We start from the raw sequence: 54,259 nt of genomic DNA on the forward strand, positions 1-54,259 counted from the left end.
ACCCGCACCGACATCACCGACCCAGCTGACTAAACTGCCAGCAACCGTTCACAATTCGAACGCCGAAACCGTTCAGTTTTCGAGCGCCGCCGACATCCCGCTCATACTTTGGTCTGGCGAGTCCTTTTCTGTCGTCGTAGGCTAGTGGTCATGATGTGCGGGAAGCCACGCGGCTCACGGATCTTCCGTGTGCGCGAGAAAGTCCGAGCCGAGGGCTCGGTGCGGCTGCCCACGCGCGCCCGTCGAGAACGTTGCGCGCTCCGCAGGAGAGGGGCGTTCGGTGGACCTGCCGGTCAAGCTCGGTGACGCGCAAGAGTTTCTGATGCTCGTTCCCTCGCCTCTTGCGGAGCGGGTGGCTGAGGACGAGCGCCTGGTCGTGGCGGCCTATCGGTTTCGTAGGGGCCTGGGCATCCGGGCTCGACGGGCGTTGGCCTCGCGTATCGAGCATGAGGTGACCGCCGCGCTGCACATCGTTCGGCCCGGAACGGTGGTGGTGGCGTTCGACGGTGCCGGCACGATGTCTCGGGCCCGAGTACACAGGTTGGCGACGGGCGTAGTCGGTGAGGTGAGCAGGAGCGCCACCAATCTCGTCGGCGCGGACACGACCGTGATTGGAGTCGTGGTGATGTCGCCGACCGAGCGAGATCTCGCCGCCGCGTGCGTGCGGCATGTCGCGGAGCAGCCACCGCACCGGGGCGACGGGCTCGTCTTTCACGCCAGCGACCTCCGCCGGGCGAACATCTATGAGCTGATCGAGGAAGCAGTCCTGTGACGACGGTCAGCTCTCCCCGTGGTCGCAGCGAGGACTACCTGTTAGTCATCTACCAGCGTCGGAACGCCTCGGTCCTGTCGCTGCAGGGGCGGGACACCGAGCTGACCCCCGGGAGCATCGTCGTTGTCCCCCGCTCGACGGTGGAGAGCGCGATGCCCACCGAGGATGCCGATCGCATGATTGTCGAGGTGCCGTTGGGTGTGGTGGGGTTGACGGCGGATCAGGTCGCTGAGGTCTCGGGTGTGGACCTGCAGGAGCGGACCTCGCTGGCGGCGCTGCTGCGGTCCGTGCTCGGGGGCGTGATGGACTCCAAACTCAGCCTTCGCGACGAGGTGGACGTGTTCGCGCCCGTCGCCGACCTGCTGAAAGTCACCCTGCTCAGCGCCCTCACTCCCGACCGCGCCACGACCCGGTATCCGCTGGCCGAGCAGATCGTCACCTACGTGCTCGACAACCTCACCGACCCCGGTCTCGGAGCCGCCCGGATCGCGAAGGACCTGCACGTGTCCGAGCGTCTGCTCTACGCAGAGATGTCCCGCGCGGACATCAGGCTCGCGCAGCTGATCCAGTCCCAGCGCCTGCGTCGCGTCCGCGACGCCCTGACCGCACCGGCCACCATCGACGTCCCCATCGGCATCCTCGCCCAACAGCACGGATTCGTCTCCGCCAGCCACTTCAGCCGCATCTTCCGCGAAGAATTCGGCACCACACCCCGCCAATGGCGCAACAACACCACACCACCGGGACCGTGAGGTCACCGCTCGCGCGTCAAGCCTTCGTTGCGACCTTCCCGCGCGATCAGGTCACGGGACGCGCTGTCGTCGGCACGGACCTGATGGGCGGTCTCAAGCACTTCGTCGATGTCGCTGTCGGGGATGACGACGGCTCCCGATGAGTCGCAGAAGATGTACTGGCCCGGATAGATGCCCACTCCTTCGATGACGACGGGAATATTTGCCTGAAACGGCGTGACCACTGCTCCACCCCAGGCGACGGCCTCTCCCGAGCACCATGCGGCGAACGGTTCCGCGGCCAGTTCGTCGAAGTCGCGAAGGCGTCCGTCAGTTAGGACGCCGGCGAGGCCGACGTTGGTCGCACGGGAGAGCTTCGTTCCACCGGCGAGAGACGTCGAGCTGTGGCCGTTGCTGGCCATCACGAGGACCGTGTTGCCGGGATTGGCTGGTGATCCGTCGACGGCCTGGTGGAACAGCCGTCCGAAGGTGTATTCCTCCGGGTCAAGTATGGCGTGGCAGGTCGGGAAGAAGGAGATCGTCGCGACGCGCCCGAACAGGATGCGTTCGGGTGCCGGGCTGACGAGCCCGGTGATATGGGCGCGGTGACGGTGCTTCCGGCCGAGCGCATCGGTCAGGTCTGCGCATGTGAGGACTGCGGCTGACGCTGCGCGACGTCGCTCCACCGCGTTGTCTTCATCTTCGTTCACGGTCGTTCCGCATCATTCCTCCGTCACTGATGACGCGGGGGCGTGCCACCGGCTCAGCGGTGGCACGCCCCCACGTGGACATGGTCAGACGGAAGCCTCGGTCGCCTGGATGCGGCGGGGCAGGACCCAGCCGGCACGAGGGTAGTGGCAGTTGTAGCCGTTCGGATACCGCTGGAGGTAGTCCTGGTGCTCAGGCTCGGCCTCCCAGAACGGGCCGGCGGGCTCGATCGTGGTGACAGCCGATCCTGGCCACAGACCGGAGGCATCGACGTCGGCGATCGTCTCCTTGGCGACCTGCTCCTGCTCGGGGGTGAGCGGGAAGATCGCCGACCGGTAGCTGGTGCCGATGTCGTTGCCCTGACGGTTCAGGGTCGACGGGTCGTGGATCTGGAAGAAGAACGCCAGGATGTCCCGGTACGTCGTCTTCGATGGGTCGAAGACGATCTCCACGGCCTCGGCGTGGCCGGGGTGGTTGCGGTAGGTGGCGTGATCGTTCTGCCCGCCGGTGTATCCGGCGCGGGTGCTGATCACGCCCGGCTGCTTGCGGATGAGCTCGTCCACGCCCCAGAAGCAGCCGCCGGCCAGGACGGCCGTCTCGGTGCCGGGTGTGCGGGTGACCTCTCCGGTGTCGTGAATTCCACTGGTCATGATGCGTGCTCCTTCGTGGTCGTGGTGGTGGTCTCGAACAGTGAGCGGAACTCTCCATACCCCTCGGCCTCCAGGTCGGAGACGGGGATGAACCGCAGCGCGGCGGAGTTCATGCAGTAGCGCAGGCCGCCGGCGTTCGCGGGGCCGTCGTCGAAGACGTGCCCGAGGTGGCTGTCCGCCCCGGTAGAGCGGACCTCGGTGCGGGGCATCCAGAGGGATCGGTCCGTCTTCGTGTGAACGGCGTCAGCGACGACCGGCTTGGTGAAGCTGGGCCATCCGGTTCCGCTGTCGTACTTGTCGGTGGATGAGAACAGCGGCTGTCCGGAGACGACGTCCACGTACAGGCCGTCCTCGTGGTTGTCCCAGTACTCGTTGCGGAAGGCCGGCTCGGTGCCGTCCTTCTGGGTGACGCGGTACTGCTGGTCGTTGAGGCGGCTCAGGGCCTCAGAAGTCTTGCTGTAGTCGTGCGACACGATGTCCTCCTTGTTCGGCGCCGCTGGCTGCGGCGTCACTGTTGATAACGCCGGGGTGACGCGGTTTGGTCCCGTGAGCCTGGGAGTGGGCTGTGACTTCAAGAATCCTCCTGTTGTTGTTCCGGGCTATGAGGTATGGCCTTCGGTGAAGCCCCATGTCGTACCTGACTGGCTGTCGTTGAGCACGATCCCGGCGGCGTCGAGTTCGTCACGGATACGGTCTGCAGTGCGGAAGTCTCCGGCCGCACGTGCCTGGGCTCGCTGGTCGAGCGCCTGTGCGATCAGGGCCTCCAGTGCGCGCTCGGCGCGCGGGGGTGTGGCCGTTGATTCGTCCCACGGGCTGTCGCGCGGGTTGATGCCGAGGACGTCAGTCATGGCGAGCACCGCATCCAGCGTGTCGGCACCGGTCCGCGCGTCGTGCTGGGCGAGGGCGGTGTTGCCCCGCCTGACTTCGTCATGGAGGACCGCGAGTGCCATGGGGATGTTGAGGTCGTCATCCAAGGCGTTTCGGAATGCGACCGGCAGCATGTCCGCGTCCGCCGCGCGCCTCGAGTGGTTGGCGCTCCGGGTGATGAAGTCTTCGATCCTGCGCATCGCCGCCGCGGCGGATCGCAGGGCGGAGTCGGTCAGTTCCAGGTTCGACCGATAGTGGGCCGATCCGAGGTAGTAGCGCAGGTCGAGAGGACGCATGTGCTGCAGTAGCTCGTCGAGGGGTGTCGCGTTGCCGAGGGATTTGCTGATCTTGTCGCCGCCGGACGTGACCCAGCCGTTGTGCATCCAGTAGCGCGCGAATCCGTATCCGGCGGCACGGGACTGCGCCTGTTCGTTCTCATGATGAGGAAAGCGCAGGTCGAGCCCGCCACCGTGGATGTCGAAGCTCTCTCCCAGGTAGCGGAGAATCATTGTCGAACAGCTCAGATGCCATCCGGGGCGTCCCGGCCCGTAAGGCGAAGCCCATGCCGCAGGAGCAACGATCTCCTCGCTGGCCCCCGCGTCCGGGGGAGCCGACTTCCAGAGCGCGAAGTCGCGAGGGTCACGTTTCTCTGTTGCCTGATCGGTATGTTCGTCTCCGCGGAGAGTGCCGTGCTCCTGTGAGGTCAAAGACCCGTAGCCGGGCCATGATGAGACGTCGAAGTAGACGTCCCCCGCTTCCCCTCCCGCTCGGTACGCGTGGCCCCGGGCGATCAGCCGGTCGATGAAGGTAAGCATCTCGGCGGTGTGCCCTGTCGCGCGCGGCTCGATCGTCGGCGGCAAGATACCGATCTTGCGATAAGCGTCGGCGAACGCCCTCTCATGACGAGCCGCCCACGCCCACCATGGAACGCCCGCCGTCTGGCTCGCGGCAAGAATCTTGTCGTCCAGGTCGGTGATGTTTCGCACCAGGGTCACGTCGAGCTCGTGGCCGATCTGGAGCCATCGTCGCAGCTGGTCGAAGACCACTGCGGATCGGAGATGACCGACGTGCGGCGGAGCCTGAACAGTCGGACCGCACAGATAGATGCCGACGTGGCCCGGTCGCAGGGGCGCGAACGTGCGTAGCGATGACGTTCCACTATCGAAGAGCCGTAACGTCATCGATCAGCCCATCTCACGGGTGCGCTGCTCTCGGAGCGCACGGAGGTGGACGGCGGCCCAGGAGCGGAAGGGGCGCCAGCGTTCCGCGACCTCCTCGAGCACCGAGTCGGGCCCGTACTGGTAGGAGATCTCGGCGTAGAGGCGGCGTTCCGCGCGCGGAAGGATGTCCTGGGCGTTGGCGCCGCGGATAAGGATGAGGTCCGTGGCGAACGGGCCGATGCCTGTCACCGTGAGCAGGTCGCGGCGAGCCGATTCTTCGGGCATCGTTCGGAGCCGAGGACCGTTGAGCAGCCCGGTGAGTGCGGCCTCTGCGACAGCTCGGAGATACTCTGGCTTCCGACCGGGTAGGTCTAGTTCTTCGGCGTCGATGGCGCGGATGAGCGCATCGGGCGCGGGAAACACCCCGTCGTTGCCGTGCGCGACGATAAGGTCGCGGCGGAGTCGGGCAGCGACCGGGACGCGGGTGCGCTGCGACAAGACGCACCAGGCTGCGGCTTCGTACGGGGAATGGAAGCCGCACGGGCGATATCCGGGGAGCGCCCTTTGGGCGGTGGCGACGATCGGGTCGCGATCGCCGACGGCCGGCCATTCCCGCGCGTCCACATCGAGAGAGAGGAAGCGCCGCACCTGCTCGGCGGCTGCGGTCAGATCGCCCGGGCCGGACAGACCGATCTGGGCGCTCTCCCCGCTCTGGGTGACGTGGGCGGATACGGACGTCCAGTCGTGCTCGCTCACAAAGCGTGCGGAGAGGACGTCCGGGTCGCCGCCGGACTCGATCGCGGTAGGGGTGAACTCTTCCCAGAACCGCTTGCTGGTGCGCAACGACCACGGCCCGAGCACTGGGACCGAGAGGGTGTGCTGCGCCATGGTGGTGTTAGGCGCGGGCGTGGATGGTGACGACGTAGCCGTCGGGGTCTCGGAACGAGAACTGCAGGCCGAACGGCCCCTCGACCGGTTCCTGCACGATCGCCACTCCCGCGTCGACGAGTCGTGCGTGCACGCGTTCCGCGTCATCGTTGTGGAACCAGACGCCGATGCCGGCGCCGAGCTGAGGGATCGCGTCGAGATCCACGCCCGGGAACGGGTCGCGGACGGCGAACGCGGTTCCTTCTGCGGAGAAGACGGTCGCTGCCGGGTTCGAGTCTGGGAGCCGTGTGAGTCCGACGAGCTTGTCGTAGAACTCCGCGGAGACGGCGCGGTCCCGCACCTGGAAAGAGATGAAGTCCGGGCCGGTGGTTGTTGCTGCCATGAGCAAGCTCCTGTTCTGTTCAATAACGCCAGTGTCAATATCCTGACACTCAGTGGAGTGTGTGTCAAACTATTGACATGGATGCATTGGACCGGAGCCCGGAGTCGTTGGGGGTGTTGATCAAGGAGACGCAGTCGCTCCTGAACCAGCGAATGGACGATCGGCTTCGCCCGCTCGCGCTGAGTGTGCCGCAGTACGCGTGCTTGACCGCCTTGCAGGACACGCCAGGTATCACGAGCTCCGAGCTCGCCCGACGCGCGTTCGTGTCCCGTCAGTCGATGAACGTGCTGCTCCAGGGACTGGAGAAGCGGGGGCTGGTGACCCGCTCGAGTGATCCTGGACCCCGGCGAGAACGGAGCGTGGTGCTGAACGACGCCGCAGAGCTCCTCCTCGAACGCGCGCATGAGGAAGTGTCCTCGGTTGTTCAACGCATGACGATGGAGGTCGAGCTGGTGGAGCGCGCCCGTCTTTACGAGCTTCTGGCCCGTTGCCGAGACGCCCTGCTCATTCCTTGACAGCATTGTCAGGCCCGGGGAGCTGGTACCGGCCGACGGCTGTGTAGGAGCCGCGGCGGAAGCGCAGACCAGTGATCCGCTCATCTTCGACGAGCCAGCGCAGTTCGTAGCACGCTCGGTAGTCCGGCGGCCAGAAGGAGCAGAACTGCCCCTCTGCATCCACGTACCACTCCCCCAACGTGGGTCTTCCGTTCTCGACATACACGGTCTTGCCGTTCTCGGCGAATGCCTGCGTCGCCCCGTCCTCGTACAGGATCGATGCGGCCGTCAGCGCGCGAGGGATATCCGATGCTCGAACTTCCTCCGCGTCAACGACGGCGAGATCAGACAGCGGCTCGTTCATCCGTACGTCTCCTCTGGTCTGATCTGCTGCGGGAGATCCAGTCGACTCTCGTCCTGGATCTCATCGGGGCGAGGTGTGGTGTTGTTGCGCCATTGGCGGGGTGTGGTGCCGAATTCTTCGCGGAAGATGCGGCTGAAGTGGCTGGCGGAGACGAACCCGTGCTGTTGGGCGAGGATGCCGATGGGGACGTCGATGGTGGCCGGTGCGGTCAGGGCGTCGCGGACGCGACGCAGGCGCTGGGACTGGATCAGCTGCGCGAGCCTGATGTCCGCGCGGGACATCTCTGCGTAGAGCAGACGCTCGGACACGTGCAGGTCCTTCGCGATCCGGGCGGCTCCGAGACCGGGGTCGGTGAGGTTGTCGAGCACGTAGGTGACGATCTGCTCGGCCAGCGGATACCGGGTCGTGGCGCGGTCGGGAGTGAGGGCGCTGAGCAGGGTGACTTTCAGCAGGTCGGCGACGGGCGCGAACACGTCCACCTCGTCGCGAAGGCTGAGTTCGGAGTCCATCACGCCCCCGAGCACGGACCGCAGCAGCGCCGCCAGCGAGGTCCGCTCCTGCAGGTCCACACCCGAGACCTCAGCGACCTGATCCGCCGTCAACCCCACCACACCCAACGGCAGTCGGAAGAAGTCCCCGATGACTCCTTCGTCGAAGGCGTGGACGTAGGGGCTCGTGCTCGGGTAAACGACGATGCTGCCCGGGGTCATCACGGTCTGGTCATCGCCACGGCGCAGCATCGACCGGTTGCCGCGCTGGAAGACCACGAACAATGACTCGTCGTCGTCCGACATGATCATCCGCTGGGGACGCATAGCGAGGGCAGCCAGCGAGGGCACCGTCTTGACGGACAACGCTCTCAGCTGCCCGATGTCTTGGTAGGACACGTTCACATGCGCCTCGCGGCCCTGCGGGTCGAGAGTCAGGTCCGTCTGGACGAGGTTCTCGCAGAGCATCGTGCGGATCGTCTCCACGCGGTCACGTGGATCGATGCTGCGCGAGTCCCATGTCTGCTGCATCATTACAGCCTCCGCCGGTCTTCCGGGCTTCCCCGGTCTGATTCCAGACTATTGCCGGTCATAGTCGCCCTCGTCGATGACGACATGGATAGCCGCTTCTTCGGCGGAGGCGGCACCGTTGTCGATGCCGATGTCGGAGGCCCAGAAGTCGGAGGATGGGTCTGGGTTGCCGGGTTCGGTCCAGATCAGCCGTCCAGCGCGTACCGATCCGACCTGGTCGTCAAGGATCTCGCCGTCCGTGCCGATGATGTCGCCGATCCCGTCGCCCATCGGCTCTTCGGGTTCGTACTCCGGCACCTCACGCGCCAAGCGAGCCGCCAGCGGCTCCCGGGCACGTGCTTCGCGTGCAGTGAATCCCCACGACAGTTCGGATGACCGCCGCTCCGGTGGAGAGTATCCCGGGCCGTCGTCATCGGAGTCTTCGCCGAGAAGATCCGAGTCCAGGCTCTCATCCGGCGGAAGCAGATCGAACTCGATGTCCTGCCCACTGAACGATCCGTCAGTCATGATGGGTTCCCTTTCTTTCCCCTGACGCCTGGTCTCTCGGCGTCGCGAGCAGACTCTTCACCACCGGGCGATACCACCGGCACGGAGCCTTGTGCGAGCTTCAGCCTCGTCCACACGTTCATGTTGATGACGACGGCTGCGATCTCCGCGATCTCACGCTCATCGAAGAACACCGTCAGCCCTTGATGCATCTCATCGAAGTGCTCGTGCTCGTAACGTGTCAGCGCTTCGCAGTACGCCAGTGCGAGTGCTTCGGAACCGGAGAACATCGTGCTCTGCCGCCAACTCGCCAGGTGCGCCACCATCGCCGCGCCGATTCCTACTTCCACGGCGATACGCGTGTGCAGGATCAGGCAGTACGAGCACGGATTGATCTGAGCAACCCGCAATCGGAGAAGGGCAGCGAGGCGATCACCGATCGACAACTTCGCCGTGTACCCGAACCCCGCAGCCATCTGCTTCGCAAGTTCGTGGAAGTCAGAGAGATCCGGGTCAAAGCGCACATTCTCGAAATCGATCTGCTCTGATATCACGATCTCTCCTCACCGTAGGGCACGGTTCGCTGGCTTGCCGGAGTTCCGACGCCTCCTCCGACGGTAGATCCGCTTCTCTGCCCTGTGTGGCCTGCCCCTGCAGAGAGCTGTCTTCTCCCTGCAACCGCCCGCTCCGCTTCCGAACGCCGCAGGTCGCGGACATTACGCTGCACAGCCAGGCCACCTGGACAGCACCCGGCTCCGTATCGTGACCCGAAGGGGCGTGCTGCCCGCCGTGAAGAGAGAGAAGACGATGCCGACCTCGAGAGTGATCCTCGCCAGCGGCTGCTTCTGGGGAGCCCAGGAGCTCTTCCGCTCACTCCCGGGCGTCGTGAGCACCCGCGTCGGATACTCCGGCGACGACGACACCCCCAACGCAACCTACCGGGATCACGGGGATCACGCAGAAGCCCTCGAAGTGATCTATGACCCCTCGATCATCCGATTCCAGATACTGCTGGAGTTCTTCTTTCAGATTCACGATCCCACCACTCGGAACCGTCAGGGAAACGACATCGGGCGCAGTTACCGATCAGCGATCTTCACGACGACCGAGGGACAGAGGAAGGTCGCCTTCCACGTGATCGAAGCGATCAACGCTTCCGGCCGCTGGCCAGGAAAAGTCGTGACAGAGGTGGGCGAAGCCGGCCCGTTCTGGGAGGCCGAACCCGAACACCAGGACTACCTGCAGAAGCACCCCAATGGATACTCGTGCCATTTCATCCGACCCGACTGGGTACTACCGGGCCGCTGACCGAGATCTCGCGATAGGAGACACATGAAACATCCCGACGGAATGATCGGCTTGACCGCGACCGACGCCGACACTGACCTCCCGGCTGCATCCTCGGACGCAGTCGAAGACTTCGTCATCACTGAGAACGTCGAGTCCGAGCTGTACGAAGCGACCGTGAACGGCAAGCTCGCCGCCGGCCTGCTCTACAGCAGAACCGGCGACCGGGTGCTTCTGCTCGCGACGCCCGTGTTCCCCGAGTTCCGCGGAAAGGGAGTCGCGGCGCGACTCCTTGGAGGCGTCCTCAACAGTCTCCGCGAGGACAAGAAGACCGCGACGGTCTCGTGCCCCTTCGCCGCCGCGTACATCCGCGCTCATCCGGAGTATGCGGATGTCGTCGACACGCGGTTCCCTGGCAACCCCCACGGACACCACCACTGATCGTCATACGCACAAGAGGAGAACCCACATGGCAACCGTCGAACTGACCGAGGACAACTTCGAGGTCACGATCAATCAGAACGACATCGTTCTCGTCGACTTCTGGGCGGACTGGTGCGCACCATGCCATCAGTTTGCGCCGGTCTTCGAGAAGTCGTCGCAAGACAATCCCGACATCGTCCACGCGAAGCTCGACACGGAGTCGGAGCAGCGCATCACTGCGGCGGCCCAAATCACCGCGATTCCCACTCTGCTCGCCTTCCGCCAGGGGTTGCTCGTCTTCAGCCAGGCCGGCGCCCTACCGCCCACTGCCCTAGCCGAAGTGGTAGAGAACGTCAGAGGACTCGACATGGACGAGGTCAGGAAGGACCTCGACTCCGATGGCGGCTCGGCCAAGGATGATCGCTGATGTCCACCTTGCATGGAGCACGCCCCTACATGGACAAGGCCGTCCCAGAAGCATGGGAAGCCGCGTCTGCGTTCGCGACCGCTGTGTCTGAAGCCGCATCGCAACGCGGACTCACTCCCGCCGAGAGCGAGTTGATCAAGGTTCGGGCGTCGCAGTTGAACGGATGCGTCTTCTGCCTCGATCTGCATTCGCGGCAGGCAAGGCGCGCAGGCGTCAATCAGCAACTACTCGACATCTTGGCCGCCTGGCGCGAGTCGCCACTGTTCAGCGATCGAGAGCGCGCCTTGCTCGCGATCGCTGAAGCAGCCACCCGGCTCCCCCTCGACGCCGCCGTGAATGTCGAGCTCGCGCAGGCCCGAAGCACCCTCTCCGAGGCGGAGTTCGCGGCCGCGGAGTGGGTCGCCGCGGCCATCAACATGTTCAATCGGATCTCGATCCTCAGCGAACATCGCGTGCGACCACGCGACTCGGAAGGCAAGCTGAGCTGACGGTGTGCCGTGCGCAGCGTGGCCGCTACGCCAGAGGACGCGTTCGAGGCCGCGCACGACTTGCCGGCCACTCAACCGATCAGGTTCACGCCCCCCTACGCAGCGGTTCAAGCGCCAGGAGATATCGCGGCCATAGAGATGGTGCGTACGGTCCCGTCAAGCCGTACCGTGTTCCGGCACGCGAAGATACTCAACGTCGTTGAGGGCTCCTGCGCCCTAGAGACTGCTGAGAGCATGCACGTCCTGCGTCCTGGCATGTCTCTTGCCCTCGGCACCGGCAAATGGTGCCGCGTGCGCCCATCCCCGTCCGTACGCATCTGGGCCATCTACGCCGACGAGCAGTTCTGGCGCACCCAGATGGCATGGTTCCTCCCTGACGCAGAACGAGTGATCGCAGGAGTACACCCCCTCGAGTGGGACGGCCGCGCAATCGTCCTTGCGCCAGGTATCGCTGTGCTGCGGCATGTCGAGCCGATATGGCGACAGATGAGCGTACTGCGCAGCGGGACCCACTCGCCCGAAGTCGTCGCGACTCACACTCTCGAGCTTCTCGCACGATGGATGAGGCTGATACTGCCGACTTTTCTGGACGAAGCGCCGGACACCCTCACGACACCGTGGACACCCATCAATGGACGACTGACCGACACCGGATCTATTGGCTACGTCGGTCAGGCAATCCGGTTGCTTCGCGGGCGCATCGCAGAGCCGTGGACCGTTGGAGCGCTCTCACGCGAACTCTCCCTCTCACGGACCCACCTCACCCGCATGTTCGTACAGTACGCCGGCGCCGCACCAATGCGTCTACTCACTGAACTCCGGCTCACCGAATTCGCGCGGCTCATCGAAGAAACCGACATTTCCGTAATGCGTGCCGCAAGCGAAGTCGGGTGGAGCGATCCGCGCGTAGCATCCCACTGGTTTCTCCGTCGCTACGGCATCACGCCGACACAGTACCGGCGCACACCACATACGGTTCCTGAGGATCGACAAAGCCACGCTATCGCTGTCAACGACACCAGCCGGTAACCTCTGCGGACTCGTCGTATGAACCGCTCCACTCGACGCGTGTCCCACGTTTCGCCGGCGACGTCGACAGGTCTTGGACTGCCGTGTAGAACACGTCAAATACGTCGGGTTCATCGCGGAGCCTGACGGCCACAGGCCCAGTCCGTTGTCCGTCTCTCTTCTTCCTGATCCGCCCGGCGCACCTCATGGTCGCAAGGGTCAACGGCTTGTGCCGTTGGCCTCGCCGGGAGGAGGTCATTGATGGCGACGGACGAGGAGGCGCGAGCAGCGCGGGATGCGCGGCTCCAACAGCTCCATGAGCGGCTAACGGCTGCAGTCGATCAGCTCGTCTCGGGTGAGGACTGGAAGCGTGCGCTGGAGTTCGCGGCCCGGTTCCGGGCGAAGTCGTTCAACAACACGCTGCTGATCTGGGCTCAACATCTCGATCTCTACGAGGCAGGTCGCACAAGCGCGCCAGAGCCGACCTTCGTGGCCGGTTACAAGCAATGGAAGGCGCTGGGTCGCTCTCCGCTGGCAGGCGGGTCGATGCAGATCTTCGCCCCGCTGATGGCGCGGTTCGCGTCCTCGACACCGCAGAACCCCGGATCATGGCGCCGCCTGGACAGGTACGAGAAGCCGAAGCCCGGAGAAACGGTCCGGTCGAAGATGGTCCGCGCGATTCCGGTGCGTGTCTGGGATGTCTCGATGACCGACGGCCCGCCGATCCCTGAACGCCCGGCGCCGACGCTGATGGAAGGCCAGGCACCGGACGGCTTATGGGAAGGGCTATCGGCACTGGTGGCGGCCGAGGGCTTCGCGGTGCTGCGGGTCGAGCACGAGGGGATGATCCACGGCGCGAACGGCCTGACCGACTTCCAGGCGCGCACGGTCGCGGTGCGGACGAACATGGACGACGCCGCGCAGGTGAAGACCCTCGCGCACGAGCTCGCGCATGTGATGCTGCACGGCCCCGACAGCCCGGATGCGACCGGGCATCGAGGCGTCGGCGAGGTCGAGGCCGAGTCCGTGGCGCTGATGATCGGCGCCGCGCATGGCATGGACACCACCGCCTACACGATCCCGTATGTTTCGGGCTGGGCGGGCACGGTCAAGGACAAGGACCCGGCCGAGGTTGTGCAGGCCACCGGCGAGCGTGTCCGCAAGGTCGCCGTGACGATTCTCGACGCGCTACCCACCGTTCAGGTCGGCACGGGCGACCCGCCCGGCCTGTCCCGTGAGTCGACTGGGACTTCGCGTGTGGCTGGCTCTAAGCGGATCGCACCCCAGTCGGTGCCGGGCGAGTCGGCGCGTTCGTCGCGTCCTGCGGACGTCGCGGTGAGGAGCCTGTGATGAGCGTCGCCAGCGTCCTCTCCTCGGTGTCGACCCTTCCATTGCCACAGGCCGCCGCGCTGCTCGCGGCTGCTGGGGTGCCTGTGTTGCCGTGCGTGCCGGGCGCGAAGAACCCGCTGTTGAAGCCCGATGAGGAGAACCCGGAAGCGCAGCCCGGCGGGTTCCACGCGGCAACCATCGATGCCCGTCAGGTGGCGGCGTGGTGGCGGCGGTGGCCGTCCGCGAACATTGGCATCCCGACCGGCGCTGTCTCCGGGGTCGTGGTCGTCGATGTGGATCGCAAGCCCGGCGGTGACGGGTTCGCGGCGTTCGAGCGCTCCCGCCGTGCCGGCCTGGTGCCGGGATGGCTGGCCGCGGTCAGGTCGGCGTCGGGCGGGGCGCACTTCTACTTCCCATCCGACCCGGACCGGCCGCAGCGGTCGTGGCAGGCGGCGAAGGCGCATGTGGACTTCCGCGGCGACGGCGGCTACATCATCGTCCCGCCCTCGGCCGTGACAGGCGCCGGCTCCTACGAGTTCGTCGCCGGTGCCGACCGTGCGCCCGCACCGGTCGATGCGGCTCGGCTGCGGGACTTCCTCGACCCGCGCCCGGAGCCTGCCCCGCACCAGGTACGCGGCCCGATCCGGTCGGAAGATGCCACACGGCTGGCCGCGTGGGTCGGGATGCGCGCCGAGGGCGAGCGCAACCGCGGCCTGTTCTGGGCATCGTGCCGTCTCGCGGAGGCAGGCATGTCGCTGCCGGAGATGGTCGACGCGCTTGCCCCGGCCGGCGAACGAGTCGGCCTTGCGCCGCGAGAGGTCGAGACCACGATCCGTTCTGCGTACCGCGTCGCGCACGCCCGGCCCGCATCCGTCGTCGGGCAGGGCGATGCGCCGCAACGGCCGGTGCGGCTCACGGGGCAGGTGCTCTTATGAGTACCGCGGTACGGACGCGGGGCGGCGGGGTCGCGGTCGTGACGGCCTTGGCCGGGACGGTGTTCATCGCGGCCGGCGCGTTCTGGCTCTCGTTCACCGCCCTCGCGGACCTCGCTCGCCGCTCGGGCGTGGATGCCGGGCAGGCCTGGGCGTGGCCGCTCATCGTCGACGGGATCATCGTCGTCGCGACGGTCGCTGTCGTCGCCCTCGCGAGCCAGCGGTCGGCTTGGTACCCGTGGCTGCTGCTCGCGGCCGGTGCGCTGGTGTCGGTGACGGCGAACGCGATCCACGCCGTCGTCGCGGCCGACGCCGACGTGCCCAGCGTGCTCGCCGCGTGTGTGGCGGCGGTACCGCCGATGGTGCTGCTGGCGATCACGCACCTCACCGTGATCCTCACCCGCCCCCTTCCCGCGAGCATCGAGCCCGCCGAGGAGCCTGCGCCTGATGAGCGCGTGCCTGATGCTGCGCCAGCGCCGCTGGCGGTCGGACCGGTGCGCCAGGCGAGCCGGGAGCTCGCAGCGCGCCTGCGCGAGGAGGAGGGCTGGTCGAACAAGGCCATCGCCCGGCGCCTGGGCGTGCACCCCTCCACCGTGGGTCGCTGGTTCACGGCCCCGCCCGCACTGACGAGGCCTGAGGAGAAGGAGACGCCATGAACGACGACCAGCACACGACCGCCCTGCACGAGCGCGTCGAACGCGCCCCGGACTGGCCGGAGCGCGACGAGACGCCGCGGGAGGGCGAGACCTCGGCGCTCGCCCGGCACCGCGACCCGTCGCTGACCAAAGACACCACGGAGGCGGCGAAGAAGCAACGGCCGGGCGTGGAGTGGGTGCGCCCGACCGACCTGATGGTCTCCCGCTCGGCCAGGGTTGCGGGACGGGGTATCGACTTCCAGGCTGAGCTCGCCCGCCGCTCCCGCCGGGTTCCCGGCCAGGCGTACCGGGCAGCGCGCACCGGGGCGCGCACTGGTGTCCGGTTCGTGAGCGAGCGTGCCCGGAAGCTGCCGCCCGTGACGGCGTTCGGCCGCGGGTCCGGGGAGCACTACTCCTGGGTGTCTCGCTCCGGGATCGGGCTCGGGTAACCATGTTCGCCCCCGGCGCGACGGCGCGAAACCAAGCCGCTGGGGGCCGTGTGCGCACCTGCCTGTCAGGAGGTGCCGTCATGGAGACTGCCACGGCCCGCAAACGGCGGGAACGATTCGACGATTCGGAAGCGCTGCGCGCCCTGCTCACCCGCCTCCACGAGGCGGGGCGCGGAGCGTGGCGCCATGACCCCGAGGCCGCTGCGCTCATGGAGCACGCGGCGAGCAAGTACGCGGCGCTGGCCCGCAAACACGGACTGGACCCGTGGGAGGCGGCGTCCGCGGCATTCGAGGCGATGCGCGGTGCCGCGACCCGCCGGGCGGAGGACCCGTGGGCGGTGATCACGCGGGCGGTGCAGGTGACGTGCACCGCGGAGGAGCGCGGCAACGGGCTGCTGTGCTCCGTTCACCAGGCCCGCCGTCCCCGCTACTCGGTGTTCCACGATGCGGAGCGGTTCAGCGATCGGGAGAACCCGCTGCCCGACTACCACCCCGCGTTCCGGTTCGACCCATTCACCGACGACGAGCCCGACGACGAGGACCCGGCGCCCGAGCGAGCGGTGAACGTGACCGCCGCCATCGAGGACACCATCGCGTTCCTCACCCGGGTCGGGTGGGAGCCAGAGACCGCGCGGGCCGCGGTCGAGTACGTCACTGCCCGGCTCACGGAGGCGTCCTCGCGGGCGTCGGCGTTCGAGGTGCTGCGCCGAGACCGGCAAGCCCGCGCCCTCCTCGACCTCCCCGGCGCATCCTGGACGGCGCTGCTGCGGGCCGTGCTCGGCGTTCCCGACCCGGCACTCGCGCACACGAACGCCGGCCGCGGAATGCTCCGCCGCCTGCTGATCGGCCAGCCGCTGCGCGCACTCCTCACAGACGACGATCTCGTGATCACCGCCGGGCTCGCCGCACCCAGATTCGATGCCGGGAGCGGCGGGCGATGAGCACGCCGCTGGAAGGCCGAATCGAGCTGGAGCGCGCCGTCGATTCGATCGTCGTCGGCGCGCGGCACAGGCACGACCACGGCGACCTGATCCCGCTGGTCGAGTCGATACGCCGCCACGGGCTGCTGCAGCCGATCACGGTCACCCTCGACGGGCACCTGATCTGCGGAGCCCGACGGCTCGCGGCGATCAAGCTGCTCGGCATCAAAACCGTCAACGTGTGGGTACGCTCCGGCGTCTCCGACCGGCTCGGGCAGCTCCTCGCGGAGCAGGACGACAACCAGCTCCACAAGCCCCTCACCCAGCTCGAAGCCGCCGCCCTCTACCGCGAGCTGAAGGCCCTGCTGGCCGAGGACGCCGCGCGCCGACAGGAGGCCACCCGGTTCCAGGCGTCCGCCGACGACGCAGAAGACGGTGGTGCCAATTTGGCACCACCGCAGATCGAGCAGGGCAAGACCCGTGCGCAGGCTGCTCGGATGGTCACTGGCCGCGCCTCCTACACGACGTTGGAGCGCATCGGCCGGCTGGAAGACCTCGCCGCGGACGAGTCCCAGCCCGAGGCGGTGCGGGCGCGCGCCGCGCAGGAGGTCGAGCAGATCAAGACCGGCGGCAGCGTCTATCCCTCGCATCTGCGCGTGAACGCGGAGCTGTCGCTGGCGGAGCTCGACCAGCTCGCCGCCGACCCTGCCCAGCCCGCCGAGCTGCGCGAGCAGGCCCGCACCGAAGCGGATGCGGTGCGGGCGGCGGAGCGGGAGGCGAAGGCTGCGGAGCTGGAGCAGTTGGCGCAGGCCGCGCTCGCCCGCGTCAAGGCCGCCAAGACCGGCAGGAAGGCGAAGCGGCCCGCGCTGACGGCGGTGGAGCCGGGTGTCCCGGTGCCGTTCCCGCTGAGCGTGTTCACCGCGACGTGGGACGACATGGCCTCGTGGTGGGAGCACTACGACCCCGCCGATGTCGGCCCGGCACTCACCACCGAGCAATGGGCCCGGTTCGAGGAGACGATCGCCGGCACCGTCACGTTCGCCGATGCCGCCCGTGCCGCCCGGGAGGACCGGGCCGAGCAGACCGCCTGAACAGGGCGGGGGGCGGTGGTGCGCACCTTCCTGGCAACCACGCATCCCTGTTGCCGTCCGGGAAGGACCCCTGTTCATGGACCCCGCCGCCCCCGATGACCGTCGCCGTCGTCGCCTGCTGATCGCCGCCACCGCCGCAGGCCTCGCCCTGCTGATCCTCGTCGGCGTCGGCATCTACGGACTCGTCCACGGCCCCGCCGCGGCCGACCCGGCGTCGAGCGAACGCCCGTCTACCACGGCTGCGCCTGTGACGCCCGGCCCGATGCCGGGCGGTGAGCTGGAGTCGCTCCGGCAGAACCTCGGCCCGGAAGCGTTCGCCCGCGCGGTCGCGACCGCCCTGTTCACCTGGGACACCACGACCGGGCACACGCCCTCGGACTATGCGCAGGTGCTCGCGGATGCCGCCCACGGTTCCGAGGCGGATGCGTTCGTGGGCGACGTGCGCGCCTACCTGCCTTCTGTGGAGGCGTGGGCGCAGCTGCGACAGTATGCGACGCGCCAGTGGCTCACCATCGACGAGGTGTTCATCCCGGAGGCGTGGGAGACCGCCGTCGACCAGGCCGCGCCCGGCCAGATCCCGGCCGGGGCGATCGCCTACACCTTCGAGGGCACGAGGCACCGCGACGGCACCTGGGGCACGACGCCGGTGGAGGCGTCCCGCCCGGTCGCGTTCACCGTGTTCCTCGTCTGCAACCCGCCCACGCCCGGCCACGGCGCGGCATCAGGTTCGTGCGAGGTGCTGCGGCTGTCCGAGCTCGACAACCCGCTGCACTAGCCGGGAGCGTCGTGATGAAGAAGCTCGCCGTCCTCGCCCTCACCCTGCTGCTCATCGGGCCCTCCACGGCCCTGCTGGGCGTCGCCGCGCTCGGCGGCACCTCCGCGACCGCCGCCGTCTGCACGCCCGGCTCACTCGCGGTCGGCCCGATCCCGGACTCGCTGACCACGACGACCCGAAACGGGGAGACGGTCACGCTGAACCGGCAACAGCTCACGCACGCGGCGACGATCATCACGGTCGGCGGGCAGACCGCCGGCGTCGGCCGCGACGGTGTGCTCATCGCGCTCATGGCCGCCCTCACCGAATCCACCCTGCGGATGCTCGCCAACACCAGCGCCTACCCCGAGTCGGCGAACTATCCGAACGACGGCAACGGTTCTGATCATGACTCGCTCGGCCTGTTCCAGATGCGCCCCGCCAGCGGCTGGGGCACGGTCGCCGAGCTCATGGACTCGGCTTACCAGGCCAGGGCGTTCTACGGCGGCGAGTCCGGCCCGAACTACCCGTCCCCGCGGGGGCTGCTCGACATCCCCGGCTGGCAGCAGCTCGACCCCGGCGAGGCCGCCCAGGCCGTCCAGGTCAGCGCCTACCCGGACAGGTATCAGAACTACCAGCCAGTCGCGCAGGCGATCCTCGACGCCCTCACCCGCCCCGCGCCCTCCGGCAACGGCGGCGGGGATGAGACACCGGTCGTGCCCGAGACGACCAGGATCGTGTTCCCGCTTCCCGAGGGAACCTGGGTGCGGACGAGCCCGTTCGGGTGGCGCAACGACCCGATCACCGGGGAACGACGCTTCCACGCAGGCTCGGACTTCGCCGCCCCCGACGGCACCCCGATCTACGCCGTCGCCGATGGCGTCGTGGTGCGCGCGAACTACACCGACGCAGGCGGCGGGATCATCGTCATCGAGCACACCGTCGGCGGGCAGCGGGTCGCGTCGATGTATGTGCACATGTGGCAGCACGGCATCCACGTCGCCGACGGCGACACCGTGACCGCGGGCCAGCACATCGGAGACGTCGGCTCCTCCGGCCACTCGACCGGCCCGCACCTCCACCTGCAGATCCACCCCGGCGGCGCCGGAGCGGACCCGGTGGACTCCGACGCCTGGCTCACCGAACACGGTGCCGGAGGGATTGCGGGCGGCGATGCCGCCCCCGCCCTGTGCACTGCCGGGGGCGCGTGATGGACGTGTTCCCCGACTTCGGCGGCGTGGGCGGCGCCGCAGACCTGCGCTCCATCGTCGGCGCGCTGCTGATGTTCGTGCTCGTCACCGCGGTGCTCATGCTCATCGTCTGCGCCATCATCTGGGCGATCAGCGGAGCCTCCGGCAACTACCAGGCAGCGACCAAGGCCCGCACCGGCCTGCTTGTCGCGGTCGGCGCCGCCGCGCTATCCGGTGCCGGCGTTGCCTGGCTCAACTTCCTGCTGGACGTCGGCACCCGGCTCTGACCGTCCTTGCCTGTGCGGCTGGGAGCGAGTGCGCACCTGACCGTCGAGAACCCCGTCTCGACCAGTCAAGGGAGCACAACCGTGATCGACATCGACCCCAACAGCTCGGGCCTTCCGGGCATCGAGCAGCTGCGCATCATCGTCGGCGCCGTCATGACGGTGGGCCTGATCCTCTCCGTCCTCGCCCTGATCGTCTCCGCGATCGTCTGGGGTCTCGGATCGAACAGCAGCAACCCCCACCTCGCCAGCCGCGGCAAGGTCGGCGTCCTCGTGAGCTGCGGGGCGGCGATCATCTGCGGCGCGGCGGTGACGCTGGTGAACTTCTTCTGGGGCGTCGGGCAGGCCGTCTAATGACGACCCGACATGACTTCCGACGGCGGGGGTGGGCGCGGTGAGCGTCTGCGACGTCCCGGTCATCTCCTCCGTCTGTGACGCCGTGGGCGAGGGCACCGCCTCCCTGATCGCGGCCCCGTTCGACTGGCTGGCTCAGGCGATGGCGGGGGCGGCGGCGTGGCTGTTCGAGGCCGTGTGGTGGGTGTTCGACACCACGACCCTCGTCGACGTCACGAGCGCCGAGTACGTCGGCGTCTACAACGTCCTCTTCGGCGTCGCCGTGTTCGTGATGCTGATCTTCTTCTGCCTCCAGCTCATCACCGGCCTGGTCCACCGCGACCCGACCGCCTTGTCCCGTGCCGCGCTCGGCCTCGCCAAGTCCGTCCTCGGCTCGTTTCTCGTCATCACGCTGACGGCGCTGCTGTTGGAGGTGACCGATCAGCTCGCGGTCGGGATCGTGCAGGCCACCGGGAACACGATGGAAGGGATGGGGACCCAGATCGGGCTCCTCGCCGTCGCCCTCGGCGCCATCAACATCGGCGGCCCTGGCGTCGGGGCGATCCTCACGATCTTCTTCGCCGGCCTAGCCATATCGGCGGCGGCGATTGTGTGGTTCTCCCTGCTGATCCGCAAGGCGCTGCTGCTGGTGGCGGTCGTGTTCGGCCCGGTCGCCCTGGCCGGGGCGACGTGGGATGCGACGAAGGGCTGGTTCGCCAAGTGGGCGGCGTTCGTGATCGCCCTGATCTTCTCCAAGCTCGTCCTCGTCGTGATCTTCCTCGTCGCGATCGGGCAGGTCTCGGCCCCGATCGAGGCCGACCTGGCCTCCATCTCCGACCCGATCGCGGGCGTCGTGCTGATGTTCATCGCCGCGTTCGCCCCGTACATCACCTACAAGTTCCTGTCGTTCGTGGGCTTCGACATGTACCACGCGATGTCGTCCGAGCAGGAGGCGAAGTCCGCGCTGAACCGGCCCGTGCCGGTGCCGTCCGCCCCGCAGGCCGACACGGCCAAGAAGGTCCTCGACGGCGGCACCGACCCGGGCAGCAAGCCGCCGAGTGGTGGAGGCGGCGCGGGCGGAGGCTCGACACCGCCCCCACCTCCTCCCGGTGCGTCGGCTGCGGCCCCGGCCAGCGCGGGAGCCGGCACGGCGGGCACCGGCGCCGCCGCATCAGCCGGAGCAGGAGCAGGGGCTGGAGCTGGAGCTGGAGCTGGAGCGGGCGCCGGAGCTGCCGGCGCTGGCGCGGCTGGTGCCGGTGCGGCCGCGGGGCCGGTCGGTGCCGCGGTGGTCGTCGGAGCCGCCGTGGTCAAGGCCGCAGCGACCGCCGGTCCGAAGGCAGGCAGAGCGGCGGGCGGCGCGGCGGACAGTCAGGCCGGCGCGGCGGCCGAGCAGGCATCCCCGCCGCCGTCGCAGGGCGCCCCGCCGCGTCCCGCACCGTCGACACCGCCTCCGGCCACGCCGCCCTCTCCCGGGCCTGGAGAGTCTTCGCCCGCGCGCCAGCGCCGGCAGGACCCGCCGCCTCCGCCGTCGTCCGCACCGGCCGGGAAGGAGTAACCGATGGTCACGAACTCGCCTAGCGACTACCCGCTGGCGCCGGTGCAGTTCTCGCGGCTCGCCAGGCGCGGCATCATGCTCGGTCTGTCCCTGCCGCAGCTCATCGTCCTCGGTATCGCGGTGCTCACGGTCGTCTTCTCCCTCTACACCGCCGACGGGATGGGCTTGGCCTGGACCGCACCCGTCTGGGGGACCTGCGCCCTGCTCGCGGTGATCCCTGCCGGGGGCCGGAAGGTGATCGAGTGGGTGCCGATCCTCGCCCGCTGGGCCGCCCGGACCTATCTCGGGCAGCTCATCTACCGGCGCCGCGTCATCAAGCCCCGCCCCGCCGGGACCCTCGCCCTGCCCGGGGATGCGGCACCGCTGCGGGAGTGGGAAGACCCCGAGACCGGCGCGGCGATGGTCCACGACCCGCACGCGCAGACCCTCACCGCGATCCTCGGCGTCTCCCACCCCGCGTTCGTGCTCCTTGATCCGGGTGAGCAGCAGCGTCGCGTCTCCGGCTGGGGCCGCGTACTGGCCGCCGCCTGCAGGTCCGGGCGGATCGCCCGCATCCAGGTGTCCGAGCGCACTCTGCCGGATTCCGGGACGGGGCTGGCGGAGTGGTGGCGCACGCACGGCACCGACGACGGCTCCTGGGCCGCGACCACGTACGCCGAGCTCATCGAGCGTGCCGGCCCCGCCGGAGAGCGCCACGCGACGACCATCTCGCTCGCGCTCGACATGAAGGCCGCCGCCCGGCAGATCAGAACGAGCGGTGGCGGGATACGCGGCGCGGCTGCGGTGCTGCGGCAGGAGATGAGCACGCTGACGACGGCGTTGCGCGCCGCGGAGCTCAGTAGCACCGGGTGGCTGACGCCGGGCGAGGTCGCCGTCGTCCTGCGCTCGGCTTACGACCCCGCCGCCGCCCCGGCGCTGGAGCGCCACGGGGACCTGGGCCGTGACCTGGCGACCGCAGGTCCGGTCGCGGTTACCGAGACCTGGGACCGGCTGCGGTCGGACTCCGCGCACCATGCGGTGCTGTGGATCACCGAGTGGCCTCGCTCGCAGGTGTATCCCGGCTTCCTCGCGCCGCTCGTGCTGTCCAACGGCATCCTGCGCACCCTCGCCCTGCACTACACCCCGGTGCGCGCCGACCAGGCCGCGCGGGACCTGCGGAAGAAGAAGACCGAGCTCATCTCCGATGCCGCCCAGCGGCGCAAGATCGGGCAGATCGACGACGCGGCCAGCAGCGCCGAGCTGGACGACGTGCTCCAGCAGGAGGCGGACCTGACTGCCGGGCACGGCGTCCTGCGCGTCTCCGGCCTCGTCTCCGTCTCTGCGCCGACCGTGGACGAGCTCGACGCGGCGGTGGCCGCGGTCGAGCAGGCGGCGATCCAAGCGTCCTGCGAGACCAGGCGGCTCGTCGGTCAGCAGGCGCAGGCATTCACCGCTGCCGCGCTGCCGTTGTGCCGGCCGGTCTGACCCGGCGCACCTGCTCACCAACCGTCACGCCTTCCTGTGAGGAGCCCCGATCATGCCGACCTTCGATGACCCGCTCGCGGACGCCGCTGAGGCGTCCGCCGCGCTGCGGGGCCTGGCCCACGCGACCCGCACGTTCGAGAGCCCCGCCGACACCCACCCGGTGATCGGAGATCTGCTCGCCGGCGTCAGGTCGCTGCGGCAAGTGCTCGACCAGCTCGCAGCCGCCCACATCAGCGCCCGCGCCAGGGCGCACGACGACGCCGGGAACCAGGCCGCCGGCGCAACCTCGGCCCTCGCAGCTGCCGATGAGCTGCACCAGGCCGGCACCCTGCTGGACACCGTGGAGTGGCGGCTGGACGCCGCCTCCCAGCACTCCGGTCGCATCGCCTGGCACCCCGCACCTGCCGTCGAGGACGGCCCGGCGAGGCGGTGGGTCAGCGTCGTGTTCCTGGAAGGCGCCGAGGCCGATGAGGTGCTGGAGCTGATCGACCGCGACGGGACGGATGCAGCGATCGAGCACCTGGCCGGGCACGACTACGGAGCGGAGACCACCCAGGCCGCGCTCGAGAACGGATACGTCTACGACGAGCCCCCGGCAGGTGTGCTCGACAAGGTGGCCACCCACGACGTCTACACGCTCACCTACAACCCCTTCCTCGGGCACGTCTCGCTGCTGCGCAAGCACGACACCGTGCCCGACCCGGCGCTCCTCGGCATCGACACCCCGGCCTCCGCACCCGCATCGGAGTCGAGGCGGGAAGCGGAACGCGCCGCGCACAAGTCCACGCGTGCAGTCGGCCCCGCGGTCAGCCGGGGGCGAGACGGGGCCGACTGGTTCACCCGCCGCCCCGGCGCCGCCTCCGCACACGGACGGGGGCTGGCGCTGTGACCGGGCAGGACGACAGCCGCCTGCACACCGCCGTGCTCGTCGGTCCCGAAGGCGAGCGGCGCCGGGCACGCAAGGCCCGCCGGCAGGCGGCGGCGAAGGTCGAGACCGATGCCCGCCAGCATCGCAAGGCACAAGCTCGGGCGAAGTGGGAGGCGGAGCAGGCTGAACGCCGCAACACGAGCTACCTGCCCGCCTCCGGCGAGGCGGGGCCCGCGGCGTTGCGGACGCCGGGCCGGTTCCGGCTCCCCAAGCACCAAGACACCTCCGCGACGCTCGCCGGCCAGTACCCCTTCCTGGCCGAGGTCGGCCTCGGCAGCCAGGGCGTCTTCGTCGGCCAGGACCTCTACAGCGGCGGATCGTTCGTCTACGACCCCTGGGTGCTCTATCAGCGCGGCCTCATCACGGCGCCGAACGTCGTGCTCGCCGGGATCGTCGGCTCCGGCAAGTCTTCCCTGGCGAAGTCGCTGTACACGCGCAGCCTGCCGTTCGGACGCAGGGTCTACGTCCCCGGCGACCCTAAGGGCGAACACACGGCTGTCGCGGAGGCGGTCGGCGGACGGGCGATCATCCTCGGCCACGGCCTTCGCAATCGTCTGAACCCGCTCGATGAGGGCCACCGGCCATCTGCCGTGTCGGATACGGAGTGGGCGATGCAGGTCGCCTCCCGCCGCCGCGACCTCATCGGCGCCCTCGCAGAGACCGTGCTGGACCGGGCGCTGTCGCCGTTGGAGCACACCGCCATCGACCTCGCCCTCCGAGACGCCGTCCGCAGCGCCGAGGTGCCGATCCTGCCGATGGTCGTCGACCGCATCCTCACCCCCAACACGGGGGACGATGAGGACGGTCGGCTCGCGGAAGACGGTCGTCTCGTCGGCCACGCGCTCCGTCGGCTTGTCGCCGGAGACCTCCAAGGCCTGTTCGACGGCCCCTCCACGGTCAGGTTCGACCCGTCGCTGCCGATGGTGTCGCTCGACCTATCGCGGGTCGCGGAGAACAGCACGCTGATCTCGGTGCTGATGACCTGCTCGTCCGCATGGATGGAGTCCGCTCTGTCCGACCCGGCGGGCGGGCAGCGATGGGTGGTCTACGACGAGGCGTGGCGGCTCATGCAGTACCCGGCGCTGCTTCGCCGCATGGACGCCCAGTGGAGGCTGGCGCGGCACTTCGGAATCGCGAACATGCTCATCTTCCACAAGCTCTCCGACCTCGACAACGTCGGCGATGCCGGGACCGCGATGCGCGCCCTCGCCTCGTCGCTGCTGGCGAATGCGGAGACCCGGATCGTGTACCGGCAGGAGCCGGACCAGCTCGGCTCCACCGCCCTCGCGCTCGGGCTCACCGGCACCGAGCAGAAGCTGCTCCCCGGCCTGGGGACCGGTCAGGGGCTCTGGCGGATCAAGGACCGCTCCTTCGTCGTGCAGCATCAGCTCCATCCCGCCGAGCTCGCCGCGTTCGACACCACCGGCCGCATGACCAGCGAACCCACGTAAGATCACGAATCCTGAAGGCAGTTGAGGCGGGAACCCACGGGCCGAGGGGCCATTTCAGAGTATCTGAGGTCGTGAGTTCGCGGTGTCGATGTCGTCGGGGAGCAGTCGCGGGATGAGCCGCACGAACACGACCATGACGATGAGCTCGACGAGGGTCTGTGTGACAACGACGAGCGGAGCAAGGTCGAACGCGGCGGGTAGGGCGAGGACGAGCGGGAGGACGACGAGGGAGTTGCGGGTCGCGCCGCTGAACACGATCGCGCGGCGACCGGGGACGTCGATCCGGGCAACCTTCCCGGCGGCGGCACCGATCGGGACCATGACCGCGGCGAACAGGATGTAGACGGGGATGGCGAGCAGGAGCGCGCCGAGCTGTCGTCCGACGCCGGCGATCTGGGAGGCCACCACGACAGCGAGGCTGAGCATCATGAGCGGCACCATCGCCCCCAGCACGGTGCCCTGGATCGCTACGCCCCAGCGGGTGCCGGCGGCGGCAAGCTGGGTGAACCCCGCGGCAACGAGAGGCAGCGCGATAAGCAGCAGGAACGCCTCGATGAACGGGGCGAAGTCGACCGTGGCGACGAACTCGGCTCCGACGAACAGCCAGAGGTAGAGCGGCAGCAGGAGCATCTGCGCGAGCATCAGCAGTGGTGCGGCCGCGAGCAGCCGATCCTTGGCTCCACCGGCGATGCCGGTGAACACGATGACGTAGTCCACGCATGGCGTGAGGAGGACGAACAACACGCCGATCAGGAGCACCTGATCGTGGGCGACGATCCGCGAAAGGACGTAGACGACGATCGGGACGGCGACGAAGTTCACCGTCAAGACGGTGACGAGGAAGCGCCAGTCGCGGAACGCCTGCCCGATCTTCGCGAACGGCACCCCGAGGAAGGTCGCGTAGAGCAACAGCCCGAGCACGGGGTTGATCGCCAACTCCGCCGGGTGCGCAATCGCCGGGATCAGCAGCCCGATGCCCGCGCCGAGGACGAACGCGGCGAGGTAGAGGGGCACCTGCCACCGCTCCATCCACTCGACCGCCGTCCGCATGAGTCTTATCCTTCCAGCCTTCCAATAGGTCACTGATCGCTGTATAGTCAGTGTGTGCTGACTCTTGCTTCTCGGGTGGACGTGATGAACCGGCTCGGCCGGGCGATGGCCGACCCGACCCGCTCGCGCATCCTGCTGTCGCTGCTGGAGCAGCCGGGGTATCCGGCGAAGCTCGCCCGCGACCTGGACCTGACCCGTACAAACGTGTCGAACCACCTGTCGTGTCTGCGTGGTTGCGGGATCGTGGTTGCCGAGCCCGAGGGTCGGCAGACTCGGTACGAGATCGCCGACCCACACCTGACGGCGGCGCTCGTCGCGCTGGTGGATGTGACGCTCGCCGTCGACGAGAGCGCGCCGTGCCTGGACCCGGCCTGCAGCGTGCCCGGCTGCTGCGACACCGAGGCCACCGCATGATGAGCGCGCCGGCCCTGACCGACGAGCGCCGCGCCCAGCTGCACCGGCGGGTGCGGTTCATCGTCTTCTTCACGATCACCTGGAACGTCATCGAGGCTGTCATTGCGCTCTCGGCCGGCGCGGTTGCGTCGTCTGCGGCGCTGATCGGGTTCGGTCTGGACTCGGTGATCGAGGTCGCCTCTGCCGCCGCGATCGCCTGGCAGTTCACTCGCAGAGACCCCGAACGGTGGGAGAAGGCCACCGTCCGGGTGATCGGGGGCGCGTTCTTCGCCCTGGCCGTGTACGTCGCCGTCGATGCGATCCTCGCCCTCACCGGCGTCCGCGACCCGGATCACAGTCCGGTCGGTATCGGGATCGCGATCGCCAGCCTGATCGTGATGCCCGTCCTGGCCTGGTTCGAGTTTCGCACCGGCCGGGAGCTGCGCTCCAAGAGCGTGCAGGCCGATGCGAAGCAGCTTCTGCTGTGCATCTACCTCTCCGGCACCGTCCTCATCGGGCTCGTCCTCAACGGCCTGTTCGGGTGGGCGTGGGCCGACTCCATCGCCGCGCTCGTGGTGGCGGGCCTGGCGATCCGTGAGGGTATCGAGGCTTGGCGCGGCGACATCGAATCCCCCTTCGAGGTGCTCGAAGACCTCGACCACGACGACCACGAGGAGGTCACCCCGTGACCCACATCGGCCCGCTCAACGGCCTGCCCATCGCCTGCACGCTGACCCCCACCGCCGGCAAGGCGCAGATCGAGAAGTGGCGAGCATTCGACGAGGACTACGCACTCGAAACGGAACGCACCGACACGCGGCTGACCATCCACTACGCCAAGGTCGAGGACTCCATCGCCCGCCTTCGCGGGCTGGTCGAGGCCGAAAGCTCCTGCTGCTCCTTCGTCGACTGGCGCATCGAGGAGCAGCACTCGGACCTGCGGCTCGTGGTGACCGGCTCCCCGCAGCAACTCGCCGCCCTCAACGTCGGATAGTCCAGCCCGAGCCGAGCGTTCACCATTCCTGCGATTCCTTCACGAATCGTGAACTCCTCGCACTAATCCTGAACGTTCGTCAGCCGCGGAGCACTGGCCGTACTCGCCCGCGTACCTGATGGATATGAGACTGCGACCGACTTACACCGCGAACGAACTCACGGCGGTTGGGACAGATGCGCACGAGTTCGGGAATCTCGACGTGCCTTCAGGAATCCCGAACGATCGGCAGGATTCCTGATGCTCCGGCCCCGCTACAAGCGATCCTGGGGCGAACCCGCATCCCGAAGCGGGAGTGCCGAGCCCGTGCCGGTCGTGCTCCCGCTCGTCGCCATCACCATCGCCGAGGACGGCCGCATGACCGTCACTGTCGACGGGGCGCCGTTCGAGCCGGAGCCGTTCGCGCCGCCGTGGCGGCGGGAGGACTTCGCCCGCGTCCTCGACCAGCTCACCGACCTGCGCCGCTCCCCGGTGCGGGTCGAGGTGCGCGAAGCGGACGGAACCGTGTTCACCGACATCATCACCCCGAGCAGGCGCCGCCGCACCGAACCCGATCCAGAGCCGGCATCGGAAGAACCGGCCCGCCGACCGGCGGCGGAACTCGTCGCGCTGCACGGGGAAGGGTTCGTTCCCGGCGAGGACGTCGCGATCGCCGTCGTCATCGCCCACGGCGATGCCGCCCCGGACGGCACCATGCGCGGCCTCGTCGAAGCCCACCAGCTCGCCGGGACCCCGACCCGCGAGGTCATCCTGCTCGGCCGCGTCTCCGGCACCCTCACGATCGGCCACCCCGAATGAGCACGCCCCGGCCCACGGGAGCGCTCGGGGACGAGCTGAGCAACCTCGGCATCGGCATCCTCATCGGCACGGCGGTCCTCGCCGCCATCCTCCGCGGCGCCGGGTCCGTCGCCGCCTGGATCACCGGCGTCAACCAGCCCACTGGCGGAGTCGAAGCCGGACTGGGCGTGCTGCTGGGCCCCGGTGACCCAGCGACCGCGCTCGGCGCACCGGGCCTGAGCGCCGTGGCGTACTGGATCACCGCCGGTCTGCTGGTCCTCGGCGCCGGAGTGGCCGGCTGGTGGACGTGGCGGTTCTTCCGCGAGCACGGCCGTCAAGTGAATACCGACCCGTACCGCATCGCCGGGATCGCCACCCGCAACGAGGTCGCTAAGGCCGCCTCGGAGGCGGCGCTGCTGCGCCGGGCCGGTCACCTGCGGCCCTCGCTCCACCAGCCGCAGCCGAAGGATGTCGGCTACCGGATCGGCGCCTCACATGGCACGAGCGTCTGGGCGTCCGTCGAAGACAGCATCCTGCTGATCGGCCCGCCCCGCTCCGGGAAGGGCGCCCACATCGTCATCAACGCCATCTTGGACGCCCCTGGCGCGGTCGTCACCACATCGACGCGGCCGGACAACCTGACCGCGACGCTCCGCGCCCGGCAGAAGATCGGCCCTGTCGCGGTGTTCGACCCCCAGCACCTCGCCGAAGGCCTACCCGCCGGGCTCAGGTGGTCACCCATCCGCGGGTGTGAGGACCCCTTTGACGGCGATGATCCGCGCGACCGGCCTTGCCGCCGGCACCGGTCTCTCGGCCGGCGGGGTCGAGGGAGGCGGGTTCTGGGAGGGCAAGACGAGGACCGCGCTCCAGGCGCTCCTCCATGCCGCCGCCCTCGATCACCGGCCGCCCTCGGAGCTGTTCCGTTGGACCCTCGACCCCTCCGCCGCCGCGGACGCAGTGGCGATCCTCACCGCGAACCCGCGAGCGGCGACTGGGTGGGCGGACTCGTTGCAGGCGATGATCGACTCCGACCCCCGCACGCGCGACTCCATCTGGCAAGGCGTCTCCCTCGCCCTCGCCGCGCTGGCAGACCCGCGCGTGCTCGACGCCGTCTCGCCGCGCGAGGACGAGGACTTCGACCCCGAAGCGTTCCTCCGCGACCGAGGAACCCTCTATCTGCTCGCCACCGGAGCCGGCGCCAACAACTCCGCTGCGTTGGTGGCGGCGTTCGTGGAAGACGTCGTGGAAGCCGCCCGCCGCCTCGCCGCCACGAGCCCCGGCGCCCGCCTCGACCCGCCACTGCTGCTCGCACTCGATGAGGTCGGCAACCTCGCACCCTTGCCCTCGCTGCCGACGCTCATGGCAGAGGGCGGCGGAACCGGGATCACGACCATGCCCGTACTCCAAAGCCTCGCGCAGGCGCGGGAGAAGTGGTCGGAGAACGCGGCCGGCGCGATCTGGGACGCCTCTATCGTCAAGATCGTCCTCGGCGGAGCGTCGAACTCCAAGGACCTGCACGACCTGACCACGCTCATCGGCGAGCGCGACGAAGTGACCGACTCCACCACGGTCGGAGACCACGGCTCCCGCTCCGCACAGCGCTCCATCCGCCGCGTGCCGATCATGCCGCCCGACACGATCCGCACCCTCCCGTTCGGGACTGCACTGGTGCTGCTGCGCTCCGCACCACCCATCGTCACCCGATTGCGGACCTGGACCGACCGGCCCGACGCGAAACAGCTGCGCGACGACCGGGCCGACATCGAGGCGACGCTGCAGCACCGCTCGGAGGAGCCGCCGGGCGCACCTGCCTGACAGAGCGGCCCCACCGTGGGGTCGCCGCCGATGTCAGAAAGAGGGGCAGTCCAATGGCTCTCCACACGCAGGAATCCGTCTCGGGGTTCATCGCCTCCGACCCGCAGCTCACCTACACGGAGCGGGGCGATGCCCGGTTCTACGCCAAGATCGGGCAGGAGCACTATCGCAAGGAGCCGGACGGGTCGTTCACGCAGACCGAGACGACCTTCCACGACCTCGTGGCGTTCAAGAAGACCGCCGAGCGCGCCCACGACCGGCTCGCCAAGGGAGACAAGTTCGTCGCCGAGGGCTACACCCGCGAGTACGACCGCGCCACGCCGGAAGGCGAGGTGGTCAAGTCCGAGGAGTTCGTCGCGAAGAAGCTCGGCCACGACCTCGCCCGCACGAGCTACGAGGTCGACCGCACCCGCCGCCAGCCCGCCGTCACGCAGGAGACCGCGGGGCAGACCGTCGATGTCGGCGCCCGCCGCGAATCACGCGGCGCCGCACCGGCGCTCGGGCTCTGAACGGCGGTGACCGTGATGAACCAGAACGACACCGCCCCCGAGACCGACGAACCGGACCTGGACGGGGAGGCCGCGGAGTTCGACGGGCCGCTGATCCCGGAGCCTCCGCACCCGATCAACTGGAACCTCCTGACCAGCGAGGAAGCGGAGGCCGAGTGGCTGGAGCTGAACCGCTGGGTCGACTGGCTCCGCCGCACCTACGGGCTGCCTGCTTCGGTAGTTCCGCCGTTCTGGCACCGCCACCCGGAGCTGTTGTGGGAGCTGAGCGCTCTGCACCTGCATTGGCTGTCCGCCTACGACCCGGAGCAGAACGGCTCCGCGCCGCTGGGCTGGCATCGCGACTTCGCCGACGCCCGCCAGCGGCTCCGCGACTGGGTCGCCGCTTCCGGAACCCGTCTCGACCGAGACCGCCCGACCCGGCAGACCACCTGGCCCGGCGAGGACCCGGCAGGCCCGGTCGAGGACACGATCATCGCTCACCGGGATCAGGACTTCGTGCAGTTCGTCCTCGACGATGTCGCCGCGCGCCGCCAGGCCGAGGACGACTTCTATGCCGGACTCGACCCGAACACCGGAGAAGTCGCATGAGCGATACCGGCGGCACGATCGTGGTCTCGCCTCTAATGGACAGTCGGGAGATCGCCGCCTATCTCAAGGTGTCCGAGTCGACTTTGTCGAGGTGGCGTTCGGCTGGTCAGGGGCCGCCGTTCCTGCGGCTGGGCGGGATCGCCCGGTACCGCATCGACGCGGTCGACGCCTGGCTGGCTGGGCTGGAGGACAGCCATGCCCCGGAAGGGTGAGCCGCTCCCGCACGCGCAGCCAAAGCCGGTGCCTCCGGTCGGCGTGAAGATCTCCACCGACCTGGAACGTCGCTCCTACGGCATCCGCGCCCGTGCCCGCTGGACGGACCCGATCAGCAAACGCCGCATCATCCGCTCCGAGATCGTCGATGACGAGGCTGCGGCGCACGAGTTCTTCGACTCGCTGCGGCAGTCATCGGCCAAGGGCATGGACGTGTCCATGACGCTCACCGAGTTCGTCACCACGATCGGCGACCGATGGGCGCGCGGCCTCGACCCCACCTCCACCGGGGAGACCTACGGGTACGGTCTCAAGCTCCGGGTGCTACCTGCCCTCGGGCACCTGCCGGTCGCGCAGATCACCGCCGGGATCATCGACCGCACCATCGATGCCTGGGAGAAACGGCACGGGGCGTCAACGATCAAGAACTCCATCGCCCCGCTCGTGCGGGTCCTCGATGAAGCGGTGCGCGACGGGCTCATCCCGATCAACCCCGCGAAGAACCGTGCCAAGCGCAGCCTGAACCGCAATGCCTTCCGTCTCCAGCCTGCGGAGGATGCTTCCCCGCGCGCGCATGCGATCCCCGACATGGCAACGCTGACGACGCTCGCTGAAGCCTGCGGGAACATTCACCAGTCCTACTCCGACTTCGTCATGCTCGCCGCCCTCCTCGCAGCGCGCTCATCCGAGGTCTCGGGCCTTCAGGCCGGTGACGTCCGGTTCGACAAGAACATCGTGATGATCGCACGGCAGACCTACCCCGGCAAAGGCGGGCTCATCACGAAACAGACGAAAGGCCGGAGAGAACGCCGCGTCCCGATCCTCGACCCGCTCCGCCCGATCCTCGAGCGGCTCGCGGAAGGCAAGGAGCCCGAGGACCGGCTGCTGATCGGCCCGAAGGGCGGCGCTCTCACGACCGCGACCGTGCGGGACGCCACGAACTGGGACCAGATCGTCAGCGATCTCGGCCTGCCCGACCTCACCCGGCACGGCCTCCGGCACACCGGAGCCACCTGGATGGCAGACGCAGGCATCCCGCTGCACGTCCTCCAGGACATCCTCGGCCACGCCTCCGTCGAGACCACACGCGGATACCTGCACCCCGACGACCGCCACCTCGCATCCGCCGCAGAGCAGGCCAACGCCTTCCTCGCCCGATCCGCCAAGGCCAGCAGACCGAGCCGGCGTGAGGCCTCGAGGCCACTGTGACGGGGAGCCGGAAGCCACGACCGGGGGCTCTGGTCCCCTTTTGGTCCCCTTATCCACAGGCGGCGTTTTCCAGAGAGCCAGATATGCCCTCCGACGTCTGTGATGCGGCATCGATGCCTTGGCGAGGGGACCAGAGGGGGACCAACAAAAACCCGTCGTCAGACATGACGAAGCCCCGATGAAAATGGCTTCTCATCGGGGCTTTTCTGTCGGGATGACAGGATTTGAACCTGCGACCCCCTGACCCCCAGTCAGGTGCGCTACCAAGCTGCGCCACATCCCGTGGCATCGATTTTCAGTTGTTCGGGCCGATCAGAGCGGGGTAAACCCCTTGACCCCCAGTCAAGTGCGCTACCAAGCTGCGCCACAGCCCGTGGCAGTCCGCACCGAAGCGCGGGCAACTCCACTATCGTAGCCGACGGATTCAGCCACCGCGAACCGGCACCGCCGGGCGTGGCGGACCCGGCCCCAGCAAGTATCCGTTGCCGATGTCCGGCCCCCGGCGTAGCGTGCCGCCATGGCGACGATCACCACAGAACCGGCGACGATCACCCGGTGGGACGACGTGCAGCACTCACTCACCGGCGGCGGTGACGGTGCCGGCTGCCAGTGCATCTGGCCCATCGTGCGCGACAAGGTCTGGCAGTCGACGACACTCGAGCAACGACGCGACATGCTGCGCGACGAGATCGCGGCAGGTCCTCCGCCGGGGCTCATCGCGTACATCGACGGCAAGGCCGCGGGATGGATCCGCGTCGGACCGCGCACTGTGCAGCAGCGCATCCTGCACACCCGCGCCATCGCATCCGCGACGACCGAACCGCTCGACGACGAGTCGGTCTGGGCGATCACGTGCTTCGTCGTCCGGCGGGAGCATCGAGGGAAGGGGCTGACCGCTCAACTGCTGGCATCCGCTCTCGACTACGCCCGCGACTCCGGCGCACGCCTGATCGAGGCGTATCCGGTGGACACGTCCACCGGCTCGCGCCGATCGAACGACCTGTACCACGGCACCGTCTCCACCTTCCGCGACGCAGGTTTCGAGCGCGGCCCCGACTTCGCCGCGGGGCGAGTACTGATGACGCGCGGCCTGGCCGCCTGACCGCAGGGCGCTCAGGCGCTACGGTAACCGCATGAGCACCACGCATCCGACCATCGAAGACCCGGAACTCGGCACGCTCTCGCGCGCCGAGACCACGCTCGACGATGGCGACGTCGTCACGCACGACTGGTTCTCGGGCGCGCTCACGATCGACGGCCGCGAGCTCGAGCTGATGATCGACGGCGCCGACGTCGACGCCGTGAGCACGCTCGTCCCCCGCGCACACGCGGTGGTCGAAGACCTCGATGAGATCCGGCGCCGGGCATCCGACGCCGTCGTCACCCACTTCAGCGACCGCGCGCCATCCGCGACCGAGCTCGACGAGGGCGCCGACGACCTCGTGCTCGACACCCTCGAGATCACCGACGACGCGACGGTTCTGCACTTCACCGACTCGTGCGGGCGGCACTTCCCCGAGGGATACTGGCCCGCCGTGCACCTCAACGTCGACGGCAGCATCGGCGAGGTCACCGTCGAGGGCTGACCGCGCGCCACGTTGCGTGGATGCCCCCACCGTCGCCCGTCTTGTTCTGGAGAAGTGAAACAGATGATGGATGCCGTGAAACCTGTGCGCGTCGACAGCTGGCTCTGGGCGATCCGCATCTACAAGACCCGTTCTGCGGCGACAACCGCGTGCCGCGCGGGTCACGTGCGCATCAGCGGCGAGCGCACGAAGGCGGCGCAGACGGTGAAGCCCGGCGACGAGGTGCGGGTGCGCATGTCGGGGTTCGACCGCATCCTCATCGTGAAGCAGACACTGTCGAAGCGCGTCGGCGCCCCCGTCGCGGTGACCGCTTACGAAGACCGCACTCCCCCTCGCGAGCCGTCGGCCATGCTCGCCGTGCGCGACCGCGGCGCTGGACGGCCGACCAAGCGCGAACGGCGCGAGATCGATCGGCTGCGCGGTCGGGACCCGCATGACGAGTGACCCCGACGAGTTATCCACAGACCCGGATCGACCCGACGGAATGTCGTAGGTATGTTCTAATCTGGATGCATGGACGACGAATGGCCCGCACTCATCGAACGGCGCACCACGCTGCTCGATGAATGGGCGGCGAAGCAGCGCGAGATCGCGGTGCTCCAGGCCGAGGCGTCGGCTCTGCTCGCGCGCCGGTGGGAACTCTGGCAGGAAGAGGTCGCGGCCGCGCCGCAGCATCGGGATGCCATCGAGCGGTCGATGCTGGCCGAGTACTCGGCCGCAGGCCACGTGTCGCAGAGCTCGGTCACCTTGTCGTTCGCCGAAGCGCATCTGCTGGCGACCGAGTTCGAGACGGTACGTGAGTCGTTCGCCGCGGGGCTGGTCACCGCGGCTCACATCCGCGAGATCCTGCGCGAGGCGGCGCCGGTGCGCGCAGCGATCGAGGCGGGGGTCGTCGAGGCCTCCACGCTGCTGCTCTACGAGGCTGCGGTCCTCGCGACGGCGGAGAACGATACCGCTGCCCGCACTCGCGCACAGGCTCGCCGCATCGCTGCGGCGCTGGCCGGATCGACGGTCGTCGAGCAGCACGAACGCGCGAGGGCCGAGCGCACGGTCACGATCCGCTCCATCGGCGACGGACTCGTGCTGCTGCAGGCGGTGCTGCCCGAGCATCTCGCCGTCGCCATCCTCGACCGGCTCACCAAGATGGCGCGGCACATGCAGAAGCATCCGGAACAACGCCGCCCCGAGTTCGCTCCGCCCGAGCCGGAGGATGTCGGCCTCGACCCCGAGACCCTGCTGCCTCTGGATGGCGGGGTGCCGGATGCCGAGGGCGATCTGACGGACGGCGCGATCTTCGGATCGCACACCTTCACGGCCGACCCGTTCGAGCTGCTGCTCGATCCGAAGTTCCACGACGACAGCCCGTGCATCATCCACATCCCGGCCGACACTCGCACGATGGACCAGCTGCGTGCCGACCTGTTCACCGATCTGCTGCTCGCGTCGACCCCGACCGAGGCGCACGGAACGGGGCTTGAGAACATCCACGCGACCATCCAGGTGACGGTCGCCGCCGCGACCCTCGCCGGAGCCGACGATCGCCCCGCCGAACTCGACGGCCTGGGCTCGCTGCTTCCCGACGTCGCTCGGTCGCTCGCAGGTGACCGCACCGGCTGGACGCGCCTCTTCCTCGATCGCACCGGAATGGTCGTCGAGACCGACACCTACACACCGACCGAGCAGATGCGGCGATTCCTGCGAGCGAGAGATCAGCACTGCCGTTTCCCCGGATGCCGTGCCCCGATCCACCGGTGCGAAGCCGATCACAACAAGGACTGGGCGCTGGGCGGGAAGACGCACATCGACAACCTCGCGCACTTCTGCGGCAGGCATCATCCGATCAAGCACCCCGACATACCCGACAGTCATCGGTGGTACGCCCGCCAGCTTCCCGACCGCTCGGTCGAATGGATCAGCCCGAACGGGCGGCGCTACCACGATCGGCCGAACCGCCGGGTGATGTTCGTGCCGTCGGTCGATCCGCCCGAGCCACCCGGTTCGACGCCGGATGCCGATCAGGGCCCTCCAGAGCGGCCGCCATTCTGAGCGGGATCAGTGGCCGTTGGCGTGGGCGGCACGACAAGACGGCGGGACTCCACGCGCGGTCAGCCGCGGGCGTCCATCTGCCGCAGCAGCCAGCCCGCCGACTCGACTCGGGCATCGACTTCATCGAGGCGCGCGGCGAGGCCACGGTCGCTGGTCACGGCGATCACCTCAGAACCGTCCGCAGCAAGGCGACGTGCCTCATGGACGATCGCGTCGTCTCCGACTCCGTCGGCGCGCACGATGGCGACGCGGGCGCCGCGGGTCTGGTGTCGGGCATCCGGAATCGCCCGCGCCGCGCCCTCGACGACCATCGACACGGGCGGGAACCAGCGGTCGGCCTCGAGGCCCAGCGACTCGGCGTCGATACCGTCCGCCGCCCACGCCGAGAGCCGATCGTGCAGGCGCGTCGCCGCTCCCGCGCGATCCTTCCACCAGCCGTCGGGCACCGAGCCGACGACATTCGCCGCGTCCACGACGATCGCGGGGTGCACGCTCAGCAGCGAACGCAGCAGTGGCCACGACGCGGCGAAGCCGGGGTGCAGCGGCCGCTGATCGACTTCGTCGACCGGCACCCACTCCAGGGCGAGGCTCTCGGGATCGCTGATCACCGGATCGAACGGGGCGAGCACATCGGCGACGACCGTGGTGTACGACCAGATCTCGAGATCCAGCACGCGAGCGAAACGCGCATGCAGGGCGCCGTCGGGAATGCCCGCCTCCTCCTGCGCTTCGCGCAGGGCGCCGTCGAGAGCGGACTCGCCCTCGTGCAGAGCGCCCCCGGGGATGCCCCACGTGCCGCCGAAATGACTCCACCCGACGCGATGCTGCAGCAGCACACCGCGCTCCGGGTCGACGGCGAGCACGCCAGCTGCTCCGAACCGGCCCCAGTACTTCTCGCCGGTCGGCGCGACGACCCACGCGTCACCCGGGTTCTGCGGCCCGAGCGGGCGTCGCGGCTCATCGGGGGCCGGGGGAACGATCGTCACTCCCCCAGCTTTTCATGCGCGACGCCCCCGGGCACGACCAGCCCGCGATGAGAGTCCAGACGGCGCGGCCGGCGACCCGCAGGCTGACGCCGAGCCCGTGGCCGACCCGGCGGGTACCCCGGAGGGAATCAGCCCGCGGCCGGCCGACACCGAGACACGCGGCGCGCACCGCACGAAGACGCAGAGAGACTCAGCGCGCGCCGACGGCAGCCCCTGCCTGCAGGCGCGCGGCAGCGAGCTCTTCGGCGGCGAGCAGCGGCGTCACGCCGCGCGTCTCAGCGTCGTCGAGGATCCGCCGCACCGTGTCGCCGATGCCGGCCACGCGCTGCATGATCTCGTCGCTCGATCCGATGTGCTTCGCCTCGAGGTCGAGGTAGATCACTCCGCCGGCGTTGACGACGAAGTCCGGCGCGTACAGCACGCCGCGCTGCGCGAGCCGGTCGGCGCCCGACCGGTCGGCGAGCGGGTTGTTCGCGGGGCCGCACACGGCCTTCACGTCGAGTGCGTCGATGACCTCGTCGGTCAGCACTCCGCCGATGCCGGCGGGCACGAACACGTCTCCCGCGACGAGGTGCTCTGTGCCCGGCTCGACCCAGGTCGCGCCGATCTCGTCGGCGAACCGGCGGCGGGCGGGGTTGATGTCGGTGACGGTCAGCTGCGCGCCCTGCTCGGCGAGACGGGATGCCAGACGCCCGCCCACCTGTCCGAGACCGGAGATCGTGATGCGCCTGCCCGCGGCATCCGCCGATCCGGTCACCCGTTCGAGTACCGCCTGCAGCGACGCGTACACTCCGAGGCTCGTGGGACCTGCCGGTTCACCGGAACCGCCCACGGTCGACGGCAGTCCGACGACGTGCTGCGTGCGCTCGCTGACGGTGAGCATGTCGTCGGTGGTCGATCCGACGTCCTCCGCCGTGCGGTACAGGCCGCCCATCAGCTCGACGGCGTCGCCGAGGTCGAGGAACGCGTCGCGCCGCCGGTCGGCGTCGAGGGTCTCGCCGGGCGCCAGCCCGATCACCGACTTGCCGCCACCGGCATCCAGCCCCGCAGCGGCGTTCTTCAGCGTCATCGCCGCGGAGAGGCGCAGCGCGTCGCCGAGGGCGTCGCTCCAGTGCGGGTAGGTCCACAGACGGGCGCCGCCCAGGGCGGAGCCGAGCACCGACGAGTGCAGCGCCACGGCGATGAACAGCCCGCTGCGTCGACCGGTCGTCACCTCCACGCGCTCGTGGGCGAACTCGGGCAGGGGCAGGCTGTGCGACATTGCATCCTCGAATCGTGCGGGCCTCGTGGGCGGTGCGTCGGATGCCGCGGTGTTGCGGCATCCGAGGCCATTATCCCTTCGACCGGCTCAGGGAGCCAACGGGGTGGGGCTCAGGGAGCCAACGACGGCCGAGGGCCCTTCGACAGGCTCAGGGACCCAAAGACGGCTGAGGGACCCAACCGGTCAGCGCTGGCGGCGCTCGCGCACCCGCATGTTGATCACGATCGGCGTGCCCTCGAACGAGTACAGCTCGCGCAGACGCCGCTGCACGAAGCGGCGGTAGCCGGGGTCGAGGAATCCGGTCGTGAAGAGCACGAACGTCGGCGGACGCGTCGACACCTGCGTGCCGAACAGGACGCGCGGCTGCTTGCCGCCGCGCAGCGGGTGCGGGTTGGCGGCGACGAGCTCGGTCATGAACGCGTTGAACTTGCCGGTCGGGATACGACGGTCCCAGTTCTCGAGCGCCTGCTCGAGAGCCGGCACGAGCTTGTCGAAGTGGCGGCCCGTCTTCGCCGAGATGTTCACCCGGGGAGCCCACGCGACGTGCGCGAGATCCTGCTCGATCTCACGCTCCAGATAGCGGCGCCGGTCGGCGTTCTCCATGTCGTCGTCCGACAGGCGGTCCCACTTGTTGAACGCGAGCACGAGCGCACGACCCGACTCCAGCACCATGTCGATGATGTTCAGGTCCTGCACGCTGATCGACTGCGACACGTCGAGTACGACGACGGCGACTTCCGCCTTCTCGAGCGCGGCCGAGGTGCGCAGTGACGCGTAGAAGTCCGCCCCCTGCTGCAGGTGCACGCGGCGGCGGATGCCCGCGGTGTCGACCAGACGCCACATCTTCCCGCCCAGCTCGACGATCTCGTCGACCGGGTCGCGGGTGGTGCCCGCGAGGTCGTTCACGACCACGCGCTCCTCCCCCGCAGCCTTGTTCAGCAGCGACGACTTGCCGACGTTCGGACGGCCGATGATCGCAACGCGGCGCGGGCCGCCGATCTCCGCCTTCGCGACAGCCGACACCTCGGGCAGCTTCGCGATCACGAGGTCGAGCAGGTCGGCCACGCCACGACCGTGGATCGCCGAGACGGGGTGCGGTTCGCCGAGACCGAGGTTCCACAGGGGCGCGGCCTCCGGCTCCTGGCGCGCGTCGTCGATCTTGTTCGCAACGAGGAAGACGGGCTTGCCGCTCTTGCGCAGCAGCTTCACGACGTGCTCGTCGGTGGAGGTGGCGCCGACCTTCGCGTCAACGACGAACAGCACCATGTCGGCGAGGTCGATCGCGACCTCGGCCTGCGCGGCGACCGAGCGGTCGATGCCCTTGGCATCCGGCTCCCACCCGCCGGTGTCGACGAGCGAGAACCGACGGTCGCTCCACTCGGCCTTGTAGGTGACGCGGTCTCGGGTGACGCCGGGGGTGTCTTCCACGACCGCCTCACGGCGTCCGAGGATGCGGTTCACGAGCGCGGACTTGCCCACGTTCGGGCGGCCGACGATCGCCACGACGGGCAGGGCCGGCGAGTACTCGATGCCGTCCTCGCCGAGAGTGATGCCCTCCAACAGCGTGGCATCGTCCTCTTCCAGCTCGTAGTCGCTGAGCGACGCGCGCATCGCTGTCGCGCGCTGTTCGACGAATTCCTCGTCGAGCGAGGCCATCTTCTCGGCGAGATCGTCGGGGGCGCCGGTGTACTCTTCATCGGCCATGTTCAAGCTCCTCTGTCAGCGTCGCGCCGCTGGGCGATCACCGTGAGCACGGCGTCGATGGTCTGCGCGAAATCAAGTTCGGTGGAGTCGACCACGTCAACGCCTTCGGCGGCGTTGAGGAAGTCGACGACGGTGCTGTCGGATGCGTCGCGCTTGTGCAGCGCTTCCGCGACAGCGGCGGCGTTCTCACCCGCGAGTTCGCCGGCGCGCCGGGCGGCGCGCACCTCCGGCGCAGCGGTGAGCAGGATCCGCACAGGCGCATCCGGCGCCACGACGGTGGTGATGTCTCGTCCCTCGACGACCACGGCCGGATAGTCCGACTCGGCGACGATGCGGCGGAACATCTCGTTCACCTGCACGCGGACCTCGGGCACGCGCGCGACCCCGCTGACCGCGCCCGACACCCGCGGCTCGCGGATCGCCGCGGTCACGTCGACGTCGCCCACGCGAACGATCCGGTCGTCGGGGTCGAGTCCCTGCGAGAAGGGGAAGTCGGATGCCGCGGCGCGGACCGCATCGGCATCCGCCGTGTCGTCTCCGCGGTCGAGCACGTGCCAGGCCAGCGCCCGGTACGCCGCTCCCGTGTCGAGATAGCCGTAGCCCTCGCGGCGCGCGATCTCTTTCGAGACGCTGGACTTGCCGGAGCCGGCCGGCCCGTCGATCGCGACAATCTTCGCGGCGCCAGCCGCCTGGGTTCCTGAGCCGGGCCCACGCGCCCCCGAGGCTCCGGGCAGCGCGGAGCGATGCTCGGAGTGGGGCGTGGGGATCGAAGGACTAGTCATTGGTGTTCCCCGCAATCCGCCAGCCGCGCTCTTCCAGTCCCTCGATCGCACCGCGCAGCGCCGCGGGCGCCACGCTGATCTCGGCGAGACCGAACTGGGCGCCGGGAGAGTGCTCCAGACGCAGATCCTCGACGTTCACGCCCAGTTCGCCGAGTTCGCCGAACAGGCGGCCCAGCTGACCGGGCGTGTCGTCGACCATGACGACCATCGTCTCGAACCGGCGGTTCTGGCCGTGCTTGCCCGGCAGGCGCTCGACGCCCTCGTTGCCCTGACGGATGGCATCCGCGACCGCCCGGCGCGCGCCCGGCGCGTCCGGCTCGCGCAGGGCGTCGGCGACGTCTCTGAGGTCGAGCGCCAGGGCGTCGAGCAGCTCGACGACCGGCCCGGCGTTCGCCCCGAGGATCTGCACCCACAGCTCGGGCGCCGACGCGGCGATGCGAGTGGTGTCGCGCACGCCCTGACCGGCGAGGCGCAGCGAGCCCTCCTCGGCCTCGGCCAGACGGCCGGCGAGCAGGCTCGCGACCACCTGCGGCACGTGCGAGGTGAGCGCCACGGCGCGGTCGTGCTCCTGGGGAGTCATCTCCAGCGGCATCGCACCGACCTCGAGCGCGAGCGCCTCGACCAGCGCGAGGTCGGCGGCGCGCGTCTGCTCGTCGCGGCAGACCACCCACGGGCGGCCGATGAACAGGTCGGCGCGCGCCGAGATCGCTCCGCCGCGCTCGCGTCCGGCGAGCGGGTGCGAGCCGATGTAGCGGGTGAGGTCGATGCCGCGGCGGCGCAGCTCGTCGAACGGCTCGAGCTTCACACTCGCGACGTCGGTGACGACGGCATCCGGGTAGGCGGTCAGCTCAGCCTGGATGACGTCGGCGGTGACATCCGGCGGGACGGCGACGACGATCAGCCGCGGTGCGTCGTCGTCACGCGCGGCGCGGCCGGCGCCGTAGTCGATGGCGAGCCGCAGCTGCGACGGCGACGCGTCGGCCAGCACGACATCGACGCCCGTGGCGCGCAGCGCGTGGCCGATGCTCGAGCCGAGAAGCCCCGCTCCGACGACGCGCACCGTCCCCGAGAGCCGTGCGGCGTTCTGCGCCGCGCGCGCACCGTGGGAATCGCTCACTCGTTCTCCTGAGGGCTGTCGTGCGCTCGACGCTGCTCGGAGGCAGCGGGCGCCGGGGAATCCTGGCGCGACAGGGTCAGCAGTGCGCCTCGTTCGATTTTAGTCAGCTCGCGCGCCCGGCCGACCGGGAGAGTTCCCAGGTGCAGCGGCCCGAACTGGCGACGCACCAGCTCGTCGACCGGATGCCCGACGGCGGCCATCATGCGACGGACGATCCGGTTGCGGCCGGAGTGCAGCGTCAGCTCGACGAGGCTGAACCCGCGCGAGGCATCCAGCAGGCGTGCCTTGTCGGCCTTGATCGGACCGTCCTCGAGCTCGATCCCGCGGGTGAGCTGGGCGATCGTCTGAGCGGTGACGGTGCCCGACACCTTGGCGATGTACACCTTCGTCACGCCGAACGACGGGTGGGCCAGCACGTGCGCCAGGTCGCCGTCGTTGGTGAGGATGAGCAGGCCGCTGGTCTCGGCATCCAGCCGCCCGACGTTGTACAGCCGCTCGGGCCAGTCCTTCGTGAAGCGGCGCAGGTCGGGCCGGCCGCTCTCATCCTTCATGGTGCTCACGACGCCGGTCGGCTTGTTCAGCATCACGTAGCGCTTCGAGACGTCGAGCTGCACGGCGGTGCCGTCGACATCGATGAGGTCGGTGTCGGGGTCGATGCGGGTGCCGAGCTCGGTGACCGTTCTGCCGTTGACGCGGATGCGCCCCTCGACGATGTACTGCTCGATGACGCGGCGGGACGCCACGCCGGCATTCGCGAGCGCCTTCTGCAGCCGGATGCCCTCGGGCTGGTCGATGTTCATCTGTCCCCCTGAGTCGTTGCTGCGGCTGGCCGGTGCCTGGATCCCTGAGCCTGCACCCGCCTGGGTCCCTGAGCCTGTCGAAGCCCGGGCCCCTGAGCCTGCCGCCACCTGGGTCCCTGAGCCTGTCGAAGGGTCATCGGATCATTCCCTCGTCGAATCCGTCGGCGCCGTCGTCGAGCAGCGGCGAGATGGGCGGCAGCTCGTCGATGGAGTTGATGCCGAGGTGCTGCAGCAGCTGGTCGGTGGTGCCGTAGTTGATCGCGCCGGTCTCGGAGTCGGCGAACAGCTCGGTGATGAGCCCGCGTGCGAGCAGGGTGCGCACGACCGAGTCGACGTTGACGGCGCGGATGGATGCCACCTGACTGCGCGTCACGGGCTGCTTGTACGCGATGACGGCGAGCGTCTCGAGCGCGGCCTGGGAGAGCCGCGCCGGCGCCTGCCCGCCGATGAAGTCCGCCACCAGGTCGTCGTGCTCCTCGCGGACGTACAGCCGCCAGCCGCCGCCGACCTCGCGCAGCTGGAAGCCGCGGCGGGGCCCGTGCCCGCGACCGTCGTAATCCTCCACGAGCTGCTCGAGCACCTCCCGCACCGCCGGCACGGGCGCGTGCACGGCCGCGGCGAGGGCGACGAGCGCGATCGGCTCATCGATGATCAGCAGGATCGCCTCGACGCGCTCGGCGAGCGGCGCCTCGGTCGTTGTCACGGTGGCGTCATCCGCAGGGATCGCCTCGGGCCGGGCATCCGTCTCATCGGTCATAATCTGCTCCCAGCGTGGCAAGATGCTCGTCCGACCAGCTCTCCGCCGACCACCGCAGGGTCAGCTCACCCAGCGGCTCGAGCTGCTCGAACGACAGCGCGGCGTGCCGATACAGCTCGAGCACCGAGATGAAGCGCGCCACGACGATGCCCGGCTCGCTGATGCCGGCGACGAGCTCCCGGAAGGTCAGCGACTCGGTGCTGCGCAGCAGCGTCACGACGATCGCTGCCTGCTCGCGGATGCTGACCAGCGGCGCGTGCAGGTGGTCGAGCCCGACCGTCGGCAGCTCCTTCGCAGTGAAGGCCATCAGGGCCAGCGCAGCGAAATCGGCGGAGGTGAGCGTCCACACGAGCTCGGGCGTGCGGCTGCGATGCTTCTCGTCGAGCGGCACGGCGCGCACGTGACGGCGCTCCTCCCGCTGCAGGCAGCGGGAGAACCACGTCGAGACCTCTTTGAACGCGCGGTACTGCAGCAGCCGCGCGAACAGCAGGTCACGGGCCTCGAGCAGCGCCACCGATTCCGCATCCACCAGCTCGCCCTGCGGGAGAAGCCCGGCGATCTTCATGTCGAGCAGGGTGGCGGCCACGACGAGGAATTCGGATGCCTGGTCTAGTTCGGCGTCGCCGTCGAGCTCCCTCAGGTACGAGATGAACTCGTCGGTGACGCGGCTCAGCGACACCTCGGTGATGTCGAGCTCGTGCTTCGAGATGAGGGTGAGCAGCAGGTCGAACGGGCCGTCGAAATTCGACAGCGAGACCCGGAACGCTTCGACCGGCTCAGGCGACGGCGCCACGGGCGACCAGCTCCCGCGCCAGTCGCAGGTACGCCTGTGCTGCGGCGTGCTCGGGCGCGAACTCGGTGATGGGAACGCCCGACACCGACGCGTCGGGGAACTTCACGGTGCGACCGATCACGGTCTCGAGCACGTCGTCGCCGAAGGCCTCGACGACGCGCTCCAGCACCTCGCGAGAGTGCAGCGTGCGCGGGTCGTACATGGTGGCGAGCAGACCGTCGAGCTCGATGGCCGGGTTGAGGCGGTCGCGCACCTTGTCGATGGTCTCGATCAGCAGCGCCACCCCGCGCAGGGCGAAGAACTCGCACTCCAGCGGGATGAGCACGCCGTGCGCCGCGGTCAGCGCGTTCACGGTGAGGAGGCCGAGCGACGGCTGGCAGTCGATGAGGATGACGTCGTACTCGCCCGACACGTGGCGCAGCACCCGGGAGAGGATCGTCTCGCGGGCGACCTCGTTCACGAGGTGCACCTCGGCGGCAGACAGGTCGATGTTCGCCGGCAGCACGTCGAGGTTCTCGACCGCGGAGTGCACGATCGCCTCGCGCGGGTCGCGCTTGGTGTCGAGGAGCAGGTCGTAGACGGTGGGCACGTCGTGGGTCTGGATGCCGAGGCCCGCCGACAGCGCGCCCTGCGGGTCGAAGTCCACGGCGAGCACGCGACGGCCGTATTCGGCGAGCGAGGCGGCCAGGTTGATCGAGGTCGTCGTCTTGCCGACGCCGCCCTTCTGGTTGCACAGGGCGACGATGCGCGCAGGTCCGTGCGACGCGAGCGGCGCGGGGGTCGCGAACCCCTGATAGGGACGACCGGTCGGGCCGATGGGGGTGTCGTCACCCTTCGACGCCTTCGACCTGCTCTTCGTCACCTTGTCCGCCATCCTGCTCCTTCGTGCTCGCTCGATTGTATCCGCAGGGCGCCCCCGCGCCGGGGTCGGCACGCGGCAGAGCCTCAGCGCGCCCGCGGGTGCGACGTCGCGTAGACGTCGCGCAGCGCGTCGACCGACACATGCGTGTAGATCTGGGTCGTCGCGACCGAGGCGTGGCCGAGCAGCTCCTGCACCACCCGCACGTCCGCACCGCCCTGCAGCAGGTGCGTCGCGAAGCTGTGCCGCAGGGTGTGCGGCGACACCTCGGCGTCGATCTGGGCCCGCTCGGCGGCGGCCCGGATGACCAGCCACGCGCTCTGCCGTGACAGCGGCGCCCCTCGCGCGCCGAGGAACAGCCGGGCTGTCGCCCGCCCCTTGGCCGCGAGCCCGGGACGCGCCCGCGTGAGGTAGGCGTCGACGGCGGCCCGCGCGTACGACCCCACCGGCACGATGCGCTCCTTGTCTCCCTTGCCGCGCAGCCGGAGCACATCGCCGTACGCCAGGTCGTCGACGTCGAGCGAGACGGCCTCGGAGACCCGTGCCCCCGTCGCGTAGAGCAGCTCGAGCAGCGCCCGATCACGCATCCCGATCGGCTCGTCGGCGGCGGGGGCGGCGAGCAGCCGCTCGACCTGCTCGATGGTGAGCGCTTTGGGCAGGCGCTGCGGCGCCTTCGGCGGTCGCAGGCGTCCGGTCGGATCGGCGCTCTCGATCCCCTCCCTGACGAGAAAGCGGTGCCAGCCGCGCACCGCCGACTGCAGCCGCGCGAGGCTCGTCGCCGCGGGCGGCGGGTCGGCGCTCGCACGATCGGCGATGAACGCCGTCACCGTGCGCGGGTCGATGGCATCCGTGGTCTCGATGGCCCGCTCCCGCAGCCACGCGATGTAGCCGGCCAGGTCGCGCCGGTAGGCGGCGACAGTGTGCTCGGAGAGACCGCGCTCGATCGTGACGTGACGCAGGTACGCGTCGAGCGCCCGGTCGAGCCGCACGTCAGCGCTCGTCGCGAGAGCGCGCGGCGCGCAGGCGGCGCTCGGCGGCGAGGACGCCGATGCTCAGGATGCCGTTGTGCAGCCGGCCGGCCATCACCCCGTCGGCAGCGTCGGACAGCGGCACCCACTCGATGCGGATGTCGGCCTCCTCGTCCAGACGCTCGTGCGGGTCGGCGTCGGAGAGCCCGGTCGCGAGATAGATGTGGATCATCTCGTCGTTGCCGCCGGGGGTCGTCCACGCCGATACGAGGTGCTCCCAGTGCTCGGCGACGATGTCGGCCTCTTCCGCGAGCTCGCGCCGGGCGGCGAGCATCGGCTCCTCGCCGGGCACATCGAGCAGGCCGGCGGGGAGCTCCCAGTCGCGGTGGCGGATCGGATGCCGGTACTGCTGGATCAGCAGCACCCGCTCGTGCTCGTCGAGTGCGACGACGGCGACGGCACCGGTGTGCGCGACGTACTGCCGGCGGATCTCGCCGTCGCCGTAGCGCACCCGGTCGTCGCGGACGTCCCAGACGGCGCCGCGGAACGCGAGGTCGCTGGAGATGACCTCGGGCTCGAACGGCTCGTCTTCCAGGGGCATGGCGATCAGGCGTCTTCGGTGAACAGCTCGCTGGCGCGGTTGCGCTCGATGGCCGCTCCGATCAGACCGCGGAACAGCGGGTGCGGTGCGGTGGGGCGCGAGCTGAGCTCGGGGTGCGCCTGGGTGGCGATGTAGAACGGGTGCACGTCGCGGGGCAGCTCGACGTACTCGACGAGGTCGAGGTCGGGGTTCACGCCCGAGAACACCAGACCGGCGTCGGCGAGACGCGCACGGTACGCGTTGTTGACCTCGTAGCGGTGGCGGTGCCGTTCGGAGGCGGTCGGCGCGTCGTACAGGTCGCGGGCGAGCGACCCCTCGGCGAGGGCCGCCTCGTACAGGCCGAGGCGCATGGTACCGCCCAGGTCGCCGCCGTCGAGGATCTCGATCTGCTCGGCCATGGTCGCGATGACCGGCTCTGCGGTGTCGGGGTCGAACTCGGTCGACGAGGCGCCCGCGATGCCGGCGACGTCGCGGGCGTACTCGATCACCATGCACTGCAGGCCCAGGCACAGGCCGAGGGTCGGGATGCCCTGCTCGCGCGCGAACTTCAGCGCGCCGAGCTTGCCCTCGATGCCGCGGATGCCGAAGCCGCCGGGCACGCAGATGCCGTCGAGGTCGCCGAGGGCTTTCGCTGCTCCGTCCGGCGTCTCGCAGGAGTCCGACGGGATCCAGCGGATGTCGACCTTGGTCTCCTGTGCGAAGCCGCCGGCCTTGAGCGCCTCGGTGACCGAGAGGTACGCGTCGGGAAGGTCGATGTACTTGCCGACCAGACCGATCGTGACCTCGTGCTTCGGGTTGTGCACGGCGTGCAGCACGGTGTTCCAGCGGGTCCAGTCGACCTCGCCCGCGTGATCGAGGCCGAGCCGGCGGATGATGTAGGCGTCGAGGCCCTGGTCGTTGAGGGTCGACGGGATGTCGTAGATGCTCGGCAGGTCGACGGTGTTGATCACGCCTTCGGCGTCGACGTCGCACATCAGGGCGATCTTGTTGCGGTTGCCGGCGCTGACGGGGCGGTCGCTGCGCAGCACGAGGGCGTCGGGCTGGATGCCGACCTGGCGCAGGGCTGCGACGGAGTGCTGGGTGGGCTTGGTCTTCTGCTCGCCGGAGGCGCCCATGAACGGCACGAGCGAGACGTGCACGAAGAAGACCGCGTCGCGTCCGAGCTCATGACGCAGCTGGCGTGCCGACTCGAGGAAGGGCTGCGACTCGATGTCGCCGACCGTGCCGCCGACCTCGGTGATGATGATGTCGGGCTGGGGCTCCTCGGTGGCCTGCAGGCGCATGCGGCGCTTGATCTCGTCTGTGATGTGCGGGATGACCTGCACGGTCGCGCCCAGGTAGTCGCCGCGGCGCTCGCGCGCGATCACCTGCGAGTAGATCTGCCCGGTGGTGACGTTGGCGGACTGCGTCAGGTTGATGTCGAGGAAGCGCTCGTAGTGGCCGATGTCGAGGTCGGTCTCTGCGCCGTCGTCGGTGACGAAGACCTCACCGTGCTCGAACGGGTTCATGGTGCCCGGGTCGACGTTCAGGTACGGGTCGAGCTTCTGCATCACGACGCGCAGGCCGCGCGCGGTGAGCAGGTTGCCCAGGCTGGCTGCGGTGAGTCCCTTGCCCAAAGACGAAACGACACCGCCTGTCACGAAGATGTGCTTCGTGGTGAAGGAGCTGGTGTCGTTGTCTGGCGCCGCAACAGAAGAGTTCATCACGGGCTTTTATCCTATCAGCTGATCGCCGAGCCGAGGCTCAGCAGTTCGCGGGCGTGGGTGAGTGCGGCGTCGGAATCGGTGAGTCCCGAGAGCAGCCGAGCCATCTCGGCTTCGCGTTCGGCGCCCTCCAGCCGGGTGACGCTCGACGCGGTCACCGCGCCGTCGTTCGACTTGACGACCGAGAGGTGGTTGTTGGCGAATGCTGCCACCTGCGCGAGGTGCGTGACGGCGATGACCTGCGAGTTCCGGGCGAGCTGCGCGAGCCTGCGGCCGACCTCGATGGCCGCGGCGCCGCCGATTCCGGCATCCACCTCGTCGAAGACGAAGGTCGGCACCGGGTCGGTGCCGGCGATGACGACTTCGATCGCGAGCATGACCCGTGAGAGCTCGCCGCCCGACGCGCCCTTCGACACCGATCGCGGTTCGGCGCCCGGGTGCGGTGCGAGCAGGATGGCGACGTCGTCGCGCCCGTGGGTGGATTCAGCACCCGGCGAGACGCGCACGTCGAGGGTGGCGTCGGGCATGGCGAGGGCGTGCAGCTCGTCGGTGACGGCCGCAGACAGCCGTCCCGCGGCCGCCGTGCGCACCTCGGTGAGGGCCGCGGCCGCATCGTCGAGGGCGTCGCGGGCGCTGTCGGCCTCGGCGCTCAGCCGCTCGATGCGGTCGCCGTCGTCGTCGAGCTCGGCGAGGCGCAGCGCCCCTGTCTGCCAGATATGAAGGGCGTCGTCGAGCGATCCGTGCTGTCGGATCAGTCCGCCGAGAGCGGCGCGGCGCTCTTCGACCGCGGCGAGCTCGTGCGGACCGGACTCGTCGAGGTCGGCGAGGTATCCGGAGAGCTGCTGAGCGAGGTCGGCGGCGCGATAGCCGAGGTCGGCGAGCGTGTCGGAGATCTCGGTGAGCTTCGGGTCGGCGCTGCGCTCGAGCGAGCGTCGGGCCTCGGCGAGCAGCGCGACGACGTCGGGGTCGCCCTCTTCGCTCGACAGCGCGGAGCGGGCGACGGATGCCGACAGCCGCAGCTCCTCGGAGTTGGCGAGTCGCTCGGCGCGCTCGTTCAGCTCGACGTCCTCCCCCGGCTGCGGGTCGAGCTGCTCGATCTCGGCGAGCTGCTCGCGCAGCAGCGCGGCCTCGGCCGCACGCCGGTCGCGGTTCTCGGTGAGCTCGGCGATCTCGGCATCCAGCTCGCGCCACCGGGTGAAGCACTGCCGGTACGCGGTCAGTGCCGAGGCGATCTGCTCGCCGCCGAAGCGGTCGAGCGCGTCGCGCTGCGCGGCGGCGGAGCGCAGCCGCAGCTGGTCGGACTGCCCGTGCACGACGACGAGCTCCTCGGCGAGCGAGGCGAGCACTCCGGCGGGTGCGGGGCGGCCGCCGACGCTGGCGCGGCTGCGGCCCTCGGCGCTGAGCGTGCGCGACACGTACAGTTCTGCGGCGTCTCCGGCAGGTTCCAGGTCTCCCCCGGCGTCGGTGACGATGTCGGCGACGGCACCCTGCGACGGCACCATCCAGACGCCGGCGACGGATGCCTGAGCCGCACCGGCACGGATGGCCGACGAGTCGGCACGGGCGCCGAGCAGCAGCCCGAGGCCGGTGACGACCATGGTCTTGCCGGCGCCGGTCTCGCCCGTCACGGCGGTGAACCCTGCGCCGAGTGGCAGCACGGCGTCGTCGATCACGCCGAGTCCACGGATGCGCATCTCATCGATCACGAGGCACCTCGCCATCCCTCGACGGGGAGCTGGAACTTGCGCACCAGACGGTTGGTGAACGCGGTCGGGTGCAGTCGCGCGAGGCGCACGGGGCGTGACGAGCGACGCACGACGACGCGCGCGCCGGGCGGCAGGTCGTGCGAGCGGCGACCGTCGCACCAGAGGATGCCGCTGCCGTCGGTGCGCTCGAGCATCTCGATCGCCACGGACGCCTCGGGGCCCACCACCAGCGGCTTGGCGAACAGCGCGTGCGCCGACAGCGGCACGACCGCGATGGCCTCGACCGTCGGCCAGATGACCGGCCCGCCCGCGGAGAAGTTGTACGCGGTGGAGCCGGTGGGTGTCGAGACGACCATGCCGTCGCATCCGAAGCTCGACAGCGGACGCCCGTCGATCTCGATCACGACCTCGATCATGCGCTCGCGACTGGCCTTCTCGACGGTCGCTTCGTTGAGCGCCCACGTCTCGTACACCACGGCGCCGTCGGCATCCTTCACGCGCACGGAGAGGGCGAGGCGCTCCTCGACCTCGTAGTCGCGGTCGATGACGCGGGCGACCGCGGCGTCCATGTCGTCGCGGTCGATCTCGGCGAGGAAGCCGACGTGGCCCATGTTGATGCCCAGCACCGGCGCCCCCGACCCGCGGACGAGCTCGGCGGCGCGCAAGATCGTGCCGTCGCCGCCGAGGACGATGGCGAGCTCGAGGTCGTCGACCGCGACATCCGTTCCCAGCAGGGCCACATCGGCGAAGCGCGCGTGCAGGGCGACGAACTCGTCGTGATCGTCGGCCGGCAGCACGGGGGTCGCGCCGGCGCCTCGCAGCGCATCGACGACGCGCAGTGCCGCGGCGACCGTGTCGTCGCGTTTGGCGTGGGCGACGACCAGGATGGGGCGCGCGTTCATCGTCCTCCTGCCACGTGTGCGATCTGCTCCGACCATTCTGACGGATCCGTCCCCCGCCCGGGCGCGAGGTGCGCGAGGTACTCGGCGTTGCCGTGCGTGCCGAGGATCGGCGAGGGCAGGATGCCGAGCATCCCTAGACCCGCGTCGTGCGCGCTCCACAGGACGCGCTCGACCGCGTCGAGTCTGGCGGCCGTGCTCGTGACGAGTCCGCCCTTCACGGCGGTGCGACCCACCTCGAACTGGGGCTTGATGAGCAGCATGACGTCGGCGTCGGGGGCGATCGTCTCGGCGATGGCCGGCAGCACGAGGTCGAGCGAGATGAACGACAGGTCGCCGACCGCGAGGTCGGGTCGCTGCGTCTCGCCGGTGGCATCTGCGAGCGATCGCGCGGTCATGTGGCGCACGTTGAATCCCTCGACCACCGTGACCGCGGGGTCGGCGGCGATCTGCGGCGCGAGCTGACCATGGCCGACATCGACGGCGAGCACGCGGCGTGCGCCGCGTTCGCGCAGCACCTGCGTGAATCCGCCGGTCGATGCGCCCATGTCGAGCGCGAGACGCCCGTCGACGACGATGTCGAAGCCGTCGAGTGCGGCGAGCAGCTTGTGCGCGCCGCGACTGACGTAGTGGTCTCCGCCGTCGATGCGAATCTCGGCGTCGTCCGAGACGGGGGCGGACGCCTTGATGACCGTGCGTCCGTCGACGCTCACCAGCCCGTCGGCGATGAGGGATGCCGCGTGCGTGCGTGACCGGGCAAGGCCCCGTGCCGCGAGGGCGGCGTCGAGGCGGGTCATCGGGTGCCGTGCGCCGAGTCGCCGGTGCGCGGCGTGCTCTCGAGACGCTTCATCAGCTCGTCATGCATCGCGCCGTAGGCGTCGGCCCGGTCGGCGAGCGGCTGGCTCTCGATCAGGCGCAGTCTGCTCCAGAGCGCATCGGTCGGCTCGTCTCGCGTGTGCTCCATCCGTCAACTGTAGCCCGGGCTGCCGACGCCGCCGCTGCGACTCTCAGGGCCTGTGGAAAGGATCGGCGTAGAGCTTCTCGGGCACACGGAAGGCGTAGATCGCCAGTCCCGTCGCCCAGATGGCGGCGGCGCCCGCGCGCAGCAGATCGATCTGCGACGAACCCTCCGAGAGGATCTGCACGTCGCCGTTCGCGATGCGCACCGACGCGCCGTTCACGGTGAAGACGCCGTCCTTCTCGGTCGTCTGCGGGTACGGCACGTGCAGGTCGCGCAGGTCGGCGAGGATGTAGTCGGGCCGCGACCCCTGCGGGGCTGCGAGCACGTGCTTGGGACGATCGATGCCCGTGAGCACGAGCGCCGAATCGATGCCGGCGCGCACGGCGCCCATGATGTCGGTGTCGAGACGATCGCCGAGGAACAGCGGACGCTGCGTCTCGAAGCGCGCGATGGCCTCTTCGAAGATCGGGGTCTCGGGCTTGCCCGCGACGGTCGACAGTCGACCGATCGCCGTGTGCACCGCCGACACAAGCGTGCCGTTGCCTGGTGCCACGCCCCGCTCGCGCGGGATGGTCCAGTCGATGTTGGTGGAGATCCACGGGATCCCGCCCTCATCCTCAGGAACCTTGAGCGCGAACGCCGCCTCGGCCAGATCGGTCCACGCGACGTCGGGGCTGAAGCCCTGCACGACGGCCGCCGGGGAATCGTCCGCGCTGCGCGTGACCGTGTATCCGGCCTTCTCCGCCTCGACGACGAGCCCCTCTCCCCCGACGATGAGGATGGTCGCTGGCGCAGGCACCATCGTCGCGAGCAGTCGCATCGCCGCCTGCGGGCTGGTGACGACATCGTCAGCCGCGACGGTCAGCCCGAGACTGGTGAGGTGCTCGGCGACCGACGCGTCGGTGCGCGCGGCGTTGTTGGTGATGTAGCCGAGACGCATCGACTGCGCAGCCTGGTTGAGGCTGTCGACCGCGTGCGGCAACGCGAGCGGCCCGGCGTAGACGACCCCGTCGAGATCGGCGAGGATCGCGTCGCGTCCGGTCAGCGGAGTGGCGGCCGGCTTGGCGCGGCGGAACAGAGCCATCAGCGATCGGACTCCGCATCGTCGGATGCCGAGGCCGCCTCGTCGAGTTCCTCGCCATCCGATGCAGCAGCGTCCGGGGCACCTGCATCGGCAGCGTCATCCGAAGCGTCCGCATCCGCAGCCGCATCCGCATCCGCATCCGCATCCGCATCCGCATCCGCAGCGTCCGCGTCAGAAGCGGCGATCGGTGCGGGCTGCGGCTCGGCGGCGCCGGCTTCGTCGACGTCGTCGGCCGCATCCGGGTCGTCGTACTCGTCGAAGTCCTCGACCAGGCCGTCCTCGACGATGATCTCGTCGAACTCGCCATCGTGGCCGAGGGCGGATGCTGCGACCTCGGCGCGCTGCGCCCAGAAGCTCGCTTCGTCGGTGCGACCGAGATCCTCCAGCACGGCCGCGCGGGCAGAGAAGAGAGCGGGGCTCCACTCGAAGGCGCGATCCGGGTCGAGTTCGGGGATCTCGAGCTCGCCGAGCGCGAGTTCGGTCTCGCCTCGATCGAGACGAGCGCCTGACATCGCGATCGCCAGCGCCACGCGCACGGCGGGAACGAGGGATGCACGGTCGACCGAGCGTCCCTCTTCGAGCGCGCGATCGGGCCGGCCGACGCCGCGCTCGCTGTCGACGATGAGGGC

63 protein-coding genes, 1 tRNA gene and 1 pseudogene (1 of these 65 cut by a window edge) are annotated in these 54,259 nt (G+C 69.4%); 35 read left to right on the forward strand and 30 right to left on the reverse strand.

Annotated elements, in window-relative coordinates:
• The first annotated feature begins 280 nt into the window (after nt 1–280).
• Complete coding sequence (locus ACWIDW_RS13785) at nt 281–772, forward strand: hypothetical protein (RefSeq protein ID WP_020625383.1); 492 nt, start codon at nt 281–283, stop codon at nt 770–772.
• Nucleotides 769–1,524, forward strand: coding sequence for a helix-turn-helix domain-containing protein (locus tag ACWIDW_RS13790; protein WP_175987530.1), 756 nt, complete (start codon nt 769–771; stop codon nt 1,522–1,524). Before ACWIDW_RS13785 ends, ACWIDW_RS13790 begins: the two co-directional genes overlap by 4 nt.
• 2 nt (nt 1,525–1,526) lie before the next feature.
• On the opposite strand, the gene ACWIDW_RS13795 is transcribed toward ACWIDW_RS13790, so the two are convergent.
• The 6 genes from ACWIDW_RS13795 to ACWIDW_RS13820 form a co-directional block, all read right to left on the reverse strand.
• Nucleotides 1,527–2,189 (reverse strand): RraA family protein, encoded by a 663-nt coding sequence (locus tag ACWIDW_RS13795; RefSeq protein WP_020625395.1) that lies wholly within the window; start codon nt 2,187–2,189, stop codon nt 1,527–1,529.
• Nucleotides 2,190–2,297: 108 nt separating this feature from the next.
• The gene (gene msrA / locus ACWIDW_RS13800; RefSeq protein WP_020625394.1) at nt 2,298–2,861 is read right to left on the reverse strand and encodes a peptide-methionine (S)-S-oxide reductase MsrA; all 564 of its coding nucleotides are present in this window, start codon (nt 2,859–2,861) and stop codon (nt 2,298–2,300) included.
• Nucleotides 2,858–3,334: a peptide-methionine (R)-S-oxide reductase MsrB gene (gene msrB, locus ACWIDW_RS13805; RefSeq protein WP_020625393.1), complete on the reverse strand. Its 477-nt coding sequence runs from the start codon at nt 3,332–3,334 to the stop codon at nt 2,858–2,860. The genes msrA (ACWIDW_RS13800) and msrB overlap by 4 nt, the downstream gene beginning before the upstream one ends.
• A 126-nt stretch (nt 3,335–3,460) precedes the next feature.
• On the reverse strand, nt 3,461–4,909 hold the full coding sequence (gene cysS / locus ACWIDW_RS13810; RefSeq protein ID WP_070708717.1) for a cysteine--tRNA ligase: 1,449 nt from the start codon (nt 4,907–4,909) through the stop codon (nt 3,461–3,463).
• 3 nt (nt 4,910–4,912) lie between these two features.
• A complete protein-coding gene (locus ACWIDW_RS13815; RefSeq protein WP_070708718.1) occupies nt 4,913–5,776 on the reverse strand; it encodes a DNA-3-methyladenine glycosylase family protein in 864 nt (287 codons plus the stop codon).
• 7 nt (nt 5,777–5,783) lie between these two features.
• Nucleotides 5,784–6,158, reverse strand: a complete 375-nt coding sequence (locus ACWIDW_RS13820; RefSeq protein WP_251204187.1) for a VOC family protein — start codon at nt 6,156–6,158, stop codon at nt 5,784–5,786.
• A gap of 77 nt (nt 6,159–6,235) precedes the next feature.
• Here ACWIDW_RS13820 and ACWIDW_RS13825 point away from each other — a divergent pair, with 77 nt between their 5' ends.
• Nucleotides 6,236–6,673 carry a MarR family winged helix-turn-helix transcriptional regulator gene (locus ACWIDW_RS13825; RefSeq protein ID WP_020621643.1) on the forward strand — a complete coding sequence of 146 codons (438 nt, stop codon included), beginning with the start codon at nt 6,236–6,238 and terminating at the stop codon, nt 6,671–6,673.
• On the opposite strand, the gene ACWIDW_RS13830 is transcribed toward ACWIDW_RS13825, so the two are convergent.
• From ACWIDW_RS13830 to ACWIDW_RS13845, 4 genes are read right to left on the reverse strand one after another with little or no spacing between them, the layout of a single operon-like run.
• Nucleotides 6,663–7,016, reverse strand: coding sequence for a hypothetical protein (locus tag ACWIDW_RS13830; RefSeq protein WP_070708719.1), 354 nt, complete (start codon nt 7,014–7,016; stop codon nt 6,663–6,665). The two genes, ACWIDW_RS13825 and ACWIDW_RS13830, sit on opposite strands and share 11 nt — an antisense overlap.
• Nucleotides 7,013–8,038, reverse strand: coding sequence for a helix-turn-helix domain-containing protein (locus ACWIDW_RS13835; RefSeq protein WP_101966225.1), 1,026 nt, complete (start codon nt 8,036–8,038; stop codon nt 7,013–7,015). The genes ACWIDW_RS13830 and ACWIDW_RS13835 overlap by 4 nt, the downstream gene beginning before the upstream one ends.
• Nucleotides 8,039–8,083: 45 nt before the next feature.
• On the reverse strand, nt 8,084–8,542 hold the full coding sequence (locus ACWIDW_RS13840; RefSeq protein ID WP_020627589.1) for a DUF5709 domain-containing protein: 459 nt from the start codon (nt 8,540–8,542) through the stop codon (nt 8,084–8,086).
• Nucleotides 8,539–9,075, reverse strand: a complete 537-nt coding sequence (locus ACWIDW_RS13845) for a carboxymuconolactone decarboxylase family protein (RefSeq protein ID WP_020627590.1) — start codon at nt 9,073–9,075, stop codon at nt 8,539–8,541. Before ACWIDW_RS13845 ends, ACWIDW_RS13840 begins: the two co-directional genes overlap by 4 nt.
• Before the next feature lie 253 nt (nt 9,076–9,328).
• Here ACWIDW_RS13845 and msrA (ACWIDW_RS13850) point away from each other — a divergent pair, with 253 nt between their 5' ends.
• The 19 genes from msrA (ACWIDW_RS13850) (at nt 9,329) to ACWIDW_RS13940 (ending at nt 25,469) form a co-directional block, all read left to right on the forward strand.
• Nucleotides 9,329–9,829, forward strand: coding sequence for a peptide-methionine (S)-S-oxide reductase MsrA (gene msrA / locus ACWIDW_RS13850; RefSeq protein WP_043281847.1), 501 nt, complete (start codon nt 9,329–9,331; stop codon nt 9,827–9,829).
• A gap of 24 nt (nt 9,830–9,853) precedes the next feature.
• Nucleotides 9,854–10,249, forward strand: a complete 396-nt coding sequence (locus tag ACWIDW_RS13855) for a GNAT family N-acetyltransferase (protein WP_286968202.1) — start codon at nt 9,854–9,856, stop codon at nt 10,247–10,249.
• A 28-nt stretch (nt 10,250–10,277) separates the two neighbouring features.
• Nucleotides 10,278–10,658: a thioredoxin gene (gene trxA / locus ACWIDW_RS13860; RefSeq protein WP_020627593.1), complete on the forward strand. Its 381-nt coding sequence runs from the start codon at nt 10,278–10,280 to the stop codon at nt 10,656–10,658.
• Nucleotides 10,658–11,146: a carboxymuconolactone decarboxylase family protein gene (locus ACWIDW_RS13865; RefSeq protein WP_020627594.1), complete on the forward strand. Its 489-nt coding sequence runs from the start codon at nt 10,658–10,660 to the stop codon at nt 11,144–11,146. Before trxA ends, ACWIDW_RS13865 begins: the two co-directional genes overlap by 1 nt.
• Before the next feature lie 255 nt (nt 11,147–11,401).
• The gene (locus ACWIDW_RS13870; RefSeq protein WP_168167988.1) at nt 11,402–12,175 is read left to right on the forward strand and encodes an AraC family transcriptional regulator; all 774 of its coding nucleotides are present in this window, start codon (nt 11,402–11,404) and stop codon (nt 12,173–12,175) included.
• Between the two features lie 240 nt (nt 12,176–12,415).
• Entirely contained in the window at nt 12,416–13,504 is a 1,089-nt protein-coding gene (locus ACWIDW_RS13875) for an ImmA/IrrE family metallo-endopeptidase (RefSeq protein WP_070708795.1), read from the forward strand.
• Nucleotides 13,504–14,418, forward strand: a complete 915-nt coding sequence (locus ACWIDW_RS13880) for a bifunctional DNA primase/polymerase (protein WP_020627596.1) — start codon at nt 13,504–13,506, stop codon at nt 14,416–14,418. Before ACWIDW_RS13875 ends, ACWIDW_RS13880 begins: the two co-directional genes overlap by 1 nt.
• Nucleotides 14,415–15,071 carry a DUF2637 domain-containing protein gene (locus tag ACWIDW_RS13885; RefSeq protein WP_020627597.1) on the forward strand — a complete coding sequence of 219 codons (657 nt, stop codon included), beginning with the start codon at nt 14,415–14,417 and terminating at the stop codon, nt 15,069–15,071. The genes ACWIDW_RS13880 and ACWIDW_RS13885 overlap by 4 nt, the downstream gene beginning before the upstream one ends.
• Nucleotides 15,068–15,499: a hypothetical protein gene (locus ACWIDW_RS13890; RefSeq protein WP_020627598.1), complete on the forward strand. Its 432-nt coding sequence runs from the start codon at nt 15,068–15,070 to the stop codon at nt 15,497–15,499. The genes ACWIDW_RS13885 and ACWIDW_RS13890 overlap by 4 nt, the downstream gene beginning before the upstream one ends.
• An 80-nt stretch (nt 15,500–15,579) precedes the next feature.
• Nucleotides 15,580–16,440, forward strand: a complete 861-nt coding sequence (locus ACWIDW_RS13895) for a serine/threonine-protein kinase (RefSeq protein WP_043281843.1) — start codon at nt 15,580–15,582, stop codon at nt 16,438–16,440.
• Complete coding sequence (locus ACWIDW_RS13900; RefSeq protein ID WP_020627600.1) at nt 16,437–17,510, forward strand: ParB N-terminal domain-containing protein; 1,074 nt, start codon at nt 16,437–16,439, stop codon at nt 17,508–17,510. The genes ACWIDW_RS13895 and ACWIDW_RS13900 overlap by 4 nt, the downstream gene beginning before the upstream one ends.
• Nucleotides 17,511–17,586: 76 nt before the next feature.
• Nucleotides 17,587–18,285: a hypothetical protein gene (locus tag ACWIDW_RS13905; RefSeq protein WP_020627601.1), complete on the forward strand. Its 699-nt coding sequence runs from the start codon at nt 17,587–17,589 to the stop codon at nt 18,283–18,285.
• Nucleotides 18,286–18,299: 14 nt separating this feature from the next.
• On the forward strand, nt 18,300–19,475 hold the full coding sequence (locus tag ACWIDW_RS13910) for a M23 family metallopeptidase (RefSeq protein WP_454125893.1): 1,176 nt from the start codon (nt 18,300–18,302) through the stop codon (nt 19,473–19,475).
• Entirely contained in the window at nt 19,475–19,741 is a 267-nt protein-coding gene (locus tag ACWIDW_RS13915) for a DUF6112 family protein (RefSeq protein ID WP_043281856.1), read from the forward strand. The genes ACWIDW_RS13910 and ACWIDW_RS13915 overlap by 1 nt, the downstream gene beginning before the upstream one ends.
• Before the next feature lie 81 nt (nt 19,742–19,822).
• Entirely contained in the window at nt 19,823–20,092 is a 270-nt protein-coding gene (locus ACWIDW_RS13920) for a DUF6112 family protein (RefSeq protein WP_020627604.1), read from the forward strand.
• Between the two features lie 40 nt (nt 20,093–20,132).
• Nucleotides 20,133–21,626, forward strand: a complete 1,494-nt coding sequence (locus tag ACWIDW_RS13925; RefSeq protein ID WP_043281858.1) for a conjugal transfer protein TrbL — start codon at nt 20,133–20,135, stop codon at nt 21,624–21,626.
• 3 nt (nt 21,627–21,629) lie between these two features.
• Nucleotides 21,630–23,090 (forward strand): SCO6880 family protein, encoded by a 1,461-nt coding sequence (locus ACWIDW_RS13930; protein WP_020627606.1) that lies wholly within the window; start codon nt 21,630–21,632, stop codon nt 23,088–23,090.
• 52 nt (nt 23,091–23,142) lie between these two features.
• Entirely contained in the window at nt 23,143–23,979 is an 837-nt protein-coding gene (locus ACWIDW_RS13935; RefSeq protein WP_070708980.1) for a hypothetical protein, read from the forward strand.
• Complete coding sequence (locus tag ACWIDW_RS13940; protein WP_454125894.1) at nt 23,976–25,469, forward strand: ATP-binding protein; 1,494 nt, start codon at nt 23,976–23,978, stop codon at nt 25,467–25,469. The genes ACWIDW_RS13935 and ACWIDW_RS13940 overlap by 4 nt, the downstream gene beginning before the upstream one ends.
• A 54-nt stretch (nt 25,470–25,523) precedes the next feature.
• On the opposite strand, the gene ACWIDW_RS13945 is transcribed toward ACWIDW_RS13940, so the two are convergent.
• A complete protein-coding gene (locus tag ACWIDW_RS13945; protein WP_101966154.1) occupies nt 25,524–26,519 on the reverse strand; it encodes an arsenic resistance protein in 996 nt (331 codons plus the stop codon).
• A gap of 54 nt (nt 26,520–26,573) precedes the next feature.
• Between ACWIDW_RS13945 and cmtR the strand changes: the two genes are divergently transcribed.
• From cmtR to ACWIDW_RS13990, 9 genes and pseudogenes are all read left to right on the forward strand, one after another.
• Entirely contained in the window at nt 26,574–26,933 is a 360-nt protein-coding gene (gene cmtR / locus ACWIDW_RS13950; protein ID WP_043278786.1) for a Cd(II)/Pb(II)-sensing metalloregulatory transcriptional regulator CmtR, read from the forward strand.
• Complete coding sequence (locus ACWIDW_RS13955; RefSeq protein ID WP_371204940.1) at nt 26,930–27,601, forward strand: cation diffusion facilitator family transporter; 672 nt, start codon at nt 26,930–26,932, stop codon at nt 27,599–27,601. The genes cmtR and ACWIDW_RS13955 overlap by 4 nt, the downstream gene beginning before the upstream one ends.
• A complete protein-coding gene (locus ACWIDW_RS13960; RefSeq protein WP_020624338.1) occupies nt 27,598–27,906 on the forward strand; it encodes a hypothetical protein in 309 nt (102 codons plus the stop codon). The genes ACWIDW_RS13955 and ACWIDW_RS13960 overlap by 4 nt, the downstream gene beginning before the upstream one ends.
• Before the next feature lie 240 nt (nt 27,907–28,146).
• Nucleotides 28,147–28,704, forward strand: a complete 558-nt coding sequence (locus tag ACWIDW_RS13965) for a hypothetical protein (RefSeq protein ID WP_051050192.1) — start codon at nt 28,147–28,149, stop codon at nt 28,702–28,704.
• A pseudogene (locus tag ACWIDW_RS13970) lies at nt 28,701–30,498 on the forward strand (type IV secretory system conjugative DNA transfer family protein). Before ACWIDW_RS13965 ends, ACWIDW_RS13970 begins: the two are co-directional and overlap by 4 nt.
• 53 nt (nt 30,499–30,551) lie before the next feature.
• Nucleotides 30,552–31,007 carry a single-stranded DNA-binding protein gene (locus ACWIDW_RS13975; protein WP_020624341.1) on the forward strand — a complete coding sequence of 152 codons (456 nt, stop codon included), beginning with the start codon at nt 30,552–30,554 and terminating at the stop codon, nt 31,005–31,007.
• A gap of 15 nt (nt 31,008–31,022) precedes the next feature.
• Entirely contained in the window at nt 31,023–31,595 is a 573-nt protein-coding gene (locus ACWIDW_RS13980) for a hypothetical protein (protein WP_070708793.1), read from the forward strand.
• Nucleotides 31,592–31,807, forward strand: a complete 216-nt coding sequence (locus ACWIDW_RS13985) for a helix-turn-helix transcriptional regulator (RefSeq protein WP_020628096.1) — start codon at nt 31,592–31,594, stop codon at nt 31,805–31,807. The genes ACWIDW_RS13980 and ACWIDW_RS13985 overlap by 4 nt, the downstream gene beginning before the upstream one ends.
• Nucleotides 31,791–33,017, forward strand: coding sequence for a tyrosine-type recombinase/integrase (locus ACWIDW_RS13990; protein WP_020628097.1), 1,227 nt, complete (start codon nt 31,791–31,793; stop codon nt 33,015–33,017). The genes ACWIDW_RS13985 and ACWIDW_RS13990 overlap by 17 nt, the downstream gene beginning before the upstream one ends.
• Before the next feature lie 209 nt (nt 33,018–33,226).
• Here the strand turns inward: ACWIDW_RS13990 and ACWIDW_RS13995 are convergent.
• Nucleotides 33,227–33,300 (reverse strand) — tRNA-Pro (locus ACWIDW_RS13995).
• A 234-nt stretch (nt 33,301–33,534) separates the two neighbouring features.
• Here ACWIDW_RS13995 and ACWIDW_RS14000 point away from each other — a divergent pair.
• From ACWIDW_RS14000 to ACWIDW_RS14015, 4 genes are all read left to right on the forward strand, one after another.
• Nucleotides 33,535–34,119 (forward strand): GNAT family N-acetyltransferase, encoded by a 585-nt coding sequence (locus ACWIDW_RS14000; RefSeq protein ID WP_454125895.1) that lies wholly within the window; start codon nt 33,535–33,537, stop codon nt 34,117–34,119.
• A gap of 31 nt (nt 34,120–34,150) precedes the next feature.
• Nucleotides 34,151–34,603, forward strand: coding sequence for a hypothetical protein (locus ACWIDW_RS14005; RefSeq protein ID WP_454125896.1), 453 nt, complete (start codon nt 34,151–34,153; stop codon nt 34,601–34,603).
• 63 nt (nt 34,604–34,666) lie between these two features.
• Nucleotides 34,667–35,047, forward strand: coding sequence for an RNA-binding S4 domain-containing protein (locus ACWIDW_RS14010; RefSeq protein ID WP_454125897.1), 381 nt, complete (start codon nt 34,667–34,669; stop codon nt 35,045–35,047).
• A gap of 69 nt (nt 35,048–35,116) precedes the next feature.
• A complete protein-coding gene (locus ACWIDW_RS14015; protein ID WP_454125898.1) occupies nt 35,117–36,649 on the forward strand; it encodes an HNH endonuclease signature motif containing protein in 1,533 nt (510 codons plus the stop codon).
• 59 nt (nt 36,650–36,708) lie between these two features.
• Here the strand turns inward: ACWIDW_RS14015 and ACWIDW_RS14020 are convergent, their stop codons facing one another.
• From ACWIDW_RS14020 to ACWIDW_RS14105, 18 genes are all read right to left on the reverse strand, one after another.
• Entirely contained in the window at nt 36,709–37,635 is a 927-nt protein-coding gene (locus ACWIDW_RS14020; protein WP_454125899.1) for an NUDIX domain-containing protein, read from the reverse strand.
• A gap of 190 nt (nt 37,636–37,825) precedes the next feature.
• Nucleotides 37,826–38,896, reverse strand: coding sequence for a Glu/Leu/Phe/Val dehydrogenase dimerization domain-containing protein (locus tag ACWIDW_RS14025; protein WP_454125900.1), 1,071 nt, complete (start codon nt 38,894–38,896; stop codon nt 37,826–37,828).
• 183 nt (nt 38,897–39,079) lie between these two features.
• Nucleotides 39,080–40,600 carry a ribosome biogenesis GTPase Der gene (der, locus tag ACWIDW_RS14030; RefSeq protein ID WP_454125901.1) on the reverse strand — a complete coding sequence of 507 codons (1,521 nt, stop codon included), beginning with the start codon at nt 40,598–40,600 and terminating at the stop codon, nt 39,080–39,082.
• A gap of 2 nt (nt 40,601–40,602) precedes the next feature.
• Nucleotides 40,603–41,382, reverse strand: a complete 780-nt coding sequence (gene cmk / locus ACWIDW_RS14035; protein ID WP_454125902.1) for a (d)CMP kinase — start codon at nt 41,380–41,382, stop codon at nt 40,603–40,605.
• The gene (locus ACWIDW_RS14040) at nt 41,375–42,499 is read right to left on the reverse strand and encodes a prephenate dehydrogenase (RefSeq protein ID WP_454125903.1); all 1,125 of its coding nucleotides are present in this window, start codon (nt 42,497–42,499) and stop codon (nt 41,375–41,377) included. The genes cmk and ACWIDW_RS14040 overlap by 8 nt, the downstream gene beginning before the upstream one ends.
• The gene (locus tag ACWIDW_RS14045) at nt 42,496–43,299 is read right to left on the reverse strand and encodes a pseudouridine synthase (RefSeq protein WP_454125904.1); all 804 of its coding nucleotides are present in this window, start codon (nt 43,297–43,299) and stop codon (nt 42,496–42,498) included. The genes ACWIDW_RS14040 and ACWIDW_RS14045 overlap by 4 nt, the downstream gene beginning before the upstream one ends.
• A gap of 133 nt (nt 43,300–43,432) precedes the next feature.
• On the reverse strand, nt 43,433–44,056 hold the full coding sequence (gene scpB / locus ACWIDW_RS14050) for an SMC-Scp complex subunit ScpB (RefSeq protein ID WP_454125905.1): 624 nt from the start codon (nt 44,054–44,056) through the stop codon (nt 43,433–43,435).
• Entirely contained in the window at nt 44,046–44,849 is an 804-nt protein-coding gene (locus ACWIDW_RS14055; RefSeq protein ID WP_454125906.1) for a segregation and condensation protein A, read from the reverse strand. The genes scpB and ACWIDW_RS14055 overlap by 11 nt, the downstream gene beginning before the upstream one ends.
• On the reverse strand, nt 44,833–45,723 hold the full coding sequence (locus ACWIDW_RS14060; RefSeq protein WP_454125907.1) for a ParA family protein: 891 nt from the start codon (nt 45,721–45,723) through the stop codon (nt 44,833–44,835). Before ACWIDW_RS14060 ends, ACWIDW_RS14055 begins: the two co-directional genes overlap by 17 nt.
• Before the next feature lie 71 nt (nt 45,724–45,794).
• The gene (gene xerD, locus ACWIDW_RS14065) at nt 45,795–46,697 is read right to left on the reverse strand and encodes a site-specific tyrosine recombinase XerD (RefSeq protein WP_454125908.1); all 903 of its coding nucleotides are present in this window, start codon (nt 46,695–46,697) and stop codon (nt 45,795–45,797) included.
• A 1-nt stretch (nt 46,698) separates the two neighbouring features.
• The gene (locus ACWIDW_RS14070; RefSeq protein WP_454125909.1) at nt 46,699–47,277 is read right to left on the reverse strand and encodes an NUDIX domain-containing protein; all 579 of its coding nucleotides are present in this window, start codon (nt 47,275–47,277) and stop codon (nt 46,699–46,701) included.
• A gap of 5 nt (nt 47,278–47,282) precedes the next feature.
• Nucleotides 47,283–48,980: a CTP synthase gene (locus ACWIDW_RS14075; protein WP_454125910.1), complete on the reverse strand. Its 1,698-nt coding sequence runs from the start codon at nt 48,978–48,980 to the stop codon at nt 47,283–47,285.
• Nucleotides 48,981–48,997: 17 nt separating this feature from the next.
• Nucleotides 48,998–50,686 (reverse strand): DNA repair protein RecN, encoded by a 1,689-nt coding sequence (gene recN / locus ACWIDW_RS14080; protein ID WP_454125911.1) that lies wholly within the window; start codon nt 50,684–50,686, stop codon nt 48,998–49,000.
• Nucleotides 50,683–51,588, reverse strand: coding sequence for an NAD kinase (locus tag ACWIDW_RS14085; protein WP_454125912.1), 906 nt, complete (start codon nt 51,586–51,588; stop codon nt 50,683–50,685). Before ACWIDW_RS14085 ends, recN begins: the two co-directional genes overlap by 4 nt.
• A complete protein-coding gene (locus ACWIDW_RS14090) occupies nt 51,585–52,382 on the reverse strand; it encodes a TlyA family RNA methyltransferase (RefSeq protein ID WP_454125913.1) in 798 nt (265 codons plus the stop codon). The genes ACWIDW_RS14085 and ACWIDW_RS14090 overlap by 4 nt, the downstream gene beginning before the upstream one ends.
• Nucleotides 52,379–52,549 (reverse strand): hypothetical protein, encoded by a 171-nt coding sequence (locus tag ACWIDW_RS14095; RefSeq protein WP_313357239.1) that lies wholly within the window; start codon nt 52,547–52,549, stop codon nt 52,379–52,381. Before ACWIDW_RS14095 ends, ACWIDW_RS14090 begins: the two co-directional genes overlap by 4 nt.
• 43 nt (nt 52,550–52,592) lie before the next feature.
• The gene (locus tag ACWIDW_RS14100) at nt 52,593–53,630 is read right to left on the reverse strand and encodes an HAD-IIA family hydrolase (RefSeq protein ID WP_454125914.1); all 1,038 of its coding nucleotides are present in this window, start codon (nt 53,628–53,630) and stop codon (nt 52,593–52,595) included.
• Nucleotides 53,630–54,259 carry the 3' portion of a hypothetical protein gene (locus ACWIDW_RS14105; protein ID WP_454125915.1) on the reverse strand. 321 nt of this gene lie beyond the right edge of the window, so only the last 630 of its 951 coding nucleotides appear in the window; its start codon lies off the right edge, out of view; its stop codon occupies nt 53,630–53,632. Before ACWIDW_RS14105 ends, ACWIDW_RS14100 begins: the two co-directional genes overlap by 1 nt.

It is taken from the genome of Microbacterium sp. NPDC055312 (assembly GCF_053645675.1).

Bases quoted from the DNA above. Each gene is read 5' to 3' on its own strand.
- msrA (WP_020625394.1), bottom strand. From the start codon at position 2,861: ATGACCAGTGGAATTCACGACACCGGAGAGGTCACCCGCACACCCGGC.
- cysS (WP_070708717.1), bottom strand. From the start codon at position 4,909: ATGACGTTACGGCTCTTCGATAGTGGAACGTCATCGCTACGCACGTTC.
- ACWIDW_RS13815 (WP_070708718.1), bottom strand. From the start codon at position 5,776: ATGGCGCAGCACACCCTCTCGGTCCCAGTGCTCGGGCCGTGGTCGTTG.
- ACWIDW_RS13820 (WP_251204187.1), bottom strand. From the start codon at position 6,158: ATGGCAGCAACAACCACCGGCCCGGACTTCATCTCTTTCCAGGTGCGG.
- ACWIDW_RS13825 (WP_020621643.1), top strand. From the start codon at position 6,236: ATGGATGCATTGGACCGGAGCCCGGAGTCGTTGGGGGTGTTGATCAAG.
- ACWIDW_RS13830 (WP_070708719.1), bottom strand. From the start codon at position 7,016: ATGAACGAGCCGCTGTCTGATCTCGCCGTCGTTGACGCGGAGGAAGTT.
- ACWIDW_RS13835 (WP_101966225.1), bottom strand. From the start codon at position 8,038: ATGATGCAGCAGACATGGGACTCGCGCAGCATCGATCCACGTGACCGC.
- ACWIDW_RS13840 (WP_020627589.1), bottom strand. From the start codon at position 8,542: ATGACTGACGGATCGTTCAGTGGGCAGGACATCGAGTTCGATCTGCTT.
- msrA (WP_043281847.1), top strand. From the start codon at position 9,329: ATGCCGACCTCGAGAGTGATCCTCGCCAGCGGCTGCTTCTGGGGAGCC.
- ACWIDW_RS13855 (WP_286968202.1), top strand. From the start codon at position 9,854: ATGAAACATCCCGACGGAATGATCGGCTTGACCGCGACCGACGCCGAC.
- trxA (WP_020627593.1), top strand. From the start codon at position 10,278: ATGGCAACCGTCGAACTGACCGAGGACAACTTCGAGGTCACGATCAAT.
- ACWIDW_RS13865 (WP_020627594.1), top strand. From the start codon at position 10,658: ATGTCCACCTTGCATGGAGCACGCCCCTACATGGACAAGGCCGTCCCA.
- ACWIDW_RS13870 (WP_168167988.1), top strand. From the start codon at position 11,402: ATGTCTCTTGCCCTCGGCACCGGCAAATGGTGCCGCGTGCGCCCATCC.
- ACWIDW_RS13875 (WP_070708795.1), top strand. From the start codon at position 12,416: ATGGCGACGGACGAGGAGGCGCGAGCAGCGCGGGATGCGCGGCTCCAA.
- ACWIDW_RS13880 (WP_020627596.1), top strand. From the start codon at position 13,504: ATGAGCGTCGCCAGCGTCCTCTCCTCGGTGTCGACCCTTCCATTGCCA.
- ACWIDW_RS13885 (WP_020627597.1), top strand. From the start codon at position 14,415: ATGAGTACCGCGGTACGGACGCGGGGCGGCGGGGTCGCGGTCGTGACG.
- ACWIDW_RS13890 (WP_020627598.1), top strand. From the start codon at position 15,068: ATGAACGACGACCAGCACACGACCGCCCTGCACGAGCGCGTCGAACGC.
- ACWIDW_RS13895 (WP_043281843.1), top strand. From the start codon at position 15,580: ATGGAGACTGCCACGGCCCGCAAACGGCGGGAACGATTCGACGATTCG.
- ACWIDW_RS13900 (WP_020627600.1), top strand. From the start codon at position 16,437: ATGAGCACGCCGCTGGAAGGCCGAATCGAGCTGGAGCGCGCCGTCGAT.
- ACWIDW_RS13905 (WP_020627601.1), top strand. From the start codon at position 17,587: ATGGACCCCGCCGCCCCCGATGACCGTCGCCGTCGTCGCCTGCTGATC.
- ACWIDW_RS13910 (WP_454125893.1), top strand. From the start codon at position 18,300: ATGAAGAAGCTCGCCGTCCTCGCCCTCACCCTGCTGCTCATCGGGCCC.
- ACWIDW_RS13915 (WP_043281856.1), top strand. From the start codon at position 19,475: ATGGACGTGTTCCCCGACTTCGGCGGCGTGGGCGGCGCCGCAGACCTG.
- ACWIDW_RS13930 (WP_020627606.1), top strand. From the start codon at position 21,630: ATGGTCACGAACTCGCCTAGCGACTACCCGCTGGCGCCGGTGCAGTTC.
- ACWIDW_RS13935 (WP_070708980.1), top strand. From the start codon at position 23,143: ATGCCGACCTTCGATGACCCGCTCGCGGACGCCGCTGAGGCGTCCGCC.
- ACWIDW_RS13945 (WP_101966154.1), bottom strand. From the start codon at position 26,519: ATGCGGACGGCGGTCGAGTGGATGGAGCGGTGGCAGGTGCCCCTCTAC.
- ACWIDW_RS13955 (WP_371204940.1), top strand. From the start codon at position 26,930: ATGATGAGCGCGCCGGCCCTGACCGACGAGCGCCGCGCCCAGCTGCAC.
- ACWIDW_RS13965 (WP_051050192.1), top strand. From the start codon at position 28,147: ATGCTCCGGCCCCGCTACAAGCGATCCTGGGGCGAACCCGCATCCCGA.
- ACWIDW_RS13975 (WP_020624341.1), top strand. From the start codon at position 30,552: ATGGCTCTCCACACGCAGGAATCCGTCTCGGGGTTCATCGCCTCCGAC.
- ACWIDW_RS13980 (WP_070708793.1), top strand. From the start codon at position 31,023: ATGAACCAGAACGACACCGCCCCCGAGACCGACGAACCGGACCTGGAC.
- ACWIDW_RS13985 (WP_020628096.1), top strand. From the start codon at position 31,592: ATGAGCGATACCGGCGGCACGATCGTGGTCTCGCCTCTAATGGACAGT.
- ACWIDW_RS13990 (WP_020628097.1), top strand. From the start codon at position 31,791: ATGCCCCGGAAGGGTGAGCCGCTCCCGCACGCGCAGCCAAAGCCGGTG.
- ACWIDW_RS14000 (WP_454125895.1), top strand. From the start codon at position 33,535: ATGGCGACGATCACCACAGAACCGGCGACGATCACCCGGTGGGACGAC.
- ACWIDW_RS14005 (WP_454125896.1), top strand. From the start codon at position 34,151: ATGAGCACCACGCATCCGACCATCGAAGACCCGGAACTCGGCACGCTC.
- ACWIDW_RS14010 (WP_454125897.1), top strand. From the start codon at position 34,667: ATGATGGATGCCGTGAAACCTGTGCGCGTCGACAGCTGGCTCTGGGCG.
- ACWIDW_RS14015 (WP_454125898.1), top strand. From the start codon at position 35,117: ATGGACGACGAATGGCCCGCACTCATCGAACGGCGCACCACGCTGCTC.
- ACWIDW_RS14025 (WP_454125900.1), bottom strand. From the start codon at position 38,896: ATGTCGCACAGCCTGCCCCTGCCCGAGTTCGCCCACGAGCGCGTGGAG.
- der (WP_454125901.1), bottom strand. From the start codon at position 40,600: ATGGCCGATGAAGAGTACACCGGCGCCCCCGACGATCTCGCCGAGAAG.
- cmk (WP_454125902.1), bottom strand. From the start codon at position 41,382: ATGACTAGTCCTTCGATCCCCACGCCCCACTCCGAGCATCGCTCCGCG.
- ACWIDW_RS14045 (WP_454125904.1), bottom strand. From the start codon at position 43,299: ATGAACATCGACCAGCCCGAGGGCATCCGGCTGCAGAAGGCGCTCGCG.
- scpB (WP_454125905.1), bottom strand. From the start codon at position 44,056: ATGACCGATGAGACGGATGCCCGGCCCGAGGCGATCCCTGCGGATGAC.
- ACWIDW_RS14060 (WP_454125907.1), bottom strand. From the start codon at position 45,723: ATGGCGGACAAGGTGACGAAGAGCAGGTCGAAGGCGTCGAAGGGTGAC.
- ACWIDW_RS14070 (WP_454125909.1), bottom strand. From the start codon at position 47,277: ATGCCCCTGGAAGACGAGCCGTTCGAGCCCGAGGTCATCTCCAGCGAC.
- ACWIDW_RS14075 (WP_454125910.1), bottom strand. From the start codon at position 48,980: ATGAACTCTTCTGTTGCGGCGCCAGACAACGACACCAGCTCCTTCACC.
- ACWIDW_RS14085 (WP_454125912.1), bottom strand. From the start codon at position 51,588: ATGAACGCGCGCCCCATCCTGGTCGTCGCCCACGCCAAACGCGACGAC.
- ACWIDW_RS14090 (WP_454125913.1), bottom strand. From the start codon at position 52,382: ATGACCCGCCTCGACGCCGCCCTCGCGGCACGGGGCCTTGCCCGGTCA.
- ACWIDW_RS14095 (WP_313357239.1), bottom strand. From the start codon at position 52,549: ATGGAGCACACGCGAGACGAGCCGACCGATGCGCTCTGGAGCAGACTG.
- ACWIDW_RS14100 (WP_454125914.1), bottom strand. From the start codon at position 53,630: ATGGCTCTGTTCCGCCGCGCCAAGCCGGCCGCCACTCCGCTGACCGGA.